Here is a 55,644-nt window from a genome sequence, read left to right as displayed (position 1 = left end):
CGACGACGATCGAGATCAACGCTTTTCTGGCCGGCATGGTCGCCCTTGGCCTCGTCTTCTCGGCCTATTCGAGCGAAGTGCTCGTGTCTGCCTTTCACGCAATCCCGAGCGGGCAGTATGAAGCGGGTGCAGCGCTCGGCCTTAGGCGAAGCACGACCATGCGGCGCATCATCATCCCGCAATTGGTGCGCATTGCCCTGCCCGGCCTCGGCAATTTGTGGATGATCCTGTTGAAGGAGACGGCACTCGTTTCCGTCATTGGCCTGGCCGATATCTTGCGCCAAACCGGCATTGCTGCACGCGTGACGCGCGAGGCCTTCATGTTCTTCGGGCTCGCCTGCCTGATCTACCTCGTCCTCGCCATGCTGTCCTCGATCGTCATCCACTACATCGAGCGGTGGGCCGGTCGTGACGAGGCCCGCACATGAGCGTCATCCAGCGCATGCTACCGCCTGAGCCACCTCCGCCTGCATTGGCAGCCGGTTGGTCGGCATCGCGCATCATCGGACACCTCTTCCTGGCGATCTGGATTGCCGGAAGCGTCGCGCTTTTCCTCTTTCTGGTGGGAAGCTACGACAGCCAGAAGATGATCCAGTACGGGCCCGGCTATCTGCGCGGCCTTTGGATCACGCTGCAACTGGTCATCATTTCCGTCGTGCTCGGCGCCATCCTTTCCGTTCCGGTCGCGCTTGGACGCATGTCGACGAACAAGGTGTTCGGCGCCCTTGCCTATGTCTACGTCTACTTCTTTCGCGGCACGCCGCTGATCGCTCAGCTCTTCCTGATCTATTATGGTCTTGGCCAGTTCCGCGGGGCTCTCGAGACGGTCGGGCTTTGGACGTTCTTCCGCGAGCCCTGGTATTGCGCCCTCTTCGCCTTCACGCTCAATACCGCAGCGTATCAGGCCGAAATTCTGCGCGGGGCGATCGCGAGCGTTCCTGTCGGCCAGCACGAGGGTGCTGCAGCGCTCGGCCTGCCCCGCAACGTCACCTTCCGCAAGATCATCCTGCCGCAGGCGATGATGGTGGCGCTTCGGCCCTACGGCAACGAGATCATCTTGATGATCAAGGGCTCGGCGATCGTTTCCATCATCACGGTCTTCGATCTAATGGGCGAAACGCGGCGCGCCTTCTCCCGCACCTTCGACTTCCAGACCTATCTCTGGGCCGCCGTTTTCTATCTTCTGATCGTGGAAGCGCTGCGCAATTTGTGGGCCGTCTTCGAACGGCGGCTCACGCGTCATCTCAAACGTTAACTGCCTGAAAATACGGTATAAAAGAATTTCCTCAAATTGCGTACAGCCGCGAAAATGCTTGAAATGCCATGTCTTCTGGGCGATGGATGATTACTGGGATGTTCATGTGATTTGAAAAATCGAGGGACGCGCTTTTACGGACACAACTTCCCGCTCCTCGGTCACTCTACCTGGCTGTCGAGATCGTTTCCGACTTTTGCCGATCGACTTGTCGTCGCCGGCACTTGATATCGAAAGAAAGCGCGCGTGGCTTCTGCGGAATTCGAGAGATTTGGGGAGCTGTTCAACGCAATCCCCAGCCCTTATATGGTACTCGACCCACAGCTGCGTTACGTCGCGGCAAATCCAGCCTACTGCAAAGCGACCGGCAAGAGCCTGGATGCCCTGCTCGGCAACTGCCTCTTCGATATCTTTCCAAACGATGGGCCGGCAGGGCGCGATCTTCGCGATTCGCTGAATCGCGTCTTACGTAGCGGCAAGTCCGACACGCTGGCGCACATCCATTACGCCATTCCCAATGCCAAGGGTGATGGGTTCGACGACCGCTATTGGACGGCCATCCACTTCCCCATCCATGATGAGGAAGGGACGGTGACACACGTTGTGCAGAACACGGTCGATGTGACGGAGTTGCATCGCCTGCGACGCTCGACCTTCGTGCCGTTCCGAACTGTTGGTCTCGAAACGGCCCTCATCCGTCGTGCGCAGGAGGCCGAAGAAGCACAGAAGGCGCTTCTTGAGGAGAACAACGATTTCCGCCGCCTGTTCAACCAGGCACCAGGCATGATCGCGGTTCTCTCTGGTCCCGAGCATGTGTTCACCTTCGTCAACGAGGCCTACACCCGCTTTGTCGGCCGCCGAAATCTGGTCGGGAAACCGGTGCGCAAGGCTTTGCCGGAGCTGTCAGGTCAAGGCTTCTACGAAATGCTCGACAGCGTGTATCAGACGCGCGAGCCGATCAGCCGTGAAGCCGCGCGCATCGTGCTGCAGCAGGAAAAAGGCGGACCGGAGAGCGAAGCCTTCCTCGATTTTACCTATCATCCCATCTTCGACAGCGCTGATCAGGTCACCGGTGTCTTCGTCCAGGGGCTGGACCGCACGGAGAGCGTAAAGTCGGCGCGTGGCCGCGAGTTGCTGCTCCGCGAACTCAACCACCGCGTCAAGAACCTCTTCTCTGTCGCGATCTCGATGGTCACCATGACGGCGCGCAACGCGTCGACGCCAAAAGAGATGGCCGGGATCCTCACCGGGCGCCTCAGCGCTTTGTCCCACGCGCACGGCATGGTCATGAACGATGCCGGGTCCGATGCCGACGGCGGGCGCATCGCCTTCCACGATCTGGTCGAGCGGATCATGGCGCCACATGTCGACGCCGAAGGTTCTCGGATGAAGATCGAGGGCCCGTCCATCGTCCTAGGCTCAAAGGCCGCGACCAGCATGGCGCTTGTCATCCACGAAATGGCGACCAATGCCGCGAAATACGGTGCTCTATCCACCTCAGAGGGACGCATCAGTGTCGAATGGGAAACCGACAACGATGTCTTCCGTTTGAATTGGAAGGAAACCGGTGGGCCCATAATCCGATCGACGCCCGAACCCAGCGGTTTCGGAAGCCGGCTCGCCAAAATCAGCGTCGAAGGACAGTTGGGCGGCAAGCTGGAATTCGCCTGGCCACCGGAAGGCGCACAGGTTGCAATCGCTTTTCCGCTAAAGAACGCCGCGCTTTAGGCCGGAAGCTGCGCTGGCTTAAGGTTCAGCGAGCAGCTGCGCGCAATTCCGCAGGCGTTACGGCGTCTGCATCATTGTTGTCGTTGATCACACCGAGCAGATGGCGCAGCGCGTCTTTGACGCCTGAGACCGTGTATGGCTTCGATATGATGCCGTATGCGCCGACCAGATCTTCTGGCAAGGCGGCCCGATTGGCCGTAACGAACACAACGAGTGCGTTTGTGTTCTCAACTGCGAAGCGGGCAACATCGACGCCGGTGGGCCCGTCCAGAAGATGTACATCGACCAGGCATAGATCCGGTCCTGAGCGCTGAATGACATCGATCGCTTCGTTCTTGCGACCAGCTTGGCCGGCAACGGTGAAGCCGACATCCTCGGCGATCATTTCCAGATCCAGCGCCAGCAGCACCTCGTCTTCGATGATGACGATCTTGCGCGGCTTGCGATGATCAATCGCCATGGGAACCCCCGTTCAGCGGCATCGCGAGTTTCACCCCGCAGTGCCCATCCATATCCGTAAATTCGATGCGGGCTTCGAGCTGCCGCTCGATAAGGCGCATCGTCCATCCCTCAATGCCGTCAAAGGCGCGACGGCATCTTGCTTCCGTCAAATCTGCTGACGAGACGTCAATGACGAGCTTCTCATTCTGCGTGCGCGCACTGATCTCCAACTTGGCGCCGTCGACGATGTCCTCGGTGTTGGACACGAGGCTGCGGACGAACTCGTTGAGCGCGAGTGCCAGCGGGGCCGCTTTACCGATCGGCAGCAGCACCTCTTCCATGTGGTAGATGGGCTCGGAATGCCACCGCGGATGGTTGGTCAGAACCTTGCTCACCAGAATGCGGACGAAGGTGTCGACCCGGAAATATCCGATCGCTTCCTTGTTGTGCTGGTCCTTGTGGGCAAGCCCCAGAGCATCGATGCGCTGATGGAGCCGATTGACCACTTCGCGGGCTTCCGGTCCGAGTTCGCGTCGAAGTTCAAATCCAAGCAGAGAATTGATCAGCTGAAGATTGTTTTTGACGCGATGATCGAGTTCGTTGATCAGCCGCGACCGCTGCGAAAGGAGCCGCATCAGTTCGCCGGTACGATCGTCGATCTGCTGCTCGAGCAACGTTTTCGTCTCGCGCAATTCATCGTTCACAGAATGAAGATCGAATTCCGTCTGCTTCTTGTCACTGACATCGAGCTGCGAGCCGAAGAAGAACTTCACCTCGCCTTCGCTGTTTCGGACGGGCGACAGGAACAACGAATTCCAGAACGGTGTACCGTCCTTGCGGTAGTTCACCAGTTCGACATGGACGTCTTCTTCACGCCTGATCGCTTGCGAAATGCGCTCGACCGCACGGCGGCTCGTATCGGGACCCTGGATGAAGCGGCAATTGTGCCCGATGATCTCGTCGTGGTCATATCCCGTCAATCGACAGAACGCCTTGTTGGCAAAGATGATCGGGTTGTCCTGATCTGCGGGTCCCGTGATGATCATGGCCATACGGGTACCATTGATCGCCGCCGCGAAGGGGTCACCGATGGCATGCTGACTATAGAGCAGCTGTTCGGCAACCTTAGCGTCGGAGATTTGGCGACCCGTTGGTGGTTTACGCCCGTCGATCAACCCACAGTGCCTCGATTATAGAAGCGCCCAGGCCTGGCCCACGGCGTCATCCCGCATGATTGCTGGATCAACTCCCGATCCGTCAAAAGAGTTCCATCGGTGCGTCGATATCGGCACACCTAGAGCAGCTTCCGTGAAAGTCTCTGAAAGCGTTAAGGAATTATTTGCCATGCGCCTTCGACGGATGGCTCATATTTCGTGGGATTCGTGTCTATCCTCAGCCCTTCCACATCGCTCCACGGCTCGGCCAGATCGCTATAGTGGCGAGAGAAGATGTTGCCGGATTGACCCGTCGTGATCATGAAGGTGGATGCGTCCAGATCGGCAAGATCGTAGATCGCACGGTAGCTAGACGCGTGGCGGTTCGCGAACGGGTCGTCCTCGTTCGAAAACACTGTTCTGCCGCGGTCGAGCGTGAATGGTCCACCACCGCTTTCCACTTCGACGTTGAAGATGCGGTTAAGCGGAGAGACCTGGCCAAAAGGCTGGTGCACGCTCACCGCACGGTGTGCTTCGCCCCAGCGCCAGGCACTCCGATCGTCACCATAGCGTCGCTCGATATCGCTCAGGGCACTATCGAGCGCCTGACGCACGATGGCGGCGCAGGTTTCCCTCGCTTCGGTGCCGACATCATTGCACCAGTCGCGACGCGTATTTCCACCGAGAACGTTGGCCATCACGAGGCCGTGCGCCTGGAACCAGCCATCGAAGGCCGAGCCGAGATCATCGGCAAAAATCGCACGCGTCGCCTCGCGAAGCCACGCCATCGCGATGAGCGGCTCGGGGCGCTCCCGCGCCATCTGAAAATCCCAATCGGCCAAAAGCGCGAGAACGAAAGGATCACCCTCGCCTTCACTTTGCGCCATCGACAGCATCATCGGCATCAGCTCGGCGAAAACCGGCGAATAGACGTCGGCTTGCGCTGCGCGCGACAGTTCGACCGTATGCTGGTCTTCGGCATCGACGATGAGTGCATCGACGCGCTGCTGGCGATAGGGCTCGTCCCAGTCGAGCGTCAGCATCTCGGGATAGTCGTCACCGACGATCCGGGTGTTGGCCGTTCCGATAGCGCCGACCTGCGGGTTGATCTCGCGCGGCAGCGCCTCGAAATCGACGAAGCCCTGCCAGTCATAGATCGCGTCCCACCCCGGAACGGGTGCACGGCCCATCACGAGATTGTCGGGGTGACGGACAGGCACCCGGCCGGGTGCGATCAAGCCGATGTCGCCTTGCCGATCTGCAACGACGATCGACTGCATCGGCGTGACGAACCCTTCCATGCCGGCCTGGAAGTCCGAGACGGTCGCGAAGTCCCAGAGCGCGAGGCCAACCGAGATGGTGGTGTCGTCGCGGGCAAGCGCCGTCCATTGCAGTGCCGCTACATGGTCTGCCGGCAGCAGTCGATCTAGGTTGCGGTAGCTTGGCGGCAGAACCGGGCCATGTCTGGTGCTGAGACGCGTGAAGTGATGTGGCTCGGCACCGGAGATTACGATCGTCTCTTCGCGGCTGCCAAACAGCGCCCATCCGTCCGGGGTACGGTAGCGATCCGGCTCACCCGGCCGCACCTGCTCGATGAAGAGGTCCTGTACGTCGGTACCCGTGTTGGTGAATCCCCACGCGACATTGTCGTTGCGGCCAAGCAGCACGAGCGGCGCGCCGGCGAGCGTCGCACCCACGAGGTTCTGCGCGGCCTCATCGTCGGCGCCGTCCACACGCAGATGCGCGAGGTACCAGACCGATGGCGCGCTCAAGCCAAGATGCGGATCATTGGCAAGGATCGGAAGGCCGGTATCGGTGCGCTGGCCGGATACGACCCAGTTGTTCGAAGCGCCCTCACCCGTCATGCCGCCATGCTCGATCAGGCCGAAGGGTTGCGGGCGAAGATCCGCTTCGCGCAGCGGTGCAGCGTCGCGTAGCTCCAGCAAATCGATGAGGTCCGGCAGTGCCGGTGCATCAAGCCCCGGGACGAGAGGCATGAGCTCGGCAATCTCTTCGGGGTTAAGGTCCTGGCGGGCAAAAGCGAGGCGGTTGATCTCGTCGCCGATATTGGCTGCGAGGCCAACGGACATCATCTTGACGACGGCGACGCTGTCGGCGGGCGTCCATGGCTCAGGTTGATGGCCGAGCGCCACGAATTCGACTGGAAGGCGCGAGGCAAAGAAGCGGTTGTCGCGCTGCAGCCAGGCATTCACACCATCCGCATAGCGCTGGAGTGCCACGCGATCGTCCTCAGCCAAGGCTTCGAGCGACGCGACCGATGCATCGTAGATAGCGACACTGCGCAGGAAGATATCCGTATTGAGCGTGGTCGAGCCGAACATTTCGGAGAGGCGACCCTGCGCCGCCATGCGCGCCACCTCCATCTGCCACAGCCGATCCTGTGCGTGGGCAACACCCAGCGCTGCGAAGACATCGTTGCGCGCAGTGCCGCTGATGTGCGGAACGCCATTCGCATCCCTCGCAATCGTGACCGGGCCGCTCATGCCCGCCATCTGGATCGTGCCTGCTGCAGGCGGCAGCGAGCGGGCGAGCCACACGACACCGAGACCAGCGGCGAGAAGCGCCAAGGGCAGCACCGCAAATGTCAGTGCAATGAGGACTTTGAGCGCACGCTTCATTGATCTATTTCCGGTTGGCACCTAAGCAGGTTGGCAACGCGTCTGCCGGCTTGGCTTGAATTTGAATGAGGAGAGAACGCAATGGCGAAAGTCGCTTTCATCGGTCTTGGCGTCATGGGTTATCCCATGGCCGGTCACCTGAAGAATCGTGGTGGCCACGACGTCACGGTATATAACCGCAGCGCCGCCAAGGCGGAAAGGTGGGCCGCCGAGTTCAACGGGGCATCGCGGCCGACGCCGGCCGAATGCGCTAAGGATGCCGATTTCGTCTTCAGCTGCGTCGGCAATGACGATGATCTGCGTGCTGTGACCACAGGTCCCGACGGTGCTTTCCATGGTGTCAAAGCCGGCGCGATCTTCATCGACAACACGACCGCTTCTGCAGAAGTCGCGCGGGAGCTTGCCGCGGTGGCCAGCGACAAGGGCTTCGGTTTTCTCGATGCCCCGGTGTCGGGTGGCCAGGCAGGCGCCGAAAATGGCGCGCTGACCGTGATGGTCGGTGGCGACCAAGCGACGTTCGACAAGGCAAAGCCGGTCATCGAATCCTATTCGAAGATGGTCGGTCGCATGGGAGATGTCGGCGCTGGCCAGCTGACCAAGATGGTCAACCAGATCTGTATCGCCGGCCTCGTTCAGGGCCTCTCGGAAGGCCTGCACTTCGGCATGAAGGCAGGGCTCGACATTGCGGCTGTCGTGGACGTCATCTCGAAGGGAGCCGCGGGCTCCTGGCAGATGGAAAACCGCTACAAGACCATGGTGCAGGGTCAGTACGAGCACGGTTTCGCGGTCGACTGGATGCGAAAAGACCTGTCCATCGTGCTCGATGAAGCACGGCGCAACGGCGCGTCTTTGCCGGTCGCAGCCCTTGTCGATCAGTTCTATGCGGAAGTCCAGAAGATGGGCGGCAACCGCTGGGATACATCCTCGCTGTTGGCTCGCCTGGAGAAATAGCGTTTCCACACAATATTGACACGATATCTGACAAATCGTGTTTACAGGCCGTTAGTAGGGGTATCATACACCAGAAGCAGCCGGGCGGAGAAGCCGCGGCGAACCTGACCACGGATGCTTCTGGTGCTTATCCGATACGATCTCGACACTCTGACCGGAGCCCGACCACAGTTCGAACAAATCGGACTGACTGCGGACGACGTCTGCGATCTGTCCTCCTATTTCCGACGCACCGGTTTTTGGCGCACGGATATCGAGCAGGGGCTCACCTATTGGACGCGAGGCGTCTTCGATATCTTCGGCATGGAGTTTCGCGAAGGCCCCGTGTCCCTTACGGAAGCCAATGCGGCCATACATCCGAACGACCTCGGCGCGATGCTCGAGATGGTCGAGCAAGCCACGATCATCCGGGCGCCATTTCACGCGATCATACGGTTGCGGTCGCGCGAGAGCGAGTATCGCTTCATCCGAACCGTCGGGAAATACCGTGAGACCGAAGACGGCAAACCGGAATTCGTGGGGATGATCTACGAATTCTTCGAGCCGATCCGGACGCTCGGCATGGCTGCGCCGGTCGACGAATGACCTCAGGAATCGCTGGAGCGCCCGCCATCCACCACAAGATAATCGAGCGGTAGCTCCGTCGTGTACTTGATCTGCTGCATCGCGAAGCTCGAGGACACGTCGCGGATTTCGATGCGCTGGATCAGGCGCTTGTAGAAATTGTCGTAGGCTGCGATGTCGGGCACCACCACGCGCAACAGATAGTCGACATCGCCGCTCATCCGGTAAAACTCAACCACTTCCGGAAAGTCCACCACCACTTCCGAAAAGCGCTTCAGCCATTCATGACTATGCGCACTCGTCCGGATCGACACGAAGACCGTGACCTGGGCATTGACCTTCGCCGGGTCGAGTAGAGCCACCCGCTTGCGGATGACGCCCTCTTCCTCGAGCTTCTGGATGCGCCGCCAGCAAGGGGTGGTCGACAAGCCCACCTTCTTGGCAAGGTCGGCCACAGCCAGCGTCGAATCTTCCTGCAGAAGACGGAGAATTTTGCGATCAAGGCGATCCATGGACGGACTTCTCTAGAATGGTTTTGCGCGGATGCCTGGACGCTGCCGACCTGATGGAATGCTGTTCCAAAGCTTCACTGTTCTTGGCTCTAGCACAGCGCTTCTGCCGCCTCAATGCTCCCGCTGATCCACAGCGTGCTTGAGACGTGCGGCGACCTCTTTTTGAAGATGAGGAACCAGCTTCTCGTCGAACCAGGCATTGCGCGAGAACCACGCATTGTTGCGCCAGGAGGGATGCGGCAGCGGGATGATGCATCGCCCTGCCCGCGCGGTTTCTTCGGCGATCTCCTCCCACGACTGGACGACGTCGTGAAGCGACCGGCTGCGCCACTGCGGCAGATGGTAGTCCTGGGCATACCGTCCGACCGCCAGGACGAGATCGATCTGAGGCATGGCGGCAAAGACGCTGTCATGCCAGTTGGCACGACACTCGCGTCTTGGCGGACGGTCGCCGCCCTTCGCATCGAGCCCAGGAAAGCAGAACCCCATCGGCACGATGGAAAACCGCGCCAGATCATAGAACTCATCCTCACCCACCCCCAGCCATGTGCGCAAGCGATCTCCCGACGGATCCGTGAAAGGACGACCGGACGCGTGGACGCGGGTGCCCGGCGCTTGCCCGCAGATGACGATCCGCGCCGTGGACGACAACACGCACACGGGGCGCGGCTCGTGGGGCAGCGGCCGCGCGCGTGGATCCGGACGATCGCGGCAGATGCGGCAAGCCGCGATGCGTTCGCCAAGTGCAATCAGGCTGTCATCGTCGGGTGTGGCCAAAGTGAAGCCGTCAGGCGCGCGCGCTCGGTCGCCCACTGACGCGCTCATGCCAGGCGCGCAGATGAGCAAGATGCTCCGGCATGTCGATCTTCGCCGGCTTCATGAAGCTGACGGAGACCATGGCCGAAATGTCGGCAATGGTGAACCGGTTGCCGGCGATGAAATCGCGGTGTGCAAGTTCACCATCCAGCAAAGACAGGAATTCGGTGACGCGCGGTCGATTGGCTTCGCCCCATTCCTTCACTTGGGGAACTTCCCAGTCCTTCATCGCGGGATGAAGGTGCCTGAAGACGGCCGCGACGGAATTGAGAAAGTGCAGTTCTACGCGCCGGTTCCACATTTCCACCTGCGCTTCTTCCAGACCGCGGTGGCCAAAAAGGTTGGGCTCAGGATGAAGTGTTTCGATGTAGCGGCATATGGCAACGGACTCGGTCAGCACCGTGCCATCATCAAGTTCCAAGACAGGCAAACGCTGCAACGGGTTGAGTTTGCTGAGAGCATCGCTTTTGTGGCCAAGCGCTCCCATGTCGACCGGCACACGCTCGATCTCGATGCCTTTCTCGGCCAAGAAGATCGACACACGCCTGGGGTTTGGCGCCTTGCCCCCATCATAAAGTTTCATGAACCGAACGTCCTCCCAATGCCGCAGGCGAGCTATTTCCCATGCTTCGAGCTAAGTTCTAGGGGCTCGCCGCGATGGCCGCAATCGGATGGCGTGTCTGCGCGGCATCTCCGTCGAAGGGTCTTCTTAATAAATTCTCGTTAACCTTCTCGCACAGAACCGCATGATCCAGACGGACGATGACGATCGCACTCGAGAGCACCGGCGACAAGAATATCGTCGACCGATCACGCCCGCAGCGCAATGCCGGCGTGTCTCAAGCCGTGCGCGCAACCCGTGAACGGCTTCAGTTTCGCCAACCGCTGAGCCACCATTTCGCGCGCGAGATGATGCTGCTGCACATCAATTCGCTGCTGCAGGGCGCCGCAGCGATGCCATTGCTGGTTCTGGCCGCAACAGGCATCAGCATCTATTTCGGCGAATCCTTCGAGCTGATCCCATGGTCGGCACTCACACTGGCCGCCTACGCCATTCTGGTGTTCCTGGCGCGGCGGGCATCAGCGAAAAGCTTCGATCCGGCCACGACGCGAAAGTGGACCATCCGCTTTCTCGTGGCGCATCTGACGATCGGATTGTGCTGGGCGATCTTTGCCTATCAGGATTGTGCGACCTGTTCCGGTCCATCCTTCTCGTTCTACAAGGGCGTCATCCTGCTCGTGGCCCTTGCCGCCTCCGCGATGGCGACATTTACGCTCAAGCGGGCGATCATCGCGTCTTTCGGTCCACCTGTGATTGCTTTTGGCCTCAGTGCCTATCTGCACGGGAGCCCCTACGATCTCGGCATGGCCGCCGTGCTCGGCGCCGCCTTCTGCTACTTCGTGTTCATTTCGAACCGTCTTTATGTTTCCAACCTGACGCTGCTCTCCTTCCAGTCGGAAAAGGTGGCGCTGATTGCAGAGTTGGAAGTGGCGAACGCCGTATCCGACGAAGCACGCCGCCGCGCTGAAGAGGCCAACCTGGCGAAGTCTCGATTCCTCGCCTCCATGAGCCATGAGCTCCGCACCCCGCTCAACGCCATCCTCGGGTTCTCGGAGGTGATGAGCCAGGAGGTCCTGGGGCCAATGCCGAATCCGACCTACAAGGATTATGCCGCCGACATCCACCGCTCCGGCGAACATCTGCTCAACCTCATCAACGAGATCCTGGACCTGTCGAGGATCGAGGCCGGCCGGTACGATCTGACCGAGGAGGCCCTGTCGCTTGTCGAGATTGCAGAGGACTGCATCGGCATGGTGCAGCTGAAAGCACGCAGCAAGCACATCGACATTCGCGCACAGGTCGAGCCGTCCCTGCCGCTCGTCTGGGTGGATGAACGCGCGATGCGCCAGGTGGTGCTCAACCTGTTGTCAAATGCGGTAAAGTTCACGCCGCAAAACGGCATCGTCACAGTCAAGGTCGGCTGGACGGCCGGTGGCGGCCAGTATCTGTCCGTGGTCGATGACGGCCCTGGCATCCCCGAAGAAGAAATACCGATCGTGCTGTCGGCATTCGGGCAAGGTTCCGTCGCCATCAAAAGCGCTGAACAGGGCACCGGGCTGGGCTTGCCGATCGTTCAAGCCATCCTCGCAAAGCATGGCGGTCAGTTCGTGCTGCGCTCGAAGCTGCGCGAAGGCACGGAAGCGATAGCGATCCTTCCGCCGCGGCGCGTCTTGCAAAGCATTCCGCCCATCGACGACGACAGCATCTACACGACGAAGCAGAAGAAGCCGGTTTTTGCTTGAAAGCTTGGCCGATCAACGGCTCGGGACACACTTGTTCTTTACACGACGGCGCACGCGCCCACATCATGAAGTTCTGACATCCAGCTGATTCGCTTGGACTTCCATGCATTCGACGCCCGCGACTTTCGACCAGATGCGCGAGGGGAGCCTCATCCAGTATGGGGCTCTGCCCTATCGGCTGCGCAGACCCGGCGTCGTCGATTACCTCGTGGTCACATCACGGGGAACCGGTCGCTGGATTCTCCCCAAGGGCGGCCTCGTCAAAGGCAAAACGGCGGCTCAGTCGGCTGCGCAGGAGGCGCTGGAGGAAGCGGGCGTGCGCGGCAGGCTGCATGGCGAGCCGATCGGCGTCTACCGCACGACGAAACAGCGTCCACGGCCCATCTCGGTGACCGTGCTGCTCTTTGCGCTGCAGGTGGAAGAAATGCTTGAGCGCTGGCCCGAGCAGGGTCAGCGCATCCGCAAATGGGCTAGTCTGGCCGAATTGAATGAGCTTCTGACCGACGACGGTGCGGCCCAACTCATCGCCAAGTTCGATCGCATCATGCGCATCGACATTTCCGGCCAGTCGACGCGCAACTGACCGGTGCGACCTCTAGCGGTCAGTGCCGCTCGTAAAACGCGTTTCCGCCCGCCTCGAGCCGATAATGCATGTTCTTGTAAGGGAAGGTCAGGCCAGCCATGTGGAAAAACTTGGCGGCTTCCAAGTCCGGATGACGATGGCCGTCGAGGACCTTGTCGGCGGCAGCGACGACATCCGGCACCTTTTCCCGCGGCAGTTCGCGAGAAAGCACGCCGGGGGCGAACTGGTTCTTCTGACCGACGACCTCGCAGATCGTGTCGGGGAACTCATCCGCCTCCACGCGGTTCATGACGACAGTGCCGACGGCAACGAGACCTTCTTCACTGGACCGGTTGGATTCGAAAAAGATCGCGCGCTCCAGGCACTCGCGCTCTTTCTCGCTGTAGGCCACTGGCGCCGATACCGGTGCAATGGAGCCCGTTGCCATTTCGTCGATCGCGTTGCCCGCCACGCAGCCGCTGAGTGACACGACGATTGTGATCCCTGTAATGGCGCGCACGCCCAAAGACCGGCCAATTGCCAGCTGATCGCCCATGAAAAACCCTCTTTACGCAAAACTGGGCTCCTGCTGCCGGCCTAATGAGGCGATAGAGTGACAAGAACGCAGAAACGCCCTTCGCAAATTTACTTGCGTTTGTTTTCAAGTCATGCATACGCTCAAGCTGTTCGGGATGTGCTGACCCGGAGACTGGACTGACGTTCTTTCCCCGTACGTGACTGCTCGACACCGCCGCGGATCGCGGCCTGGCCATCCGCGCGATAGGCGTGCGGCGGTCGGAAACAACCGGGAAAAGGACCCAGTACCATGGCTCAGACGGGCACCGTGAAGTTCTTCAACACTGACAAAGGCTACGGCTTTATCACTCCTGATGGCGGTGCAAAGGACGTTTTCGTCCACATCTCCGCTCTCCAGGCCTCCGGCATCGCGCATCTGAACGAAGGCGATAAGGTCTCCTTCGACACGGAAGCCGACCGTCGCGGCAAGGGTGACAAAGCAGTCAACCTGCAGCAGCTCTAAGCGCTGATACTTTCGGCCGGTCTTCGGACCGGTCCGGCACACATGAAAGGGCGACCCTCGGGTCGCCCTTTTTTGTTGAGCTATCAATGCCTTCGCGAAGCGTCAAACGACAAAGGGCGGCTCGAAAGCCGCCCTCGATTGGATTGGGTCAAAGATTTCCTGAGTCTCAGCAGGGACCCTGAGCAACGACGCGGAAGCCGGAATTGTCCGCTTCGCATGCATTGCCGAAGGTCTGGAACTGCGGACCGCGACGGCCGCAGACCGGCGCATATTCGCGGGTGCAGATGCCGGGGCCGCCAGGGCGACCAGGTCCGGGACCACCGCCCCAGCCGGGGCCAGGGCCACCAGGACCACCCCAGCCTGGACCAGGCCCCGGCCCACCAGGGAAGCCGGGACGCGGTGGCGGGCCAGGCCGGCGACATTCGCCATCGGCCACGATACGGAAGCCTTGGGCACGCGCCACGCACTGGTTGGGCAAAGTCTCGAGCCGGCCGTTGCGATCGCCGCACACGGGCGCGTAGATCTGGGGACAAACCTGCGGTCCGGGCGGCGGCCCGGGAGGACCGGGCGGGTACGGACGTGGGCCGTCCTCTACGACGACGCAGCCCGACAGGATCGACAGAAGAACAAGCGAAACACCTACCGATTTTGCGGAAAGAAACGACATACAGAGCCTCCTCGCTCGGCGAAGGCGAAGAGACATCTTCGCTCAGCGAGAAATGCTACCGCTGTCCGGTTGTAGGCGCAACAGACCTCACGCAGCCAGACGGCTATCGAGCCCTTCCATTGCCGCGAATGCTTCGCCGATGACCTCGGGACCTGCCCCACGCTGGCTGGAGCGCTCCGACAGGATCTGCCGAAAACGTCGGGCACCAGGAACACCCTGGAAGAGGCCGATCATGTGGCGCGTGACGTGCACCAGCCTGCCGCCTGCCGCCAGGTGGCGGGCGGCGTGCTCCATCATTGCATCCCGCACGTCCGCCCAATCCACCGGCGCCAATTCCTCGCCATAGATTAGCCTGTCAACGTCAGCCAGTTGAGCCGCATTGTGGTAAGCAGCCCTGCCCATCATGACACCATCGACATGGCGCAGATGCTCGGCGGCCTGATTCAAATCCTGAACGCCGCCATTGATCCCGATGAAAACATGCGGGAATTTTTGCTTGAGCCGATAGACGCGGTCGTAGTCGAGCGGCGGGATATCCCGGTTTTCCTTGGGGCTGAGCCCTTGCAGCCATGCCTTGCGGGCATGCACCCAGAGCGCATCTGCGCCGGCGTCCAGAACAGCCGACGCGAGCGCATCAAGCGCTTCTTCCGGGTCCTGGTCATCGACGCCGATCCGGCATTTCACGGTTACCGGGATTGACACGGCGCTTCGCATCGCCGCGATACCGTTGGCGACGAGTTCGGGCGTCTGCATGAGGCAAGCACCGAAAGTGCCTGACTGGACCCTGTCGGACGGACAGCCACAATTCAGGTTGATCTCGTCATAGCCGAAATCGGCGCCGATCCTGGCCGCTTCGGCGAGCTTGTCGGGGTCCGATCCCCCGATCTGAAGCGCGACGGGATGCTCGACTGGATCGAAGCCGAGAAGCCGGTACCGGTCTCCATGGATCACGGCATCGGCGACGACCATCTCGGTATAGAGCAGGCTCCGCTTCGTCAGCAGCCGATGGAGAAAGCGACAGTGCCTGTCAGTCCAGTCCATCATGGGTGCGACGGCGAATGTATGCTGGGGGTAGGTCATGGCCTGCCTGGCGGAATTTTGAAGGTTCTGCCGCTCGGTAGCGGCTACTTTGAGGCTGACATATCGGTGATAAGGGCCGCGACGGCAAGTCTGGTGTCAGACGGGAGCGGATGGCTTGATGGTGGCTTCGGCAGCCAGCAGTTCCCCATCCGCGCGCCCCTCGATGCCGGCGGCGTTGGCTTCATCCGTATCGATGTGCATTTCGGTGAAGGCGTTTGGTGAGACGCGGACCAGTGTTCCGGACAGCGTCAGGGCGCGATCGCCCTGCCCGACTCGAACATCGACTTCATCGCCATCCTTCAGTCCAAGCCGGGCGGCGTCCGTCGGATTGGTATGGATGTGCCGTGCGGCGATGATGAGCCCGTCGCTGTCGATGGCGCCAGCCGGGCCAATGAGGCGAACGACCGGTGTGCCATCGAGCTTGCCGCTGTCGCGCACCGGCGGGGCGATGCCGAGCGCGAAGCCGTCTGTTCGCGAAATCTCGATCTGGGTTCTGGCACGCAGCGGGCCGAGGATTGCGACATTCTCCAGCCGGCCGCGCGGTCCTTCAAGCGCCAGGCGTTCCCTGGCGACCCAATGGCCCTGCTGGCGCAGCTGACCGGCCGGGCTCAGGCTGTAGCCGGTCCCGAACAGAGCATCGACCGCATCCTGATCGAGATGCACGTGGCGCGCGGAAATCGCGACCGGAACCGTCAAGGCGCCGTTGGCTGGCGCTTTTAGTAACGCGCTGACTTCACGCGCGATCATCAGTTGCTCCGCCGTTTCGGTGACGAGAACGCGAACGCGCGAGCCGTATGCCTGGATCTGCGGCGCGGCATGATCGGTGAGATCGACATGTCCGTTCCGTTCGGTGTCCAGCATGAGCCCAAGAAAACCGAGGCCCTCGCAGATGCGTCGGCGCATTGCGGCGGAGTTCTCGCCGATGCCGCCGGTGAACACCAGCGCATCGAGCCCACCCATGGCGGCCGCGTAGGCGCCGACATATTTGCGGGCGCGGTAGGCATAGATTTCGATGGCAAGCTGCGCCGCCGCATTGCCCGTTGCGGCCATCTCCTCCACGTCCCGCATGTCGGCGGTCCCGGTGAGGCCCTTCAAGCCGCATTCTTCATAGAGCGCCTTTTCGACGGCTTCTGCGTCGAGCCCGAGATTACGCTGAAGATAGCCGAACATGCCGGGGTCGACATCTCCCGAACGCGTGCCCATGACGAGCCCCTCGAGTGGCGTCATGCCCATGGAGCTGTCGATGCTCTCACCGAGCTGGATGGCGCAGGCGCTCGCACCATTGCCGAGATGAAGGCTGATCACCCTCAGGTCGCGGAGGTTCTCGCCGAGCGCTTCGGCCGCGCGTAACGCGACGTATTTGTGCGATGTTCCATGGAAGCCGAAGCGCCGCAGCCCAGCCTCACGCCACGCGGCTGGCACGGCATAGGTCGTCGCCTTCGGCGGGTTCTTCAGATGGAAGGACGTGTCGAAGACCGCGATCTGCGGTTTGTCCGGCCATGTCGCCTTGGCCTGACGGACCCCAGCGAGGCCGCCGGGGTTGTGCAAAGGTGCAAGCGGCGTGAGCGCCTCGATGGCTGCGATGACCGGTTCGTCGATGATTGCCGGAGCGACAAACCTTTCGCCTCCATGGGCGATGCGGTGGCCAATGGCGTCGATCGCGCCGAGGTCGAAGCGCTGAAGGATAGCGGGCACAGCCGCGATGGCAGCCTCGAGCGCGGTCGCATCAATGTCTTCTCGGCTCTCCCGACCATCGACGACAAGCGTCAGTTCCGCCGAGGACCGGCCGAGCCGATCCATCGTCGCCTTGAGGCGATGGCGGATCGCAGCGCCATCCATGTCGAACACACCGAACTTGAGACTGGAGCTGCCCGCGTTGAAAACGAGGATACGCAAGATGGATCAACTCCCCAGGGGCAAGCGGTTGTGTCCGGTTATCGGATGGCCGCTTTCAGTGGGTCGAGCAGGTGGCGCAGAGGCCACGCAGTTCCACCGTCGTCTTGCGCGGCTTGAAGGCGCGTTCGCGCATCCATGTCCCAAGCCGCGTCTCGATCTCGGCGTCGGAAAACTCCTCCACCTGCCCGCAATTCTCGCAGATCGCGAAACCGATCATGCCGTGGCTCGCGCAGTGCGGGTGCGCGCAGGCAATGAAGGAATTGAGGCTTTCGAGCCGATGGACGAGGCCGAGTTCCTGCAGCTTGTCGAGTGCGCGATAGACCTGGAGCGGCGCCCGAAAGCCCTCGTCGCGAAGCTGGTCGAGGATCGTGTAGGCGCTCAAAGGTCCGTCCGCACTGCTCAGCGCATCGAAGACGAGCTTCTGGTTCTTGGTCAGATCGCTCAGTGGACGTTCGTGAACGTGGCTGGTCATCGGCGACCTCCCTCCTGCGGCTGTGGCCCGGATCTGCGAAGCACCGGCGCAATCTGGCTGACGAGGAACAGGGCAAGCGCGGCAACCACGATCGACGGTCCCGAAGGCGTATCGAACTGCAACGAACCGAACAAGCCCGAAACGACGGCGACAACACCGATCAGCGAAGCCATGACCGCCATCATTTCCGGCGTGCCGGAGAAACGACGCGCGGTCGCTGCAGGGATGATCAGCAGCGAGGTGATGAGCAGGATGCCGACGATCTTCATGGCGATCGCGATCAGGAGCGCCATCAGGAGCATGAAGGCGACGCGCGCGCGTTCCGGATGCATGCCTTCCGCTTCGGCAAGCTCGGCATTGACCGTCGAAGCCAGCAGTGGGCGCCAGAGCCAGGCGACGCCGGCGAGCACCAGCGCGCCGCCACCCCAGATGAAAGCGATGTCCGTACGCGAGACTGCGAGGATATCGCCGAAGAGGAAGCCCATCAGGTCGATGCGCACCCAAGTCATGAAGGCGACCATGACGAGGCCAAGCGCCAGCGTCGAATGCGACAGGATTCCGAGCAGAGCATCCGTCGAGAGCGACTGGCGCCGCTGCAGGAGCAGCAGCGCAGCCGAAACGAGCGCCGCGACGACGAAGACCCCGACCATCAGGTTGATGTCGAAGAGAAACGCGATGGCGACGCCGAGCAGCGCCGAATGCGCCATGGTGTCGCCGAAATAGGCCATGCGCCGCCATACGATGAAGCAGCCGAGCGGGCCGACCGTGATGGCCACGCCGATACCGGCAAGCAGCGCGCGGGTGAAAAAGTCATCGAGCATGGTGATGCCCCTTGTGCCCATTCTCATGATTGTGGGCCGCAACCGGCGCGCCATCGGCATGATGATGATGCTCGCCGGCATGGTCGTGGTGATGGCCGTCATCGGGATGGCAATGGTCCGTGACGGAACCATCCGCATGCCTGACCCGACCGTCGGGCAGATGGGTGTGGTCGTGGTTATGACTGTAGACCGCCAAGGTCGAAGAAGCGCGCGCGCCGAACAATTGCAGATATTCCGGGCTCTTCGCCACGATCTCCGGCGCACCGCGGCAGCACACATGGCCGTTGAGGCAGATGACCGTATCGGTTTCCGCCATCACCACATGCAGATCGTGGGAAATCAGCAGAATGCCGCAGCCGGTCCTATCACGGATCTTCTTGATCAGGTCGTAAAGCTCGATCTCGCCGGAAAAATCGACACCCTGCACCGGCTCGTCGAGAATGAGGAGATCCGGGCGGCGCACCATGGCCCGCGCCATCAGTGCGCGCTGAAACTCGCCGCCCGAGAGATGCTGGACTTCAGCATCGGCCAGGTGAGCAATGCCCACAGCCTCGAGCGCCTGATCGATTTCGGCGCGAGCCCGGTTGCCGGTCAGCGTCATCAGCCGTCGCACGGACAAGGGCAGCGTCCAGTCGATGGCGAGCTTCTGCGGCACGTAGCCGATGGTCAGATCGGCTTTGCGGGAAACAGTGCCCTCGTCCGCCTTCATCAACCCGATGGCAGTCTTGGCCGTGGTCGACTTGCCGGAGCCGTTCGGACCGATCAGCGTGACGATCTCACCGGGCAAAATGGTGAGATCGACGCCGCGCACCAACCAGCGCCCGCCGCGCCGGACCCCGACGCCGCTCATCTCCACAAGGTTTGTCCGCTGCACCATCAACCCTTTCGATGCGCCATTTCGGCGCTTGTCACCGCATATGGCACACGTTATAGCGTTACACAAGAAATGTTATATGATTACAAGCTGCCTGGAAACTGAGGGACAAGCATGAAATCTTCCGCACTCATCGCATCGTCGGCCGCCGCCTTCATGGCAGCGACTGCCCTGACAGCCTCCCCCGCCTTGGCGCTTGACGGTGTCGTCACGTCGATCAAGCCGATCCACTCGCTGGTCGCAGGCGTCATGGAAGGCGTGGGCGAACCGGAACTTCTCGTCAAGGGCGCCGCGTCCCCACACACTTATACGCTGCGCCCATCGGATGCAGCCATGCTTCAGGACGCGCCGCTCGTATTTTGGGTCGGTCCAGGGCTCGAGCCATTCCTCGATCAGCCGCTCGACACGTTGAGCGCCAATGCGCGCGTGGTGACGCTGGAACAGACTGAAGGCATGACGCGGCTTGAGTTCCGCGAAGGCGGCGCCTTCGAGGCTCATGATCACGGTGACCATGGGGATGGTCATGCCCATGAAGAGCACGCGCACGACGATCACGACCACAGCCATGACGATCATGATCACGGCGATGATGACCACGGCAACAACGAGGACCATCATCACGAGCAGAGCCACGATCACGCCGAGGAAGCAGGCGCTGCGCACGATCACGGCCACGAGGACCACGCGGCTCACGACCATTCCAGCGATGGCCATGCGGGACACGATCATTCCGGCACGGATCCGCATTATTGGCTGGATCCCGAAAATGCCAAGCTGATGGTCGGCGTGATCGAGGCCGCTCTGGCCGATGCCGATCCGGACAATGCCGACACCTATCGCAGCAATGCAGAAGCTTTGACGGCACGGATCGACGAGCTGTCGACCGAAATCGCCGCGACCGTCGAACCGGTTGCCGATCGGCCCTTCATCGTCTTCCACGATGCCTACCACTATTTCGAGAACCGGTTCGGTCTCCGGGCTGCCGGCGCGATCACGATCAGCCCGGAAGTGGCGCCGGGTGCGGAACGCATCTCCGAACTGCGCCAGCGCGTCAACGAGCTGGATGCCGCCTGCGTTTTCGCCGAGCCGCAATTCGAGCCCCGGATCGTCAATGTCGTGATCGAAGGCACGGATGCGAAGGCCGGCGTGCTGGATCCCGAAGGCGCGGAAATCGCCGATGGGCCGGATCTCTACTTCGAACTGCTCCGCAACATGGCGACGTCTTTTACGACATGTCTCGGCGAAGAAAGCTGATCGCTGCGCTTCAGTGACATCGCGACAAAAAAGGCCCCGGCAGCGCTGCCGGGGCCTTTTTTGATCGAGTTGATCCGTAGTCCGGAAGCTATCAGATGATGCCGGCGACGATCGCAACACCCGCAAGCGCCATCACGCCGCCACCGGCGCGCGCTGCCAGCACGCCCTGCGAGCGGGACAGCTTGCCGATGCCAAGGCCGGCTGCGATGCCTGCAGCATGGAGCAGAGCCGTTGCCGCCATGAAGCCGAGGCCATAGGCGAGCCCTGCGCTGTCCTGCGGCATTTCGGTGCCGTGCGCATGACCGTGGAAGATGGCGAAGAAGCCGACGAGAGCCATGGCTGCTGCGACCGGCATCTGGCGACCGAACGCGGCGGCTGCGCCAATGGCAACGATCGACAGGCCGATGCCGAGTTCAACAAGCGGCAGATCGAAGGCGAATGCGCCAAGAACACCGCCGATCGCCATGGCGCCGACAAAGGCTGCGGGGACGAGCCAGCGCGGGCGGTTGGAGCTGGTCCGCTCAGCAACCAGATACGCCAGGAAGCCGACGGCGATCATGGCAAGCAGGTGATCTAGGCCGCCCAGCGGGTGCATGAAACCATAGGCGAAGCTTGCATTGTCATGGCCGCCATGCCCGGGATGGGCGAAGGCCGCCCCGGTCGAAAGCGCGAAGGCTGCAAGTGTGGTCAGAATGCGCATATCAAATCCTTTCGGGGCCCTCCGCCCCATCTCTGGTCGTATCTGCGGCTTTGCCGCGTGGCTGACGGCCGGTCTCCTGGCTCGGGACCAATCCCCTCCGCCTTCCCGATGCAAGAAGCGCACCAGTGGCATGATGGAAGGGCATCGTCCCTGACAGTCGCGGGGGCGGCGCCGGTTTTTCACCGGCTTCCCGTTTCACCTTGAAGATCAAGGCACCGTCGCAACGATTGGTGACAGCGGCCGCGACAAAACACAACCGCTGGCGATGCTCATTTCTTGAGCAAAAGCCGACGCTTCACTTCTTTTTGCGGGCAGGCCCTTTGCGCTCTGCCGATGCGGCCCAGAGATTGATGTCGGCCTCACGGGCGTAGCTGTCGATTTCGGCCAGTTCGGCGTCGGTGAAATCGAGATTGGCGAGCGCTCCGACGCAATCTTCCACCTGCGACACACGGCTGGCGCCGATAAGCGCCGAGGTGACGCGGCCACCGCGCAGAACCCAGGCAATGGCCATTTGCGCCAGCGTCTGGCCGCGCTTCTCGGCGATCTCGTTCAGCGCGCGGATATTGGCGAGGTTCTTGTCGTTGAGGAATTCCGGCATCAGGGACTTGCCTTGGCTGGCACGGCTATCCTCCGGCACGCCCTTCAGATACTTGGTCGTGAGCATGCCCTGGGCAAGCGGCGAGAAGACGATCGATCCGATGCCGAGATCGTCGAGCGCATCGAGAAGGCCGTCATCTTCGACCCAGCGGTTGAGCATGGAATAGCTCGGCTGATGGATGAGACACGGCGTGCCGAGGTCCTTGAGGATCGCCGCAGCTTCCCGCGTTCGCTGGGCGTTATAGGAGGAGATGCCCGCGTAAAGGGCCTTGCCCGAACGCACGATCTGATCGAGCGCCATCATCGTTTCTTCAAGCGGCGTCTCCGGATCGAAGCGGTGCGAATAGAAGATGTCGACATAGTCGAGCCCCATCCGCTTCAGACTCTGGTCGCAGGAGGCAATGACGTATTTGCGGCTTCCCCACTCCCCATAGGGCCCCGGCCACATGTCGTAGCCGGCCTTGGAAGAGATGATGAGTTGATCGCGGTAGCCGGCAAAATCGGTTCGCAAGATTTCGCCAAAGGCCGTTTCGGCCGATCCGGGCGGCGGACCGTAATTGTTGGCGAGGTCGAAATGGGTGATGCCGAGATCGAAGGCGCGGCGGCAAATGTCGCGCTTGGTCTGATGGGGCGTATCGTCGCCGAAATTGTGCCAGAGACCGAGGGAGATCGCGGGAAGCTTCAATCCGCTGCGGCCGCAACGGTTGTAGCGCATCGTTTCGTAACGGTTTTCAGCCGGCTGCCATGCCATGGCGCAATCTCCCTTCATGCGTTGGAGCGCGAGGGATAGGCGCTCCGCCGCCAAAACGGAAGAGGCTTCAGGCCTTGTGCCGCGCAGCCTCACGGATCAGCGCCGAGAGCGTCTCGCCATCGCCTATGGCGTTCGCCATCAGGAGGATGAGCCGTGCATTGAAGCGCTGTGCTTCCTCGTTGGAGAGAGCGCGTTGCGCCGCCATGAGCTCGGCATAGAACCGATCGCCGGCGGGGCCCAGCCGGTCTTGCAGAATGTCGGTCATCGGCCGCCTCCAAGCGCCCGTTGGTGTGCAGTGGCAATGTCGTTGACGCTGGGGGCGACGAACGCTGCCGCGATGTGCTGGTCCGGCCGAACAAGATAGGTGAAACCCTGACCGAGCCGTTTGAAAGCATGGCCGTCCAGATCGATCAGGCAGTCGTCGCCGGCCGAAGCATCGGCCGCGATCTGGACCATCGGCAAGCCGTGCGACATTGGCCGGTCACGTTCCGTTGTCAGCAGGCAGAATTCGCCGCCGATCTCGTTGAGCAGCCAGGTCGAGCGGTTGCCCTTGAGCAGCGGCGCATCGGGCAGAACAGTGCCCGGCTTGACGGGTGCGTCGGCGTCGCACGGCGTCTGCAGCGACAGCCCTTCCAGCGAACAGGGCAGCGACAGCCGACCAGAATTGACGAGACGCCGGGCAAAGGGCGCGTCGGCCGCAAGCCGAAGAACCTCATCGCGGAAGATGCGCTCCATCTCCGTCTTCGGAGTCATGAAATTCGTCGCATTGGCCGAGTGCGCGATGTTCTCGTCGGCGCCGTGGACGCGCTCTTCGTTGTAGCTCTCGATCAACGTCTCCGGTGCCTTGCCCTGGACGACCGCCGCAAGCTTCCAGCCGAGATTATCGATATCGTGCATGCCGCCATTACCGCCGCGCGCGCCGAAGGGCGACACAACATGAGCGCTGTCGCCGACAAAAACGACACGGCCATGCACGAACCGATCGAGCCGGCGGCACTGGAACGTGTAGACCGAGACCCAGTCGAGTTCGAACGGCCTGTCGCCGACGATGGCGCGGATGCGCGGAAGCACCTTCTCCGGTTGCTTCTCTTCGACGGGATCGGCATCCCAGCCAAGTTGAAGGTCGATGCGGTAGATGTTGTCGGGCTGCTTGTGGAGAAGCGCCGATTGCCCCTCGTGAAACGGAGGCTCGAACCAGAAATGCCGCTCAGCCTCGCCGGAGGCAAAAAGCTCGTCCTCCAATCGGATGTCGGCGATGAGGAAGCGCTCTTCGAACAGCCGGCCGCTGAACGTGAGGCCCATAATGGTGCGCAGCGGCGACCTCGAGCCATCGCAAGCCATCAGCCAGTCTGCAGTCAGGTCGTAGGCGCCGAATGGCGTCTCCACCGAAAGACGCGCGCCATCGCCCTGCTGGCGCAGCGCCACAACCTTGTTGCGGAAGCGCAAATCGATCAGATCCGGGAAGTCCCGGCACCGGTCGACGAGATACTGCTCGACGTAATATTGCTGGAGGTTGATGAACGCCGGCATCTTGTGCCCGGCTTCAGGCAGCAGATCGAAATTGTAGACCTCGCGGTCGCGGTGAAACAACCGGCCGACCTTCCAGGTGACGCCCTTCGCCAGCATGCGATCGGCGACGCCGAGACGATCGAAGATTTCGAGCGACCGCTTCGCCCAGCAGATGGCCCGCGAACCGACCGATACAACGTCGTTGTCGTCAAGCACGACGGAAGCCACGCCCTTCAGCGCGAGATCGATCGCGAGAGCCAGACCGATCGGCCCTGCCCCGACGATGACGACCGGGTACCGCTCGGGCACCGCCCCGGCTGTAAGCTCCGGCGGACAAGTGACTTCGAACGGCGTGTGGGTGAAGCTCGGCATCAGGCTTCCTTGCGGAAATAGCGGGTATGGCCTAAATTATGGCCATAATTCTTGGAGCTCGCCATGAACGTCACCGTTGCGGAAATGAAGGCGAATTTGTCCGAAATCCTGCGCAAGGCAGCCGCCGGCGAAGACATCGTCGTGACGCGGCATGGCAAGCCGTATGTGAAGGTCAGCGCGGAGAAGCCGGTGGAACGTCTGCCGAGGATCGGTGCGTTCAAGGGCCAGTTCAAAATCGCAGAAGATTTCGATGTGCTTGGTCCCGAATGGGACGAGTATATCAAGTGACCGCCTATCTGGCGGATACTCATGTCCTGATCTGGGCGCTTGATGGATCGGATGAGCTTTCCGAACAGCATACGGCGATCCTGAATTCCGACGCGTTGATCTTCGTCAGCATCGCTTCGCTTTGGGAAATCGCGATCAAGACTGCGCTGGGAAAGCTTGAGGCGCCGCCAAGGCTGAACGAAAAGATCGAGAGCGCCGGCTTCTCCATTCTGCCGATCGAGCTGGCGCATATCGACGCTCTGAAAGACCTGCCGCAGCATCATCGCGATCCCTTCGATCGGCTTCTCATCGCCCAGGCAAAGACGGTTGGCTTGACCATTCTGACGGCTGACAGGCAGCTCAAGCGATATACGGTGGATATCGCTTGAAACCGGGCAACGGTCTTTGTTTCATCTCCGTCAGGCTTGCAGCGCGTTCCACATCGCCTTGTCGCGTTCGGCCGTCCAAATACGCGGCGTGTCGATGCCACGGGCCTCGTCAAAGGCGCGGGCGACGTTGAACGGGAGGCAGTGCTCGTAGATGGCGTAGCTGGCGAATTTCGGATCGCAATCGGCGCGCACCGCATCCCATGTCTCTTTCAGCGAGCCACCGCGTGCGGCGATGCGCTTTGCCGGGCGGAAGGTGCTGTCGACAAAATCGCGTGTGTTTTCGATCGCCTCGCCCACGAGCGCCTTTCCAACAAGCGCATCGCCGCGGCCCGGCGCGATCGCATCGACATCGAAGGCCTTGATGGCGTCGAGCGTGCCGCCCCAGTCGGCGAAATGGCCATCGCCGCAGTAGCAGGCCGAGTGATATTCGACGATGTCGCCGGTAAACATCACGTTCTCATCCGGAACGTAGGCGACGATGTCGCCGGCAGTGTGCGCACGGCCGAGATGCATGAGATCGACGCGCCGCTTGCCGAGATGGACCGTCATGCGGCCCGCGAATGTCTGCGTCGGCCAGGTGAGGCCCGGGATGCTCTCATGGCCCTGGAACAGCCGGGGAAAGCGCTCGAATTCTGAGTCCCAGTCCTCCTGACCACGCTCGACGACCATCGCGCGCGCCTTGTCGGACATGATGATCTCGGAAGCCGCATAGGCCGAGGCACCGAGCACCCGCACCGCGTGATAATGCGTCAGCACCACATGCTTGATCGGCTTGTCGGTGACGGAACGAACCTTTTCGACGACCATGTTGGCCAGCCGTGGGGTCGCCTGCGCATCGACGATCATGACGCTGTCGTCACCGATGATCACGCCCGTATTGGGGTCGCCTTCGGCGGTGAACGCCCAGAGATCCCGGCCCACCTCGGTGAACGAAATCTTCTTGTCGGCCATGTCGCCTTGCGACGCGAACGCTTTAGCCATCGTGATCTATTCCTTTTCGTATTTCTCGACCGTCTGCTCGATCGCTCCGAAGATCGAGTGACCGGTCTTGTCTTTCATTTCGATGCGGACCGTATCGCCGAATTTCATGAACGGCGTCAGCGGCTTGCCGCCGGCAATCGTTTCGATCATGCGGATTTCCGCGATGCAGGAATATCCGACCCCGCCCTCGCCGACCGGCTTGCCTGGCGCACCACCGAGCTTGTTGGAAATGGTACCGGAACCGATGATCGTGCCGGCCGACAAGGGCCGGGTCTTCGCAGCATGGGCGATCAGTTGAGGGAAATCGAAAGTCATGTCCTTGCCGGCATCGGCCCGGCCGAAGGGCTTGCCATTGAGATCGACCGAAAGCGGAAGATGCAGCTTGCCGCCGTCCCACGCGTCGCCTAGCTCGTCGGGCGTCACGGCGACGGGAGAAAAGGCGGATGACGGTTTGGACTGGAAGAAGCCGAAGCCTTTCGCCAGTTCGCCGGGGATAAGGCCGCGCAACGAGACGTCGTTGACGAGCATCACGAGCCTTATCGCCGCGCGGGCTTCATCGATAGATGCCCCCATCGGCACGTCGTCGACGATGACGGCGATCTCGCCTTCCATGTCGATGCCATAGGCTTCGTCCGCCATGCGGATCGGATCGCGCGGAGGCAGGAAGCTGTCGGATCCTCCCTGGTAAATCAGCGGGTCTTCCCAGAAGCTTGCCGGCATCTCGGCGCCCCGGGCCTTGCGCACCAGTTCGACGTGATTGACGTAGGCCGAACCATCCGCCCACTGGTAAGCGCGCGGCAGCGGCGACTGCGCATCATGCTCGTGGAAACGCATGGTGGGCTGCGACCCGGTCATCATGCCATCGTATACGCGCTTGAGACGGGGGGCGACATGCGCCCAATCGTCGAGCGCGGCCTGCAGCGTGCGCGCAATATGGCCGACCTCCGAACACAGCGTCAGATCCTTCGACACCACGACCAGCCGGCCGTCCCGTGTGCGGTCCTTCAGGGTTGCCAGTTTCATGCGCTCTCTCTCCCGGTTTCGGCCTTTGCGGCCGGCAATGCGATCTCCAGGCCGTCTTGGCCTATGGTGATGCGACCGTCCCACGTCTCGGCGACTGCCGCCAGCCAGTCGGCTTCGGAAAATTCCGGGTCGTCCGCCGGGATGAGATGATGCAGAACGAGGTGACCAACATCGGCCATAGTGGCGATGCGGCCAGCATCCTCCGCCATCGTGTGGCTTGCCATCAGATGCTGCTTCAGCCGATCACCATTGCCGGTACGCGCGACGAGCCGGTCGACGCCAGCCGCCAGCATGGCTTCATGGACAAGGATATCGGCGCCACGGGCGAAGGTGGCAAGCGGGGCAAAGTAGGCTGTGTCGGCCGAAAAGACGATCCGCGTATCGTCGGTCTCGAAGCGCAACGCGAAGCAATCGGTCACCGGCGGATGGTCGACTCTGAGCGCCCTCACGCTCAGCCCATCCTCTTCGAGCACGGCACCCTCGGAAAACTCGATGATGCGGATGAGGTCAGGAAGATCCGGTCGCCCCTCGTCCGCGATCCTGAGCTCGATGTCGAACCGCATGGACGCGAGGAAGCCGGCAAAATAATCGGCAGTACCCGCCGGACCATGGACCGTCACAGGCGTCTTCAGCCCCGCTGTCCAGGCCGTGTGGATGAGCGGGCCGAGTTCCAGAACATGATCGGAGTGCAGATGGGTGATGAAGATCAGATCGAGTTCGGCCAGCCGGACGCCGGCATCGACCAGACCACGCGTGACGCCGAGGCCGCAGTCGATGATGATCCGTCGCCCCCCAATCTCAAGCAGGGATGACGTCGGCCATGGCCCGCTGCCGCCGTGGGGCAACGGGCGGATGGCAGGACCGCCTTTCGTGCCCAGAAGAACGAGGCGCTCCTTCACGAAGAGCGGCCCTCCGGTGTTCCGTCGAAGCGCCGTTCCAGGCCGTTCCAGCAATCCATGTAGTCGTCCTGCAGCGTCTCCAGTTCCGCCGCGTAGCGGGTCAGCTGCTGCGTAAACCGCGTCTCGAACATGAACGCCATGGTGTTTTCGAGCTTCACCGGCTTCAATTCGGCGTTGGAGGCCTTGTCGAAGCCCGGCGCGTCGGGACCATGCGCCAGCATCATGTTGTGCAGGCTCACACCACCCGGCACGAAACCCTTTTCCTTGGCATCGTACTGGCCGGTGATCAGGCCCATGAATTCGCTCATGATGTTGCGATGATACCAAGGCGGACGGAACGTGTTTTCCGCCACCATCCAGCGCGGCGGGAAGATAACGAAATCGACATTCGCCGTACCCGCCTCCTCCGTCGGCGCCGTCAACACCGTGAAGATCGACGGGTCCGGATGATCGAAGAGGATCGCGCCGACGGGCGAGAATGTGCGCAAATCGTATTTGTAGGGCGTGTAGTTGCCGTGCCAGGCGACGACATCGAGCGGCGAATGCCCAATCTCGGTGACATGGAACTGACCGCACCATTTCACGGTCACGCGGCAGGGCGTTTCCTTGTCTTCGTAAGCGGCAACCGGCGTCTTGAAGTCGCGCGGATTGGCGAGGCAGTTGGCACCAATCGGCCCACGATCCGGCAGCGTGAACTTCGCGCCGTAATTCTCACAGATATAGCCGCGGGCAAAGCCGTCCCTGCCCGGCTCGACGATCGAGACTTTCGCCATCATGCCACGCGGCAGCAGCGCGATTTCCTGCGGCTCCACGTCGATGACGCCCATTTCGGTGAAGATGCGGATCGTGCCATCCTGAGGAACGATCAGCATTTCGCCGTCCGCATTGAAGAAATAGTCGTCGACCATGTCCTGGTTGAACACATAGGCATGGGCGGCCATACCCACCTGGCCGATCGCATCCCCGGCCGTGGTCATCGTGCGGATGCCGGCCAGGAAGTTCGTCGGTCCGTCTGGAGCCGGCACGGGATCCCATCGTAACTGGCCGAGCGCCAGCGAATGGTCATCGAGACAAGGCGCACTCTTCCAGAACGGCATGTCGATCCGCGAGAACCGGCCCGTGTGCTTCACGCTCGGGCGGATGCGGTAGAGCCAGGACCGCTCATTGGTGCCGCGTGGTGCCGTGAAGGGAGAGCCTGACAGCTGCTCGGCATAGAGCCCATAGGCTGGCCTCTGGGGTGAGTTGCGGCCCTGGGGCAAAGCGCCGGGCAGCGATTCCGTTTCGAAATCATTGCCGAAACCCGGCATGTAGCGCGGCGACATGGCGGTCTCCTCCCACCCACGTGAAATTCGTTGCGGATGTAACCGTTATATTTTGTAACTATCAAGCCACCGCCGAGCGAGAGAGACGATCGTGACATCGACCTTGAAACTGGAAGAATTCCTGCCCTACCGGCTGGCCCGCGCGGCCGAAATCGTCAGCCGCGATTTTGCCGCGCTCTACCGCGAGCGCCACCGTCTGACTCGGCCCGAATGGCGCGTCTTCGCCACCATCGGCCAGTTCGGCACGATCACGGCGACGGCGATCGGCGCGCACTCGTCCATGCACAAGACGAAGGTCAGCCGCGCCGTGTTTTCTCTGGAGAAACGTCGATGGATCAGCCGGACGACAGATGATGCAGATCGACGGGTGGAACGGCTGCAACTGACGCGTGAGGGCGGCCTGCGCTTTCAGGAGCTTTCGAGCATGGCCCGCACTTACGAGTCGAGGCTGCTGTCGGCGATCGGCCCCGAGGCCACGAACCATCTGGTCGGGGCCATGGCTGCACTGGAGCGTTATGCGGGCGACGGTAGCCCCAGCGAGCGTTAGGCCGTTCGAATGTGAGGCCTCGCTAACCTGCGGTGCGATCGGGAACAGGCGAGGATAGATCGCGTTGGGATGACACAGGGACAATGACTGACAGAGGATAAAGCAATGAAAAAGCTACTTCTCGCATCCACAATGAGCCTCGCGCTGATGACCGGCGCTGCCTTTGCCCAGGACGCAGGCGGCGGCTCTGAAGCCGGTGGCGGCGCGAGTGCTGGCGGCGGTGCCGAAGCTGGAGGTGCCGACGCTGGCGCAGGTGCGGATGCCGGTGCTGGAACTGACACCGACGCTGGTGCCGGCACGGACACCGGGGTCGACGCCGGCGCTGGCGCCGATGTCGATGCGGGCGTTGACGCGGGCACGGCGACTGGCACAGACGCCGAAATCGATGGAGAGCTCGATACAGATACGGAAGTCGACGTTGACACGGGCGTCGAGACCGAAGGCGTTTTCGGGAATCTGGGCTCCTCGGCTGATGATTTCTTCACCGACTCAACGCGCACCGAGGCCGTTGCACCCGATCAGATCATGGCGGCCTTTTCTTCACTGACACCTGAAGAGCAGCAACTGGTGCTCGCGCAATGTGCCGACGCCGTTACCGTAACCGGTGCCTTGGTCGAAATCTGCGAAGTGGTCGTGACGCAGTAAGTCACCCTCAAACTTTGGAGGCTGCCGCAACCAGCGGCAGCCTTTTTTGTCGGCCAAGACGGCCAGGTCCTCCCGGTACTTCAATCCCAATTTTTTTACGGAGACGACGATGAAGAAGCTTTTGTGCGCGACCTTCCTTGCGGCCACGATTTCCCCTTTGGCCATGGCCTCGGCCGCCATGGCCCAGGATGCGGCGGGCATGCCTGAAGAAACGGGCGATCTGGTCACAGCCACAGCCACGCTTGAGGGCGACGGCATCGAAGGCACTGTGACTTTGACGGAAACGCCGACGGGCATCGTCATCATCAAGATCGAAGCCAGCGGGCTCGAACCCGGACCGCACGGCGTGCATCTTCACGAGACCGGCACATGCGATGCCGAAGGTGGCCATGAGGCCGCCGGCGGTCACGTTTCGGGCGGTGGCGAGCATGGTGTGCTGAACCCCAATGGTCCGCATCCGGGCGATCTGCCGAACGTGCATGTCCAGGAAGACGGCATCGCGCACGCCGAGTTCTTCGTTTCGGATATCGCTCTGTCAGGAGATAGCGGCACGGTCATCTTGGACGATGACGGTGCGGCCTTCATCATCCATGCAGGGCCCGACGACTACCTGACCGATCCGGCCGGCAACAGCGGCGACCGCATTGCCTGCGGCGTTATCGAAGCCGCCAACTGATAAAGCTGCGTTAGCCTATACGGTCAGGTGCCGGCGGACGTCTTGGCGATCGAGATCCTCCGCCGGCCCCTGGTGAACCACTTCGCCGCGATCCATGATGTAGACCTCGTCTGCAAGCTCGCGGCAGAAATCCAGATACTGCTCGACGAGGACGATTGCGAGGCCCGCGCTGTCGCGCAGATAGCGGATCGCCCGGCCAATATCCTTGATGATGGACGGCTGGATGCCTTCTGTCGGCTCATCCAGAACCAAAAGCTTCGGTCGCGTGACGAGCGCCCGACCGATCGCCAGCTGTTGCTGCTGGCCACCCGACAAATCCCCGCCGCGGCGACCGAGCATGTCGTTCAGAACCGGAAACAGCTCAAACACATGGTCGGGGATGGTCTTCTGGTCGCGCTTCAGGGGCGCAAATCCCGTCTCGAGGTTCTCTCGAACTGTCAGCAGCGGAAAAATCTCCCTGCCCTGCGGCACGAACGCAATGCCCGAACGGGCGCGATCGTAGGCGGCGCGCCGGCCGAATTCGCGGCCCTCGAAGCGCACGATGCCTGAACTCAAGGGATGATGGCCGACGATCGCGCGCATGAGGCTGGTCTTGCCAACGCCGTTTCGGCCAAGCACACACGTGATCTTCGCGGGCTCCGCTTTCATGGACACGCCGCGCAGCGCTTGAGCCGCGCCGTAATGAAGGTTCGCGCCTTCGACCTCAAGCATCTTCGCTGCCCCTGTCGATGGCCGCAGACTTCGGCTGCGAAGCCCACACGATGTGCGGCGCGGGCACCAGCCCACTTAAGCGCAACTCCATATGCGCCGGCTTCGCCGTGGGCAGAGGCTGCATGAGCACCCGCAATCCGTGCCAAAATCCCATCACTTCCTCCTAACGCCCAAGATAGACTTCGATGACGCGTGGATCCTTGCTGACATGATCGAGCGATCCTTCAGACAACACCGATCCTTCGTGCAAGCAGCTGACCTTGACGCCGAGTTCGCGCACGAAGTGCATGTCGTGTTCGACGACGATGACGGAATGGTCCTGCGCGATCTCCTTCAAAAGCCGCGCCGTCTCTTCCGTCTCGGCATCGGTCATGCCCGCCACCGGCTCGTCGACCAGCAGAAGCTTGGGGTTCTGCGCGAGAAGCATGCCGATCTCGAGCCATTGCTTCTGGCCATGGCTGAGATTGGCGGCGAGGTCGTTGCGGCGGGGCGAAAGTCGCGTCGTCTCGAGGATTTCTGAGATCTTGGCAGCGTCGTCGCGGTTCAGCCGATAGAACAGCTGGCCGAGAACACCGCGACTGCCCTGCAGCGCCATGAGCAGATTGTCCTCGACCGTATGGCTTTCGAAGACCGTCGGCTTCTGGAATTTGCGGCCTATGCCGAACGTCGCGATTGCGGGCTCGTCATGCTGCGTCAGATCAATCGTGCCATCGAAGAAGACCTCGCCGCTGTCGGGGCGTGTCTTGCCGGTGATAATGTCCATCATCGTCGTCTTGCCGGCGCCGTTTGGGCCGATGATCGCCCGCATCTCCCCACGTTCCAGGTACAGCGAGAGATTGTTGATGGCGCGGAAACCATCGAAGGAGACCGAAACGCCGTTGAGATAAAGCAGCGGCCGGTCTTCCGCGCGATCCGGGGATGCCTGAACATTCATGGCTGTCACTCCGCCGGTGTCGGTTTAGCCGCGTCAGCGGTGGGCTCGGGAGGCAGGCGTCGCCGATCGAAGCGCGCCATCAGGCCCGTGGCGATACCGAGGATGCCCTTGGGCAGGAAGATGGTGACGAAGACGAAGAGCGCACCGAGGGCAAACAGCCAGAGGTCGGGATAGGCGATCGTGAAATAGGACTTTGTGACGTTGACCAGGATCGCTCCGATGATCGGCCCGATCAGCGTGCCGCGCCCGCCAAGTGCTGTCCAGACCACCACCTCGATGGAGTTTGCAGGCGCGAATTCACCGGGATTGATGATCCCCACCTGCGGCACGTAGAGCGCCCCTGCAATTCCGGCGATGACTGCAGAAACGACGAAGGCGAAGAGCCTCACATATTCGGGACGGTAGCCGAGAAAGCGTGTGCGGCTTTCCGCATCACGCACCGCGATCATCAGCTTGCCGAGCTTGGAATTGACAATCGCCGAGCACACGACGAAGGCGATGGCCAGCATGATTGCGGTGGCGGCAAAGAGCGACGCCCGCGTTTCCGGCGCCCGGATCGAGAAGCCGAGGATTTCGCGGAAGTCCGTCAGGCCGTTATTGCCGCCAAACCCCATGTCGTTGCGGAAGAAGGCGAGCAGAAGCGCGTAGGTCATCGCCTGGGTGATGATCGACAAATAGACGCCGGTGACACGGCTTCTGAACGCGAACCAGCCGAAGACGAAAGCGAGAAGACCGGGAACGACCATGACCATCAGCATGGCGAACCAGAACATGTCGAAGCCCCACCAGTACCAGGGCAGCTCCGTCCAGTTGAGGAACACCATGAAGTCGGGCAGCTCGGCATTGCCGTAAACGCCGCGGTTGCCGATCTGGCGCATGAGATACATGCCCATGGCATAGCCGCCGAGAGCGAAGAAGGCGCCATGGCCGAGCGACAGGATCCCGCAATAGCCCCAGACGAGGTCGAGCGCGAGCGCCAGCATCGCGTAGCAGAGATATTTGCCCATGAGTGCGACGAGATAGTTCGGCACGTAGAGCGGATGACCCGGCGAGAGCAGCAGGTTCGAGGCCGGGACGAAGATCGCGACGGCAACGAGGATCGAGACGACGAGCCAGGCCTTGCCATCGAGACCGCGAAGGAGTGCGTGCGTGATCATGCTTCCACCGCCCTGCCCTTGAGCGCGAACAGGCCGCGAGGACGTTTCTGGATGAAGAGAATGATGGCGACGAGCACCAGCACCTTGGCCAGAACCGCGCCGGTATAAGGCTCAAGGAACTTGTTGAAGACACCGAGCGTCATGGCGCCGACCAGCGTGCCCCAGAGATTGCCGACCCCGCCGAAGACCACGACCATGAAGCTGTCGATGATGTAGGTCTGGCCGAGATTGGGCGACACGTTGGAGATCTGCGACAGCGCGACGCCTGCAAGACCCGCGATGCCGGAGCCGAGACCAAAGGTCATTGCGTCGACGAAAGGCGTGCGGATGCCCATCGAGGACGCCATGCGGCGATTCTGGGTAACGGCGCGCATCTGCAGGCCGAGCGCAGTCTTCTTCATGACGAAAAGGAGCACGGCGAACACGACCAGCGAGAAAACGATGATCCATAGCCGGTTGTTGGTGATCGAAAGCCCGCCGAACTGGAACGCGCCCGACATCCAGGATGGATTGCCGACTTCGCGGTTCGACGCGCCGAAGATGGTGCGGATCGACTGCTGCAGGATGAGCGAAATACCCCAGGTGGCGAGGAGCGTTTCCAGCGGACGGCCGTAGAGAAAGCGGATGACGCCACGCTCGATGGCAATGCCGACGATGCCGGTCACGACGAAGGCCAGAGGCAGGGCGATGGCGAGCGACCAGTCGAACAGCTCCGGGTACGAGGTGCGGATCACCTGCTGAACGACGAATGTCGTATAGGCGCCGAGCATCACCATCTCGCCATGCGCCATGTTGATGACGCCCATGACGCCGAAGGTGATGGCAAGGCCGATAGCCGCAAGCAGCAGCACCGAGCCGAGCGAGAGCCCGTACCAGATGTTCTGGGCGACGTTCCAAAGGGCGAGATTTCGCTCGATCGCGGCAATCCCGGCCTGGATGGTCGGCTGCAGTTCCTCCGATGCCGTCGACAGCGCTCCCTGCAGGATGCCGATCGACTGGCTCCCTCCGCGCGCAACGATCGTGGAAACTGCGGCTTCGAATTCTTCCGGAGACGCGTCGCTGCGCAAGATGGCGACGGCGCGCACCTCTTCCATCACCGCGCGTACGGCATCGTCATCTTCTGCGGCCAGCGCGGCATCCAGCGTTTCAACGCTGTCGGCATTGGCGGACGCATACATGTCGCGCGCAGCGGCGATCCGGCGCGCCGGATTGGGGCTCATCAGGGTGAGCTGGCTGACGGCCGTTCGCACTTCGCGGCGGATGAGATTGTTGACGCGGATCTGCTCGACCGCCGAGGATGCGAGCGCTCCGATCTCTTCACCCGTCGCGACGTCGGTGGCGATGACGCCGTCGCCATCGGCTTGGGTCGTCACGATCTGGCCTGTTTCGGTAACGACGAACAGGCTTCCGGCCTCCAGTGCGCGCAGGATAGGCACCAGTGCCACTTCGCCGGTATCCGCGAGTGCACGGATAACCTCGCCGCGATCACGGAAGCTGCCCTCTGGCAGCTGGCGCAATAGATCGATGGCAGGGCTGCCGGGCGGAATAGTTTCCTCCTGCGCGAATGCCGCGATCAACGACATCAACAGGAAGGCAAATCCGGCGACGCAACGTGCGATGGCACGGTCGACTGTCATGGAGCAACTTTCAGCAGGAAACGGGAGGACGGCGGTTTCCGATCAGAAGGCACGGGAGGCGACTTGAAGCCGCCTCCCGTCCATTTGCGGACCTGACGGGAAGGATGTCAGGAACCGCTGCCGCATGTTTGAGTTTCGGTGTTGAAGTTGCCGCACATGACCGGCTCCGTCCAATCCGCTTCGAGAACAGCCGATTCCGGCAGGAAGTCGGACCAGGCGTCGCCCTCGACGAGACCATCGGTTTCCCAGACGACGTCGAACTGGCCGTCGGCCTGGATCTCACCGATGAGCACCGGCTTGGTGATGTGGTGGTTCGGCAGCATGACGGCTGTGCCGCCGGTAAGGTTTGGAACTTCCACGCCGACGATGTTCTCGATGACGGCATCCGGCTCGGTCGAACCGGCCTTCTCGACGGCCGCGACCCACATGTTGAAGCCGATATAGTGCGCTTCCATCGGATCGTTGGTCACGCGCTCTTCGTCGCCGATGAAGGCATGCCAGGCTTCGATGAACTCGGCATTTTCAGGCGTGTCGACCGACATGAAGTAGTTCCAGGCGGCAAGATGGCCGACCAGCGGAGCGGTGTCGAGGCCGGCGAGCTCTTCTTCGCCGACCGAGAACGCGACAACCGGGATGTCGACGGCGTCGATGCCCTGGTTACCCAGTTCACGGTAGAACGGCACGTTGGCATCGCCGTTGATGGTCGAGACGACCGCCGTCGGCTTGCCGGACGAGCCGAACGTCTTGATGTCGGACACGATCGTCTGCCAGTCGGAATGACCGAACGGAGTGTAGTTGATCATGATGTCTTCATCGGCAACGCCGGCATCCTTGAGGTACTGCTCGAGGATCTTGTTCGTGGTTTGCGGATAAACGTAGTCGGTACCGGCGAGCACCCAACGCTCGACGCCGACTTCGTTCATGAGGTAGTCGACCGCCGGAATGGCCTGCTGGTTCGGCGATGCGCCGGTGTAGAAGACGTTGCGCTGACTTTCCTCGCCCTCGTACTGGACCGGGTAGAACATCAGCGAGTTCAGCTCTTCGAAGACCGGCAGAACCGACTTGCGGCAGACCGACGTCCAGCAGCCGAAGACGGCATCGACTTCTTCGACTTCGATCAGTTCGCGCGCCTTTTCGGCAGCCAGAGGCCAGTCCGAAGCGATGTCGACGACGACCGGTTCGAGCTGACGACCGAGAAGCCCGCCCTTCTCGTTCTGCTGCTCGATGAGCATCAGCATGACGTCCTTGAGCGTCGTCTCCGAAATCGCCATCGTGCCGGAGAGCGAGTGGAGAATGCCGACCTTGATCGGGCCTTCCTCCTGCGCAAAGGCACCCGTCCAAGCCGTCGACGCAGCAAGCGCCGCAGCGGCAGTCATCATGACCCATTTCTTATTGGTAGCGGCCATCCGTTTTCCCTCCAACGGTTTCATATGCACCGCAACAAACCGAGCAAACGGCGTGCCAACTCAACCGGAGGCTTGCGGGCGCTCGGTAAGAGACTGTTCATCTTTGGATTTCGCGGCGTTCGATGGCCCGCTCTTCGGCCGATGCGGCAGGCCGGTTGCCCACGATATGGGCGCACGAAGCCAAAATTGATCAAAGTTTGTACGCCAAATAAAGCCTGCACATTTTTTCATCTTCACAAGATGTCCTGTCTCCACACACTGGAAGGAAGACGGGAGGCGCTTTATATGTTGCATTGCACAATCACGAAGGAGACCTGCCCATGGAAAAGCGCCACACCGCCATCATCACTGGCTCGACCAGCGGCATCGGTCTCGGGATCGCGAAGGCGCTCGCCCGCTCGGACATGAACATCGTGCTGAACGGCTTGGTGAAGGACGAGGATGCGGCCAAAGCCGTGGCCGAAGTGCAGAAACTTACGAAAGGCAAGGTCGTGTTCAACGGCGCCGATATGACCAAGCCGAAGGAGATCGCCGATCTCGTCCATTCAACGGAGAAGGAGTTTGGGACGGTCGACGTTCTGGTGAACAACGCCGGCATTCAGCATGTCTCAAAGATCGAGGAATTCCCGATCGAGAAGTGGGACGCGATTATCGCGATCAATCTCACGAGCGCGTTTCACACCATCCGCGCCGCGCTTCCCGGTATGAAGAAACGTGGCTTCGGTCGCATCATCAACATTGCTTCCGCCCACGGGCTCGTCGCTTCGCCATATAAATCGGCCTATGTGGCGGCCAAGCATGGCATTCTCGGCCTGACGAAGACCGTGGCGCTGGAAACCGCCGAAAACGGCATCACGATCAACGCGATCTGCCCGGGCTATGTCGAGACGCCGCTGGTCGAAGGACAGATCGCCGACACCGCTCGCGAGCGCGGCATGACCGAGGATGAGGTGAAGGAAAACGTCATCCTCAAAGCTCAACCGACCAAAGAATTCGTCAGCATCGAGGAAGTCGCCGACATCGCGCTGTTCCTGACGACGCCTTCGGCCAAATCCATTACAGGAACGTCGATCTCGGTCGATGGCGGCTGGACGGCGCAGTGATGCTGGAAGAGCAAGCGCCCGCCGCCGAGGACAAGCCGTCGGCACCTCGATCGAAGAGATCCGCCACCAAGACCGTCAACCTCGCCTTGCAGGGCGGCGGCGCGCACGGCGCCTTCACCTGGGGCGTGCTCGATGGGCTGCTCGATGACGGGCGGATCGAGATCGAGGGCATTTCCGGCACATCTGCCGGCGCGATGAACGCTGCCATCTACGCCTATGGCAACATGGAAGGCGGCCGCGACGGTGCACGCGAAGCGCTCGAGCGCTTCTGGCGCGACATGAGCCTCGCCGGCGAGGTCTTTTCGCCGGTGAAGCAACTGCCATGGGAGAAGCTTCTCGGTCCGTATTCGATGAACTCGTCCCTCACCTTCAACACCTTCGACAATCTGACGCGGATGTTCTCGCCCTATGAGTGGAACCCGCTGAACCTCAATCCGCTGCGCGATCTCGTCGCTCGCTCCGTCGACTTCGAGAAGCTGCACGCGTGCAAGTCGACGAAGCTCTTCATCTCCGCCACGAATGTCCGTACCGGCAAGGTGAAGGTCTTCACCAATGAGGATGTGACGCTCGATGCCGTGATGGCCTCGGCATGCCTGCCCTTCATCTACAAGGCCGTCGAGATCGATGGCGAGCACTACTGGGACGGAGGCTACACCGGCAATCCGGCGCTGTTCCCGTTCTTCTACAAATGCACGAGCCGTGACGTGGTGGTCGTCCACATCAATCCCATGGTGCGCGACGACGTGCCGATGTCTGCCCCCGACATCATGAACCGCATCAACGAGGTGTCCTTCAACGCCTCGCTCGTGCGCGAATTCCGCGCCATCGACTTCGTGGCACGGCTGATCGACGAGGAATGGCTGAAGGATGAGTACAAGGATCGACTGAAGAAGATTCTGGTCCACTCGATCCGATCCGATGATGCGCTCGAAGACCTCGACGTGGCATCGAAATTCGAGCTCGGCTGGGGCTTCCTGCAGGATCTGCGCGATCGCGGACGTCTCTATGCGATGGAGTGGCTCGATCGCCATTTCGACGATCTGGGCGAACGAGCAACGGTCGACCTGAAGAACGAATATCTAGCCGGATCCGGCGTCTAGGGCGAAAAGCGGAATCGCTTTCGCATCGTCGGCGGCTAGGCTAGTCTGAAGGCTTCGCAAAGATTCCTGGACCCATGACCCTGAGCACCCGCACCCATATCCGCTTCCGCCTGAATGACCGGACCGTGACGTTGAACACGCTTCGTCCGACCGAGACGCTGCTCGACTTCCTGCGGCTCGAACGGCGCCTGACCGGCACCAAGGAAGGTTGTGCGGAAGGCGATTGCGGGGCGTGCACGGTGCTTGTCGGACGTCTGAACCGCGATGGCGTCCTGGTCTACGAAACCGTGACCTCCTGCATCCGCTTCGTCGCTTCGCTCGACGGCTGCCATGTCGTGACCATCGAGCATTTGAAGGGAAAGGACGGCACGTTGCATCCCGTGCAGCAGGCGATGGTCGACCACCACGGATCGCAGTGCGGTTTCTGCACGCCCGGCATCGTGATGGCGCTTTATGCGCTGTGGATGCGGGATGCGCGGCCGAGCCGGCCCACGATCGAAAAGGCACTGCAAGGCAATCTCTGCCGCTGCACCGGCTACGAGCCGATCGTCCGCGCTGCCGAGGCGATGGCGGAAATTTCCCAGGCAACGTCCGATCCGCTTCAGGCCGAACGCGATGCCGTGCATTCCCAACTGGCCGAATGGCAGACCGACGAGACGGTCGACATGGGTGAAAGCGCCGATCGGCTGATCCTGCCCGCCAACATCGACGATCTGGCACAGAGTTTCTCGGCCAACCCGACGGCGACGATCGTCGCAGGCTCCACGGATGTCGGCCTCTGGGTCACCAAGCAGATGCGCCCCATCGGTCCGCTGATTTTCGTCAAGCAGGTCGATGGACTTGACGCGATCGAGGAAACGGTTGAGGGCATCCGGATCGGTGCGACGGTGAGTTACAGCGATGCGAGCGCCATTCTTTCCGAAACCTATCCGGCGATGCGCGCCTATTTCGACCGGATCGGCGGCGACCAGGTGCGCAATATGGGCACGATCGGCGGCAACGTCGCCAATGGCTCGCCGATCGGCGATACGCCGCCGCCGCTGATCGCGCTCGGAGCGACCGTTACGCTCAACCAGGCGGGAACGCGCAGGACCATGCCGCTGGAAGCGTTCTTCATCGACTACGGCAAGCAGGACCGCCAGCCCGGCGAGTTCGTCGAACGGATCGACGTTCCGAAACTTCGCAACAACGAGATTTTCGCCGTCTACAAAATCTCCAAACGCCGCGACGAGGACATCTCGGCACTCGCCGGCGCCTTCAAGCTGACGATCAAGGCCGATCGCATCACCGATGCGCGCATCGCCTTCGGCGGCGTGGCGGCGACACCGAAGCGCGCGCGGCACGTCGAGGCGGCCCTTATCGGCCGGGACTGGAGCATTGAGACGATCGACGCCGCCCTGCCCGCTTTTGAAAGCGATTATCAGCCCTTGAGCGACTGGCGCGCCTCCAGTGACTATCGCATGCTGACCGCCAAGAACCTGCTGCGCCGCTTCTTTCTCGAGCAGCAGGGTGAGACGGCCAGCCTGAAGCGCTTTGCGGCGGTGGAGGCGTGAACCGATGAACGAGATGAAGCCCATTCGCGGCGAAGCCTTTGAGGCGGACGCCACGATCCGCGGCGGCGCGCACGTGTCGCAGCGCCACGATTCCGCGCACAAGCATGTCACCGGCGAAGCGGTCTATATCGACGACATGGTCGAGCCGATCGGCACGCTCCACGGCTGTCTCGGGCTTTCCACCGTTGCCAATGGTGCGATCCTGTCCGTCGATCTCGAAGCGGTGCGGGCAGCACCGGGCGTCGTCGGCGTGCTGACGGCTGTCGATATCCCAGGCGAGAACGACATCAGCCCCACCGGCCGGCATGACGAACCAGTCTTTGCCGAAACGGAAGTGCTCTTCCACGGGCAGCCGATCTTCGCGGTGATCGCCGAAACGCGGGACGCGGCACGCCGTGCATGCCTGAAGGCAGAGATCACTTACGAAGAGCGGCCACCCGTTATCGACATTCTCGATACCGCCGACGATCCGCGCCTTGTCACGCCACCGCTGACGCTTGCGCGCGGCGACGCTGCTCAAGCGCTCGAAAGCGCGCCGCACCGGCTCGACGGCACGATGCGGATCGGCGGTCAGGATCACTTCTATCTGGAAGGCCAGATCGCCATGGCCCTTCCGGGCGAAGATGGCGATGTCCAGGTCTTCTCTTCCACCCAGCATCCGAGCGAAGTGCAGCACATGGTCGCCCATGTGCTCGGCGTCCCCTCGAACGCGGTGACGGTAGAAGTGCGCCGCATGGGCGGCGGCTTCGGCGGCAAGGAAACGCAGGGCAACATTTTCGCTGCCGTCGCTGCCGTCGCGGCCAAGCGCTTCGGCCGTGCCGTGAAGGTCAGGCCCGATCGCGACGACGACATGGTAGCCACCGGAAAGCGCCACGACTTCCTCGTCGATTACGATGTGGGCTTCGACGCAAATGGCCGCATCCAGGCGATCGACTACACCTATGCGGCGCGCTGCGGCTACTCCTCCGACCTTTCCGGGCCGGTGACGGACCGCGCACTGTTTCACTGCGACAACGCCTACTATTACCCGGCTGTCAAAGCCGTCTCGGCACCGCTCTTCACCAACACGGTCTCCAACACCGCCTTCCGCGGCTTTGGCGGCCCGCAGGGCGTGGTAGCGTGCGAGCGCGTGATCGAGGAAATCGCCTATGCGCTCGGCAAGGACCCGCTCGAGGTGCGCCGCGCAAATTTTTACGGCACGGACGATCGCAACGTAACGCCCTACCACCAGACGGTGGAGGACAATGTCATCCACCGCGTCGTGGACGAACTCGAGGCCTCGAGCGACTATCAGGCGCGTCGTGCTGAAATCTTGGCGTTTAATCGCGAAAGTCGCATCATCAAGCGCGGCATCGCACTGACGCCGGTGAAGTTCGGCATCTCGTTCACCGCCACACATTTCAACCAGGCCGGCGCGCTCGTCCATGTCTATACCGATGGCTCGGTGCACCTGAACCACGGCGGCACGGAGATGGGCCAGGGCCTCTTCACCAAGGTCGCGCAGATCGTGGCGGAAGAGTTCCAGATCGATCTCGATCGGGTGAAGATCACGGCGACCACGACCGGCAAGGTACCAAATACGTCGGCGACGGCCGCTTCCTCCGGCACGGATCTGAACGGCATGGCGGCGCAGGTGGCCGCGCGCACCATCAAGGACCGGCTGATCGCCTTTGCTGCCGATTTCTACGATGTGCCAGCCGAATCGGTCGTCTTCTCGGCCAACCGTGTCGATGTCGGCGGGCATGCCATGTCGTTCGCCGAACTGGTCAAGCAGGCCTATGTCGCCCGCGTGCAACTCTCCGCGGCAGGCTTCTACAAGACCCCGAAGATCCATTGGGACCGCGACAAGGGCACGGGTCGGCCGTTCTACTACTACGCCTATGGCGCAGCCTGTTCGGAAGTGTCGATCGATACGCTGACGGGCGAATACCAGGTGGAGCGCACCGACATCCTTCACGACGTCGGCAAGTCGCTCAATCCGGCGATCGATCTCGGCCAGGTCGAGGGTGGCTTCATCCAGGGCATGGGTTGGCTGACGACGGAAGAGCTCTGGTGGGATGGCAAGGGGCGCCTGCGCACCCACGCACCTTCCACCTACAAGATCCCGCTCGCTTCCGACCGCCCGCTGATCTTCAACACGCGCCTTGCCGAATGGTCGGAGAATGCCGAGCGCGCCGTCCGCCGCTCGAAGGCCGTGGGCGAACCGCCCTTCATGCTTGCCGTTTCGGTGCTCGAGGCGTTGTCGATGGCTGTGGCCAGCACGGCCGACTATCGCATCTGCCCGAGGCTCGACGCTCCGGCAACGCCGGAACGCGTGCTGACGGCGATCGAGCGCCTGAAAGCAGCCGGCGCGGCATGATCACGCCGGAAACGGCCCAAGGCTTCATCGAAGCCGAGGGGGCTGCCGTTCTCGTGACGATCGTCGAAGCGAGAGGTTCCGCGCCGCGCGAGGCCGGCGCCTGGATGCTGGTCGGGCAACGCGGCATTCTCAATACGATCGGCGGCGGGCAGCTCGAATTCGCAGCAATCGCGCATGCAAGGGCGATCATTGCCGGTGAGCAGGCGGAGATGCGGCTCGACGTACCGCTCGGTCCGGCAATTGGGCAGTGCTGCGGGGGTCATGTGTCGCTCGAATTCCGGGCGCTAACCGATTCCGCAGACTCAGAAGTTCACGAACGCGTCGCAGCCGACCTCACCGCGAGGCCACACGTTTATCTTTTCGGCGCCGGTCATGTCGGTCGGGCGCTGGCGCATGCGCTGAGTCTGCTGCCGTTCCGCACGGTCATCGTCGAGACACGGGGCGAGACGCTCATCGATCTCCCCGAAGCCATTGAAACCAGACTGACGCCTCTGCCGGAAGAGGTCGTCGCCTCCGCGCCCGCCGGTGCAGCTTTCGTCGTCTTCACCCATGAGCACGCGCTCGACTTCCTCGTCACGAAGTCAGCGCTGGAACGCGGCGATGCCGCCTATGTCGGCATGATCGGCTCGGATACGAAGCGCGCAACATTCCAGAGCGCATTCCGCCGCGACGGCGGCAATCCACAGCGTTTGGAAGCGCTCACCTGCCCGATCGGTGCCAAGCTATCGGACAAGCGACCCGAGATCATTGCCGCACTCGTCGCCGCAGAACTCGTTGCCGTGCTCGCTTCAGAATAAGTCCGGATCGCCGCGCCGCCGACGACCTTGCATCAGTCCCAAATCCCGAAGACGATCCTCGGGCAGCGATTTCGGATCAATCCGACTGATCCGTGGCCGGCGCTGAAGATGCGCAGACAGCTCCCGGCTGATGCGTATAAAAAGGCGCGCGAAAAGCGGCGCGCGGACGATGTCCACCCGTTCCATGACCAAATCTCCGGCCTCGTCTTTGTCTTGCTGGTTGTCGATGATGTGCCGTAACGATAGGCTGGAAGCGAGCCGGCGATCCAATGGGAAGATCGCAAGCGCCCATTAAGAGGCCTTATGCATGGACCCGCTGCCGCCGCTGAACGCACTGCGTGTCTTCGAGGCGGTCAGCCGACACATGAGCTTCACCCGCGCCGCCGACGAGCTCGGCATGACGCAATCGGCGGTCAGCTACCAGATCAAGCTTCTGGAGGATCGTGTCGGCACGCCGCTCTTTCTGCGCAAACCACGCCAGATCGTGCTCAGCGATGCGGGCGGGCGGCTCGCGCCGAAGGTTCGGGAAGCCTTTGCCACGATGCGAGAGGCTGTCGCTGGCTTGAACGATGACACCTCCCGCACGCTCGTCATCAACACCCTGCAGACGTTCGCGGCGCGCTGGCTGGTTACGCGGCTCGGTTCCTTTCAGCTTGCCCATCCGGAGATCGCCGTCAGGCTGGTCACCACCCAGAATTATGTCGATTTCGACCGTGAGGAGGTCGACGTCGCAATCCGGGTCGGCACCGGTCCCTGGCCGGGCCTGGCGCGCCACAGATTGATGGACATCCGCTTTACGCCGATGCTGAGCCCAGCGCTCGCCGAAACGATCGGCGGCGTGAGGGAGCCGGCCGATATCCTCAAGTTGCCGATTCTGGCGCCACGCGACCATTGGTGGCCGCTCTGGCTGCATGCCGCAGGTCTCGACCCGGATGCGCTGAAAGGCCGACCAGACCACCGGATGAGCGCACAGGCGCTGGAAGCAGGCATGGCGATCGCCGGCATCGGTGTTGGCATTCTGACACCGGAATTTTATCCGAGCGAATTGGCGCTTGGCCAGCTGATCCAGCCCTTCGACATCATTTGCACGGACAACACAGCCACCCACTGGCTCGTCTACGCGGAAAGCCGCCGCAACGCCCCGCAGATCCGTGCCTTTCGCAATTGGATTCTGTCACAGGCAGGCGTCGAAGGTGGTTGATGCAGTGCACAAGGGCCTTTCCGCAGCCAAGCGTCTCACGCTAAGGATCGGGGTCGCATCAATGGGATCGCACCATGTATGAATATGCCATCGCCTGGGAATGGCTGTCTTTTGCCGTGCGCTGGCTGCACGTGATCACGGCCATCGCCTGGATCGGCTCGTCCTTCTATTTCATCGCGCTCGATCTCGGGCTCACGAAGCGCCCGGGCATGCCGGTGGGCGCGAGCGGCGAAGAGTGGCAGGTGCATGGCGGCGGTTTCTACCATATCCAGAAATACATGGTCGCGCCGGCGGCCATGCCCGAGCACTTGACCTGGTTCAAATGGGAAAGCTACGCGACCTGGCTTTCGGGCTTCGCGATGCTCGCCGTCGTCTATTATGCCGGTGCCGATCTCTATCTGATCGACCGCAATGTCCTGGACGTCTCGGCGCCCGTCGCGATCCTGATCTCGCTCGCCTCGCTCGGCCTCGGCTGGGTGCTCTACGACCAGCTCTGCAAGTCGCCGATCGGCAAGCACACGACCGGCCTGATGATCGTGCTCTACGGCGTGCTCGTCGTCATGGCCTGGGGTTATACGCAGCTCTTCACGGGGCGCGCGGCGTTCCTGCATCTCGGCGCGTTCACCGCGACGATCATGTCGGCCAACGTGTTCCTGATCATCATTCCGAACCAGAAGATCGTGGTGGCCGACCTCAAGGCCGGCCGTGCTCCCGATCCTCGCTTGGGGCTTCAGGCCAAGCAGCGCTCGCTGCACAACAATTACCTGACGCTGCCCGTCATTTTTCTCATGCTGTCGAACCACTATCCGCTGGCTTTCGGCACGGCCTACAACTGGGTGATCGCCTCGCTCGTCTTCCTGATGGGCGTGACGATCCGGCACTGGTTCAACACCAAGCATGCCCGCAAGGGCTCGCCGACCTGGACGTGGATCGTGACGCTGGTAATCTTCATCGTCATCATGTGGCTATCCACCGTCCCTCGCCAGACCACCGAGGACGGTGCCGAGGCTGCCGGCGCGGTCGCCCCGGCCTTCGCGGCATTCGCGGAAGACGTGCATTTCAGTGAGGCGCGCGACACCGTCCAGGGTCGCTGCTCCATGTGCCATGCAGCAGAGCCCGTCTGGGAAGGCATTCACCGCGCTCCCAAGGGCGTGCTGCTCGAAACGGACGCGGAGATTGCAGCCCACGCCCGCGAGATCTACCTGCAGTCCGGCCGCAGCCACGCCATGCCGCCCGGCAATTTGACGGCGATGACGGAAACCGAACGCGCGCTGATCAACGCCTGGTACGAAAGCGCTGCCTATGGAGCGGACCGTTGACCGCGCGGCTGTTGCGCGGGCGGCTGCTGTCCTTCACCCGCAAGCCTGAAGCCGCCGACGACCATACAAGCTACCGCTACGAGGACGATGGCGGCCTGCTGATGCAGGATGGCCGCATCAAGGCTTTCGGATCATTTCAGTCGGTCAAGGCGAAGGCGCCGGATGACGTGGTCATCGTCGATCATCGGCCGCACCTCATCATGCCGGGCTTCATCGATCCGCACATCCATTACCCGCAGATGCAGGTCGTCGGCTCCTATGCCGGCTCGCTGCTGGAATGGCTGAACACTTACACCTTCATCGAGGAACAGCGTTTTGACGACGAAATCCACTCGGCGCGGATCGCCGGGCGGTTCTTCGACGAACTCGTGCGTCATGGCACGACGACGGCGGTCGCCTATTGCTCGGTACACCGCTCGAGTGCCGACAATTTCTTTGCCGAAGCGAGCCGCAGAAACCTGCGCATGATCGCCGGCAAGGTGATGATGGACCGCAACGCGCCGGATGCGCTGACCGATACGCCGCGGTCTTCCTATGAAGACACGCAGCATGTGATCGACCGCTGGCACGGCAGGGGCCGCAACCTCGTCGCCATCACGCCGCGCTTCGCGATCACCTCCTCACCGGAGCAGATGGAGATGGCGGGCGCGCTGGCGAGGCGGAATCCGGATCTTCACATCCAGACGCACCTCTCTGAAAACAAGGCGGAAATCGAATTCGCCTGCGAGCTCTATCCGAGCGCGAAGGACTACACCGACATCTATGCCCGATACGGCCTGCTTGGGCCCCGCACGCTGCTCGGCCACGCCATCCACCTGAGCGATCGCGAGTTGGGTGCGCTGGCGGCAGCTGAAGCAGTACCGGTTTCATGCCCGACCTCGAACCTCTTCCTCGGCAGCGGCCTCTTCGATCTTCGCCGCGTGGAGAAAGCCGGCCTGCGTGCGGCCTTTGCGACCGACATTGGTGGTGGAACGAGCTATTCGATGCTGCGCACGATGGATGAGGCCTACAAGGTGCAGCAACTCGCCGGCAACCGCATGCCGCCTCTCGAGAGCGCCTGGCGCATGACGCGCGGCAATGCCGACGCGCTCGGCCTCACCGACCGCATTGGAACCCTGGATGAGGGCTCGGAAGCGGATGTCGTGGTGCTCGACGCCCAGGCGACACCGGCGATGGCGCTGAAGATGGAACGCGTCACCACGCTTTCGGAAGAGCTGTTCCTTATGCAGACCATGGGCGACGACCGCACGATCCGCGAGGTTTACGTCGCGGGTGAGCCGGGCAAGTCGGTGCTGGTGCATTGAAGCGGCGTGGTCGCCCCGCGATGGGGACGACCCTTACGATCGCCGGATCAACTCCCCCGGTACGTCGAATACCCGTAGGGCGAGATCAGCAATGGCACGTGGTAGTGCGCGCCGGCGTCGGCAATGCCGAAGCGGATCGGCACGATGTCGAGGAAAGCGGGCTCAGGCAGGGGTTGCGCTTGCGCCCGCAAATAATCGCCGGCGTGAAAGACCAGCTCGTATGTTCCTACGACGAGGCTATCGCCGGCAAGCAGCGGTGCATCGCAACGCCCGTCGGAATTGGTCGTGACGCTTTTGAGATGGACGCGATCGGTGCCTTCGAGCCGGAAGAGCTCGATCGCAAGACCCGACGCGGGACGTCCCGATGCGGTGTCCAGGACATGGGTGGTCAGTCGGCCGCCTTCGCTCATGGCTTATCTCTTTTCGTCAGGTCAGCCGCCTCGATGACGAAGGGCTCGGAATAGAAATATTCTTCGAGATTGAGTCCCGGCCCTTCCCGATCGACAACGAGGAAGTCGCTGACGTCATCAAGAGCCAGAAGCGGGTGATGCCAGACATTGCGCCCATAGCTGACGCCTTGCACGCCGGTTGCGCGAAAGACACGCGGTCGCGCGGGCCGTCCACTGTCATCCTCGGCAACAGCCAGCAGCCAGTCCCGCTTGTCGAGTGGATAAAAGGCCTGGCTGCCTTCGGGGTGGCGCTCCATCGTTGCAATGGAAAACGGAAAAGCCCGTGGCTGCCCGCGAAAAAGGCTGACGATCGTCCGACCCTCGGCATCCGTGTCGCTGACAGCCAGCCGATGGTAACGTTCGGTCGTTCCACCATTGATCATCCGAAGTTCGGCTCCGTCGATATCCATGACGGAGCCGAACGGGGCAAAGGCTTCCCGCGTCAACCTTTCAACGGTGAGCGTCAGCGCCACCAAGCGCTCAGGCCTTGGTGCCGAAGAGCCGCAGACGGCTGACGCCGCCATCGGGATGGATCGCGAAACGGACATGAGTCACCGGCCCGATCCCCTCCACTGCGTCACCGGCGAACTCGTGCACATGGTCCATCTGCAGCTTGGTGCGCGGCAGAATGGGCTTCCAGGTCTCGCTGTCACGGATCTGCTCATCACTGAAATCGCCGACGTGATCCGGCAGATAGGCCCCCAGCAGCTCGCAGGTATCGGGATAATTGCCCTTGAAATGGGCAGTATCGACGATGACTCGGGCAATCGTTCCCGGGTGGCCGAGCTTCAGGATTGTCCAGTCGTGACCGGGCCCGCGGCGGCGCGCCGTTTCCCAACCATCACCCATGTTGATGCCGCGACCGGGTCCAAGCATCCGTTCCGGCGAGCCGTAATGCGCATCCGACCAGGCGAGCGCGCGGGCACCGTGGAAGATATAAGCGAGATCGACCTCCTGCTCGGCGCCGACACGGCTCCAGTCATAGTGCGCGGCACCGAAGACACGCAGGCGCGCCACGCCACCATCGGGATAGATGTGCAGACGCAGATGCGTCCAGACATTGGCGCGGTGGGCCTGATCGTCGATCTCGACATAATGATGCCGCGACGGCCCGAGCGCTGTCTTCGACAGGATCTCCACCCATTCGGTCGCCTCGTCCGGATCGCCATTTTCGACATGGGCGACTTCGATGCTGGCGTGCGGGGGGTAGTTGCCCGTGAAGAAGCTTGTATCGATATCGAAGCCGAAGATGCGGCCGGGCATCGCGAGGCGGATGATGGCCCAATCGTGACCCGGCACCCGCTTGCGGCGCGATTCCCAGCCATCCATCCACTTGCCGTTGTCGTCGTATTCGCCGGGCAGGAAGACGGCCGGCTCATCGTTCAACATGCGCGACAACGGTGCGAAGAATTCGTCCGAGGTCGCCAACCCGACAGCTCCGAGCCGCTCGGAGGCCAGGTTAATGGTCCCACGCACGAAATCAGGAATGTCCTCGCTCAGTTCGAGAACGGCATGCTCATTGGTCATTCAACTCTCCGGATGCATGGATTTGAGCCTGAGCAGCGCGATCTTCTCCACCTCATTGCAGGCAGTCGCGAACTCGTCAGGCTTGGTGTTCTTGATACGCTTCTCGAAGGCCCGCAGGATGTCGTCCTTGCCGAGCCCCTTGACCGCGATGATGAAGGGGAAGCCGAATTCGCGCTGATAGCGATCGTTGAGTTCGGTGAAGCGCGCATGTTCTTCAGGCGAAAGCCGATCGAGCCCGGCGCCAGCCTGCTCGGATTTCGAAGCCTCGGTGAGACCGCCCGAGATCGCGAGCTTGCCTGCGAGATCGGGATGGGCGCGGAGCACGCCGAGCCGCTCATCACGGTCTGCCGCGCGAAATGCCTGACACAGAGCGAGATGAACGGTCGAGACCGTCAGCGCCTGGTCGGACGCAAGGCGCTGGTAGCCACGTTCGGCGACGAAGGGCGAATGCTCGAAGATCCCGCCGTAGCGCTCGACAAATACATCTTTTTCGATCATCGCGGTTGCCTCTTGTGATGCGCATGCCAATGGCGCGCAATGTCGATCCGGCGCGCGACCCAGACCTTATCGTGGCCCGCGACATAGTCGAGGAACCGCGCAAGGGCCGCCGCCCGCCCCGGACGGCCGACGAGACGGCAGTGGAGACCGATGGACATCATCTTGGCCGCACCCTGCACGCCTTCCTCATAAAGAACATCGAAGCTGTCCTTGAGATAGGTGAAGAACTGCTCGCCCGTATTGAACCCTTGCGGCGTCGCGAAGCGCATGTCGTTGGCGTCGAGCGTATAGGGCACGATCAAATGGTCGCCATTCATCCCGTCGACCCAATAGGGCAGATCGTCCGCGTAGGAATCGGAGGAATAGACGAAGCCGCCCTCCTCCATCGCCAGCTGCGTCGAATGGATCGACGATCGGCCCGTATACCAGCCGAGCGGCCGTTCGCCGGTGACTTCGGTATGGAGGCGGATCGCCTCGTCCCGGTGGCGGCGCTCCTCGTCGAGCGTGAAGTCCTTGTAGTCGATCCATTTGAGGCCGTGGGATGCAATCTCCCAACCGGCTTCCTTCATGCCCGCGACCGCCTCGGGATTGCGCGCAAGCGCTGTCGCGACACCATACACGGTGACCGGCATGCGGCGCTCGTTGAACATACGCCACAGCCGCCAGAAACCAGCGCGGGAGCCGTATTCGTAGATCGATTCCATGTTCATGTGGCGCTGGCCGGGCCAGGCCTGCGCGCCGACGATTTCCGAAAGGAACGCTTCGGATGCGGCATCGCCATGGATGATCGCGTTTTCCCCGCCTTCCTCGTAATTGACGACGAACTGCACGGCGATGCGCGCACCGTCCGGCCAGCGCGGATCGGGCGTCGTGCGGCCGTAGCCGATCATGTCTCTGGGGTAAGGCTCGGTGGTCATGGTGAGATTCTTCATTCTTCGGCGCGGACGTTATCACCCGCAGCGTCGATTGCCAGCGTGCTGGACGCGCCGTTCAGCGCTTTATCCGCGCGGCCTTAGCGAGATGATAATCGATCGAGAAGCTTTCCGGCAATTCGACCGGCCGTCCCAGCAGCCGGTTGAGCGCCGCCTCGGCCATGGCATGGGCAATACCGAGCGTGATCTTGAAGCCGCCCGTCGCGATCACCGTGTTCGCGTCACCTGGCACGAAATCGACCAGCGGATCACGGCCGATCGCCCGGGGGCGAAGCCCGGCCCAGCGTTCGATCACCGGCGCATTAGCAAGCGTGGGACACAGAGCAAACGCACGCGCGAGCAAGACGTCCAGCTGAGCATCGGTCGAAAACGGCGCGTCGAAGCTGTTCTCGCTGGTGCTGCCGATCGCAACCGTGCCGTCCGCATGGGGAATGATATAGACGCCATCATCGAAAATGAGCGGCTGAGCGGGATCGCAGCGCGCATCGAGCAACGCCGCCTGCCCTTTGACAGGCATGCCGAGCTCGGTCGGAAGCGGAAACAGCGACGCAAGCAAAGGAAAGCTCTGGTGCCCGGCCGTTACCGCCATTCGGTCAGCCAGTATGACGGCTCCGCTGGCAAGCTCCGCCCTGCCGGCCTGCCAATGCTGCAGTCCGTCATGCTCGATCAGGAGCACATTCGGCCGCGTTTCCAGGCCTGTGCGCAGCGCTGCGCAGAGGCGCCGCGGATCGAGCCTTGCACTCAGATCGTCGAAGACGACGCCGGCCGGTGCGGCAGCTGCGGCCAGCCAGCTGCTCCCGGTTGCGGGCGGATGCACCGTCCAACGAAACGACCGATCGCGCCCCTGCCAGTTGCGGCCCGCATCGTCCTGACGTTCGCGCGCGCGATCCAGCTGACGCTGGTCAAGCAGCGGCATGAGGCGGCCGATGCGGCCGTAGCCGGTGGACAGCCCCGTCTCCGCCTCGAGCGCGGCGATTGCTGGCTCCAGCGACAGGAGCGCTTCAAACTGAAATTGCTTTTTGCCGTTCCAGCGCTCCGGCGCATGCGGCATCAGTGCGCCGAGAATGCCGCCGCTGGCACCGGCTCCAATCGCGCCGGCATCCACGAGGGCGACCGACATCCCGGCGTCGCTCGCAAGCCGTGCCATCCACAAACCGACGACACCGCCACCCGCGATCAGGAGATCGCACGACCGAGCGCTGCTGGAAGCTGACTGAGCCCGTTGCATCGGCACTTCAATCGGCGCTACGCACGTCGCGAAGAGACCGCGGCATGGAAGTAGATCGATGGGTGAAGAAGGCGAAAACGCGATCGTGTGGCATGAGGGCGATATGCCTTTTTCCACGCGCTTTGGCGATCATTTTTACTCTCGCGAAAATGGTCTCGCAGAGACGCGGCACGTGTTCATTGCCGGCAATCGGCTGCTGGAGCGGTGGCAGGAACAAAACCACTTCGCCATCGCGGAACTCGGCTTCGGCACGGGGCTGAACATGCTGACGACGTGGCAGGCCTGGAAAGCGCAGCGCCGCTCGGGCCAAGATCTCACCTTTACGTCCTTCGAGAAATTCCCGCTTGATGGCGAGACCTTGGACCGCGCTCTCGCGAACTGGCCGGAGCTTGCCGATGAAGTCGCAGCCCTCGTCGCTGTCTGGCCACAACCGAAACCGCTGGAAGATCTCGTGGTCGATCTCGACGATGGCGTCCGGCTGCAGCTCCTGATCGGCGATGCGGCGGAGCGGTTGAACGCTTGGGATGGCCCAGCCGACGCCTGGTATCTCGACGGCTTTGCGCCCTCTCGCAATCCCGACATGTGGTCAGCGGATCTTCTCGGCGCCGTGTTCGAAAAGACCAAGCCCGGTGGGACATTTGCGACCTATGCCGCGGCAGGCTTCGTGCGGCGCAATCTTCAGGCGGCCGGCTTCACCGTCGATCGGCTTCCCGGCCACGGCATGAAGCGCGAAATGCTTGCCGGCACACGGACGTCGTAAAGCGCAATATCAGCCGGCCGCCTTCGCGTCATTCTTGAGCCACTCGCCGATCTTGCGTTCCAGCATGTCGGGGCTAATCGGCTTGGAGATGTAATCGTCCATCCCCGCCTGCAGGCAGGCCTCCCGATCGCCCTTGAGCGCGTGGGCAGTGACACCGATGATCGGCACATGGCCGCGGCGCTGCCGCTCGCGCGCACGAATGGCCTGCGTTGCCTGATGGCCGTTCATCACCGGCATCGATACGTCCATCAGGATCAGCCGCGGAACGGCACGATCGAATTCGGCGACCGCCAGCGCGCCATTGCCGACGATGCGGTAGACGACGCCGAGATCGTCGAGGATCTGGCTGAAGACGATCTGGTTGACCTCGTTGTCTTCCGCAACGAGCACGTCCAGCCGAGCCGCCTGCTCTTCAAGGCGCCTGCCCGACGATTGCGGCTTGGCCGCGATTTGGCGGTCGACATGGCCATCGTTCGCTTCGTCGTCGAAAGCAAGCGCGGCCCCGATACCCGCCACCGATTCGGCCAAGCCTTCGTTGTCGATCCAGAGATCGAGCGACAGCGCTCCAGGTTTCGACGTGAAGGCAGGCGCAATCGTCTCGGGCTTTATCTGGTCGAGGTCGCTTGACAGTTCCTGCACGACGTCCGTCGGCAATCGCAATTCGGGCGCCGGAGCGCTTGGTCTCGAACGTGCCAGGGCTTCACCGAGTGTGGCCGCCAGATGCGCTTCACGCGCCGGCTTCGTCAGCACCGAAACGAGGCCAAGCCGCTGGATGTCGGAACGCCGCGGATCGACATCGACCGAGGTGAGCAGGATGATCGGCGTATCTTTCAGTGCCGGATCGAGCCGCACTGCCGTCGCCATTTCCAGCCCAGTCATGCCCGGCATGTGATGGTCGAGGATCACACAGTCGACCGCGACATTCATGGCGGCTGCGGCTTTGAGCACCTGAAGGCCCTCGGCACCGCTGACGGCCGCGCAGCCGTCGCACTGCCAGTCCTGCAATTGCGCGCTCAGAATATCGCGGTTCACCTGGTTGTCGTCGATCACCAGAACGCGCGCGCCGACAAGCGACGCCGGCGGTGGCGCAGGCGTTTGCAACGTCTCGCCAATCGGCAGCGCGAGGAAGACGCGGAACGTCGAGCCTCGGCCCTCTTCGCTTTCGAGCGAAATCGTCCCACCCATCAATTCGATGATCCGGGTTGTTATGGCGAGACCGAGGCCGGTACCCTCGTGCCGGCGGGTCGACGATCCATCGACCTGGCTGAACTTCTCGAAGATCTTGTCGCGCTTGTCGGCGGGGATGCCGAGCCCCGTATCCTCGATGGTCAGTACAAGTTCCGCGCTATCGTCGACAGCGCGGCCGGCGAGCGAGATCAGGACGTGGCCTTTCTCGGTGAACTTGATGGCGTTGGAAAGCAGGTTCATCACGATCTGGCGGAAGCGGCCCTGATCGCCGACGAGCATGCCCGGCACGCCCGCATCGACGCGCACCACCAGTTCGAGATCCTTCTCTGCCGCGGCCTTCGCCAGCAGACCGGCAACGTCTTCGACCGCATCGCGCGCATTGAACGGCGCATATTCGAGCGAGATCGCGCCCGCTTCGATCTTGGAGAAATCGAGGATGTCGTTGATGATCGTCAGGAGCGCGTTGCCGGACTTCATGACGATGTCGCAATAGGTACGCTGGCGGGTATCGAGGTCGGTCTTCGACAGGAGTTCTGCCATGCCCAGCACGCCGTTCATGGGCGTGCGGATTTCGTGGCTCATATTGGCGAGGAATTCGGACTTCGCCCGATCGGAGGCTTCGGCCTTGATGACCAGCTGCTGCAGTTCCGCTTCCCGTTCCTTAAGCTCCGAAATGTCGGAATAGGTAACAACGGTCAAACCGCCGGTCGTGGGCTTGCCGTCGATGCGCAGCCAACGGCCGTCACGACCTTTGCGCTCCAGCTGGTGGAACTG

At 62.1% G+C, this 55,644-nt stretch carries 56 protein-coding genes, 1 pseudogene and 1 riboswitch (2 of these 58 running past the window's edge); of the genes and pseudogenes, 23 read left to right on the top strand and 34 right to left on the bottom strand.

Annotated features, from left to right (window positions below; all coding sequences use genetic code 11):
* The 3 genes from PU133_RS09990 to PU133_RS09980 form a co-directional block, all read left to right on the top strand.
* On the top strand, positions 1-428 hold the 3' portion of the coding sequence (locus PU133_RS09990; RefSeq protein WP_404861608.1) for an ABC transporter permease. The gene continues 346 nt to the left of window position 1, outside the view; the window shows 428 of its 774 coding nt (coding positions 347-774); the start codon falls outside the window, past its left edge; it ends in the stop codon at positions 426-428.
* A complete protein-coding gene (locus PU133_RS09985; protein ID WP_126009993.1) occupies positions 425-1,255 on the top strand; it encodes an ABC transporter permease in 831 nt (276 codons plus the stop codon). Before PU133_RS09990 ends, PU133_RS09985 begins: the two co-directional genes overlap by 4 nt.
* A gap of 246 nt (positions 1,256-1,501) precedes the next feature.
* On the top strand, positions 1,502-2,983 hold the full coding sequence (locus tag PU133_RS09980; protein ID WP_404861607.1) for a sensor histidine kinase: 1,482 nt from the start codon (positions 1,502-1,504) through the stop codon (positions 2,981-2,983).
* Positions 2,984-3,008: 25 nt separating this feature from the next.
* Here PU133_RS09980 and PU133_RS09975 read toward each other — a convergent pair whose 3' ends face one another.
* The 3 genes from PU133_RS09975 to PU133_RS09965 all read right to left on the bottom strand — a co-directional run bounded on the left by PU133_RS09975 (position 3,009) and on the right by PU133_RS09965 (position 7,217).
* Positions 3,009-3,443, bottom strand: a complete 435-nt coding sequence (locus PU133_RS09975; protein ID WP_404861606.1) for a response regulator — start codon at positions 3,441-3,443, stop codon at positions 3,009-3,011.
* Positions 3,433-4,476, bottom strand: a complete 1,044-nt coding sequence (locus tag PU133_RS09970; RefSeq protein WP_404861605.1) for a PAS domain-containing protein — start codon at positions 4,474-4,476, stop codon at positions 3,433-3,435. The genes PU133_RS09975 and PU133_RS09970 overlap by 11 nt, the downstream gene beginning before the upstream one ends.
* 275 nt (positions 4,477-4,751) lie before the next feature.
* Complete coding sequence (locus PU133_RS09965) at positions 4,752-7,217, bottom strand: penicillin acylase family protein (RefSeq protein ID WP_404861604.1); 2,466 nt, start codon at positions 7,215-7,217, stop codon at positions 4,752-4,754.
* Positions 7,218-7,298: 81 nt separating this feature from the next.
* Here PU133_RS09965 and PU133_RS09960 point away from each other — a divergent pair, with 81 nt between their 5' ends.
* Positions 7,299-8,168, top strand: a complete 870-nt coding sequence (locus PU133_RS09960; RefSeq protein WP_404861603.1) for an NAD(P)-dependent oxidoreductase — start codon at positions 7,299-7,301, stop codon at positions 8,166-8,168.
* Positions 8,169-8,291: 123 nt separating this feature from the next.
* On the top strand, positions 8,292-8,753 hold the full coding sequence (locus PU133_RS09955) for a PAS domain-containing protein (protein WP_404861602.1): 462 nt from the start codon (positions 8,292-8,294) through the stop codon (positions 8,751-8,753).
* 2 nt (positions 8,754-8,755) lie between these two features.
* Here the strand turns inward: PU133_RS09955 and PU133_RS09950 are convergent, their stop codons facing one another.
* The 3 genes from PU133_RS09950 to PU133_RS09940 all read right to left on the bottom strand — a co-directional run bounded on the left by PU133_RS09950 (position 8,756) and on the right by PU133_RS09940 (position 10,643).
* The gene (locus tag PU133_RS09950; protein WP_126009986.1) at positions 8,756-9,244 is read right to left on the bottom strand and encodes an Lrp/AsnC family transcriptional regulator; all 489 of its coding nucleotides are present in this window, start codon (positions 9,242-9,244) and stop codon (positions 8,756-8,758) included.
* 111 nt (positions 9,245-9,355) lie between these two features.
* Positions 9,356-10,069 (bottom strand): uracil-DNA glycosylase family protein, encoded by a 714-nt coding sequence (locus PU133_RS09945; protein WP_404861601.1) that lies wholly within the window; start codon positions 10,067-10,069, stop codon positions 9,356-9,358.
* Positions 10,032-10,643, bottom strand: a complete 612-nt coding sequence (locus tag PU133_RS09940) for a glutathione S-transferase family protein (protein WP_404861600.1) — start codon at positions 10,641-10,643, stop codon at positions 10,032-10,034. The genes PU133_RS09945 and PU133_RS09940 overlap by 38 nt, the downstream gene beginning before the upstream one ends.
* Before the next feature lie 179 nt (positions 10,644-10,822).
* Here PU133_RS09940 and PU133_RS09935 point away from each other — a divergent pair, with 179 nt between their 5' ends.
* The gene (locus PU133_RS09935; RefSeq protein ID WP_404861599.1) at positions 10,823-12,364 is read left to right on the top strand and encodes a sensor histidine kinase; all 1,542 of its coding nucleotides are present in this window, start codon (positions 10,823-10,825) and stop codon (positions 12,362-12,364) included.
* Between the two features lie 103 nt (positions 12,365-12,467).
* Positions 12,468-12,947: an NUDIX hydrolase gene (locus tag PU133_RS09930; protein ID WP_404861598.1), complete on the top strand. Its 480-nt coding sequence runs from the start codon at positions 12,468-12,470 to the stop codon at positions 12,945-12,947.
* 25 nt (positions 12,948-12,972) lie between these two features.
* Here the strand turns inward: PU133_RS09930 and PU133_RS09925 are convergent.
* Positions 12,973-13,374: pseudogene (locus PU133_RS09925) on the bottom strand (cell wall hydrolase); the annotation flags it as partial.
* Positions 13,375-13,752: 378 nt separating this feature from the next.
* Here PU133_RS09925 and PU133_RS09920 point away from each other — a divergent pair.
* Entirely contained in the window at positions 13,753-13,965 is a 213-nt protein-coding gene (locus tag PU133_RS09920) for a cold-shock protein (RefSeq protein ID WP_126009980.1), read from the top strand.
* Positions 13,966-14,131: 166 nt separating this feature from the next.
* Here PU133_RS09920 and PU133_RS09915 read toward each other — a convergent pair whose 3' ends face one another.
* The 6 genes from PU133_RS09915 to PU133_RS09890 all read right to left on the bottom strand — a co-directional run bounded on the left by PU133_RS09915 (position 14,132) and on the right by PU133_RS09890 (position 19,778).
* Positions 14,132-14,632 (bottom strand): Kazal-type serine protease inhibitor domain-containing protein, encoded by a 501-nt coding sequence (locus PU133_RS09915; RefSeq protein ID WP_404861597.1) that lies wholly within the window; start codon positions 14,630-14,632, stop codon positions 14,132-14,134.
* A gap of 87 nt (positions 14,633-14,719) precedes the next feature.
* Entirely contained in the window at positions 14,720-15,712 is a 993-nt protein-coding gene (gene dusA, locus PU133_RS09910) for a tRNA dihydrouridine(20/20a) synthase DusA (protein WP_404861596.1), read from the bottom strand.
* A 96-nt stretch (positions 15,713-15,808) separates the two neighbouring features.
* Positions 15,809-17,608 carry an acetate/propionate family kinase gene (locus PU133_RS09905; protein ID WP_404861595.1) on the bottom strand — a complete coding sequence of 600 codons (1,800 nt, stop codon included), beginning with the start codon at positions 17,606-17,608 and terminating at the stop codon, positions 15,809-15,811.
* Between the two features lie 55 nt (positions 17,609-17,663).
* Positions 17,664-18,080, bottom strand: coding sequence for a Fur family transcriptional regulator (locus PU133_RS09900; RefSeq protein ID WP_404861594.1), 417 nt, complete (start codon positions 18,078-18,080; stop codon positions 17,664-17,666).
* Positions 18,077-18,901, bottom strand: coding sequence for a metal ABC transporter permease (locus PU133_RS09895; RefSeq protein WP_404861593.1), 825 nt, complete (start codon positions 18,899-18,901; stop codon positions 18,077-18,079). Before PU133_RS09895 ends, PU133_RS09900 begins: the two co-directional genes overlap by 4 nt.
* The gene (locus PU133_RS09890; protein ID WP_404861592.1) at positions 18,891-19,778 is read right to left on the bottom strand and encodes an ATP-binding cassette domain-containing protein; all 888 of its coding nucleotides are present in this window, start codon (positions 19,776-19,778) and stop codon (positions 18,891-18,893) included. Before PU133_RS09890 ends, PU133_RS09895 begins: the two co-directional genes overlap by 11 nt.
* Before the next feature lie 111 nt (positions 19,779-19,889).
* Between PU133_RS09890 and PU133_RS09885 the strand changes: the two genes are divergently transcribed.
* Complete coding sequence (locus PU133_RS09885; protein ID WP_404861591.1) at positions 19,890-21,029, top strand: zinc ABC transporter substrate-binding protein; 1,140 nt, start codon at positions 19,890-19,892, stop codon at positions 21,027-21,029.
* A gap of 91 nt (positions 21,030-21,120) precedes the next feature.
* Here PU133_RS09885 and PU133_RS09880 read toward each other — a convergent pair whose 3' ends face one another.
* The 4 genes from PU133_RS09880 to PU133_RS09865 all read right to left on the bottom strand — a co-directional run bounded on the left by PU133_RS09880 (position 21,121) and on the right by PU133_RS09865 (position 24,958).
* Positions 21,121-21,729 carry a HupE/UreJ family protein gene (locus PU133_RS09880; RefSeq protein WP_404861590.1) on the bottom strand — a complete coding sequence of 203 codons (609 nt, stop codon included), beginning with the start codon at positions 21,727-21,729 and terminating at the stop codon, positions 21,121-21,123.
* A 48-nt stretch (positions 21,730-21,777) separates the two neighbouring features.
* Positions 21,778-21,964, bottom strand: a riboswitch (cobalamin riboswitch).
* A gap of 60 nt (positions 21,965-22,024) precedes the next feature.
* Positions 22,025-23,077 carry an L-glyceraldehyde 3-phosphate reductase gene (gene mgrA, locus PU133_RS09875; RefSeq protein ID WP_404861589.1) on the bottom strand — a complete coding sequence of 351 codons (1,053 nt, stop codon included), beginning with the start codon at positions 23,075-23,077 and terminating at the stop codon, positions 22,025-22,027.
* A gap of 67 nt (positions 23,078-23,144) precedes the next feature.
* The gene (locus tag PU133_RS09870) at positions 23,145-23,342 is read right to left on the bottom strand and encodes a DUF2783 domain-containing protein (protein ID WP_404861588.1); all 198 of its coding nucleotides are present in this window, start codon (positions 23,340-23,342) and stop codon (positions 23,145-23,147) included.
* Positions 23,339-24,958 carry an FAD-dependent oxidoreductase gene (locus PU133_RS09865; protein WP_404861587.1) on the bottom strand — a complete coding sequence of 540 codons (1,620 nt, stop codon included), beginning with the start codon at positions 24,956-24,958 and terminating at the stop codon, positions 23,339-23,341. Before PU133_RS09865 ends, PU133_RS09870 begins: the two co-directional genes overlap by 4 nt.
* A gap of 63 nt (positions 24,959-25,021) precedes the next feature.
* Between PU133_RS09865 and PU133_RS09860 the strand changes: the two genes are divergently transcribed.
* Positions 25,022-25,246 carry a type II toxin-antitoxin system Phd/YefM family antitoxin gene (locus PU133_RS09860; RefSeq protein WP_126009968.1) on the top strand — a complete coding sequence of 75 codons (225 nt, stop codon included), beginning with the start codon at positions 25,022-25,024 and terminating at the stop codon, positions 25,244-25,246.
* Positions 25,243-25,614 (top strand): type II toxin-antitoxin system VapC family toxin, encoded by a 372-nt coding sequence (locus PU133_RS09855; RefSeq protein ID WP_404861586.1) that lies wholly within the window; start codon positions 25,243-25,245, stop codon positions 25,612-25,614. The genes PU133_RS09860 and PU133_RS09855 overlap by 4 nt, the downstream gene beginning before the upstream one ends.
* Positions 25,615-25,644: 30 nt before the next feature.
* Here PU133_RS09855 and PU133_RS09850 read toward each other — a convergent pair whose 3' ends face one another.
* From PU133_RS09850 to hmgA, 4 genes are read right to left on the bottom strand one after another with little or no spacing between them, the layout of a single operon-like run.
* Entirely contained in the window at positions 25,645-26,595 is a 951-nt protein-coding gene (locus PU133_RS09850; protein ID WP_404861585.1) for an MBL fold metallo-hydrolase, read from the bottom strand.
* Positions 26,596-26,601: 6 nt separating this feature from the next.
* The gene (locus PU133_RS09845) at positions 26,602-27,618 is read right to left on the bottom strand and encodes a fumarylacetoacetate hydrolase family protein (RefSeq protein ID WP_404861584.1); all 1,017 of its coding nucleotides are present in this window, start codon (positions 27,616-27,618) and stop codon (positions 26,602-26,604) included.
* Positions 27,615-28,517 (bottom strand): MBL fold metallo-hydrolase, encoded by a 903-nt coding sequence (locus PU133_RS09840; RefSeq protein WP_404861583.1) that lies wholly within the window; start codon positions 28,515-28,517, stop codon positions 27,615-27,617. Before PU133_RS09840 ends, PU133_RS09845 begins: the two co-directional genes overlap by 4 nt.
* A complete protein-coding gene (hmgA, locus tag PU133_RS09835; RefSeq protein ID WP_404861582.1) occupies positions 28,514-29,839 on the bottom strand; it encodes a homogentisate 1,2-dioxygenase in 1,326 nt (441 codons plus the stop codon). The genes PU133_RS09840 and hmgA overlap by 4 nt, the downstream gene beginning before the upstream one ends.
* Positions 29,840-29,930: 91 nt before the next feature.
* Between hmgA and PU133_RS09830 the strand changes: the two genes are divergently transcribed.
* From PU133_RS09830 to PU133_RS09820, 3 genes are all read left to right on the top strand, one after another.
* Entirely contained in the window at positions 29,931-30,386 is a 456-nt protein-coding gene (locus PU133_RS09830) for a MarR family winged helix-turn-helix transcriptional regulator (protein WP_404861581.1), read from the top strand.
* Positions 30,387-30,491: 105 nt separating this feature from the next.
* Positions 30,492-31,031 (top strand): hypothetical protein, encoded by a 540-nt coding sequence (locus tag PU133_RS09825; protein WP_404861580.1) that lies wholly within the window; start codon positions 30,492-30,494, stop codon positions 31,029-31,031.
* Between the two features lie 109 nt (positions 31,032-31,140).
* Positions 31,141-31,707 carry a superoxide dismutase family protein gene (locus PU133_RS09820; RefSeq protein WP_404861579.1) on the top strand — a complete coding sequence of 189 codons (567 nt, stop codon included), beginning with the start codon at positions 31,141-31,143 and terminating at the stop codon, positions 31,705-31,707.
* Between the two features lie 15 nt (positions 31,708-31,722).
* Here PU133_RS09820 and urtE read toward each other — a convergent pair whose 3' ends face one another.
* The 5 genes from urtE to urtA all read right to left on the bottom strand — a co-directional run bounded on the left by urtE (position 31,723) and on the right by urtA (position 37,522).
* Complete coding sequence (gene urtE, locus PU133_RS09815) at positions 31,723-32,418, bottom strand: urea ABC transporter ATP-binding subunit UrtE (protein ID WP_404861578.1); 696 nt, start codon at positions 32,416-32,418, stop codon at positions 31,723-31,725.
* A gap of 163 nt (positions 32,419-32,581) precedes the next feature.
* Entirely contained in the window at positions 32,582-33,352 is a 771-nt protein-coding gene (gene urtD / locus PU133_RS09810; protein WP_404861577.1) for an urea ABC transporter ATP-binding protein UrtD, read from the bottom strand.
* Between the two features lie 5 nt (positions 33,353-33,357).
* Positions 33,358-34,509, bottom strand: a complete 1,152-nt coding sequence (gene urtC, locus PU133_RS09805) for an urea ABC transporter permease subunit UrtC (RefSeq protein ID WP_404861576.1) — start codon at positions 34,507-34,509, stop codon at positions 33,358-33,360.
* On the bottom strand, positions 34,506-36,146 hold the full coding sequence (urtB, locus tag PU133_RS09800; RefSeq protein ID WP_404861575.1) for an urea ABC transporter permease subunit UrtB: 1,641 nt from the start codon (positions 36,144-36,146) through the stop codon (positions 34,506-34,508). Before urtB ends, urtC begins: the two co-directional genes overlap by 4 nt.
* Before the next feature lie 107 nt (positions 36,147-36,253).
* Entirely contained in the window at positions 36,254-37,522 is a 1,269-nt protein-coding gene (urtA, locus tag PU133_RS09795) for an urea ABC transporter substrate-binding protein (RefSeq protein ID WP_404864498.1), read from the bottom strand.
* A 350-nt stretch (positions 37,523-37,872) separates the two neighbouring features.
* Between urtA and PU133_RS09790 the strand changes: the two genes are divergently transcribed.
* From PU133_RS09790 to xdhC, 5 genes are all read left to right on the top strand, one after another.
* Positions 37,873-38,655 carry a 3-hydroxybutyrate dehydrogenase gene (locus PU133_RS09790; RefSeq protein WP_404861574.1) on the top strand — a complete coding sequence of 261 codons (783 nt, stop codon included), beginning with the start codon at positions 37,873-37,875 and terminating at the stop codon, positions 38,653-38,655.
* A complete protein-coding gene (locus PU133_RS09785) occupies positions 38,655-39,755 on the top strand; it encodes a patatin-like phospholipase family protein (protein WP_404861573.1) in 1,101 nt (366 codons plus the stop codon). The genes PU133_RS09790 and PU133_RS09785 overlap by 1 nt, the downstream gene beginning before the upstream one ends.
* A 74-nt stretch (positions 39,756-39,829) precedes the next feature.
* Positions 39,830-41,308 carry a xanthine dehydrogenase small subunit gene (gene xdhA / locus PU133_RS09780; RefSeq protein WP_404861572.1) on the top strand — a complete coding sequence of 493 codons (1,479 nt, stop codon included), beginning with the start codon at positions 39,830-39,832 and terminating at the stop codon, positions 41,306-41,308.
* A gap of 13 nt (positions 41,309-41,321) precedes the next feature.
* Positions 41,322-43,667 carry a xanthine dehydrogenase molybdopterin binding subunit gene (xdhB, locus tag PU133_RS09775; RefSeq protein WP_404864497.1) on the top strand — a complete coding sequence of 782 codons (2,346 nt, stop codon included), beginning with the start codon at positions 41,322-41,324 and terminating at the stop codon, positions 43,665-43,667.
* Complete coding sequence (gene xdhC, locus PU133_RS09770) at positions 43,664-44,464, top strand: xanthine dehydrogenase accessory protein XdhC (RefSeq protein WP_404861571.1); 801 nt, start codon at positions 43,664-43,666, stop codon at positions 44,462-44,464. The genes xdhB and xdhC overlap by 4 nt, the downstream gene beginning before the upstream one ends.
* Here xdhC and PU133_RS09765 read toward each other — a convergent pair.
* Complete coding sequence (locus PU133_RS09765; protein WP_404861570.1) at positions 44,456-44,650, bottom strand: hypothetical protein; 195 nt, start codon at positions 44,648-44,650, stop codon at positions 44,456-44,458. The genes xdhC and PU133_RS09765 overlap by 9 nt on opposite strands.
* Before the next feature lie 121 nt (positions 44,651-44,771).
* On the opposite strand from PU133_RS09765, the gene PU133_RS09760 reads away from it, so the two are divergent.
* The 3 genes from PU133_RS09760 to guaD all read left to right on the top strand — a co-directional run bounded on the left by PU133_RS09760 (position 44,772) and on the right by guaD (position 48,288).
* On the top strand, positions 44,772-45,665 hold the full coding sequence (locus tag PU133_RS09760; RefSeq protein WP_404861569.1) for a LysR substrate-binding domain-containing protein: 894 nt from the start codon (positions 44,772-44,774) through the stop codon (positions 45,663-45,665).
* 74 nt (positions 45,666-45,739) lie between these two features.
* On the top strand, positions 45,740-46,984 hold the full coding sequence (locus tag PU133_RS09755) for a urate hydroxylase PuuD (protein WP_404861568.1): 1,245 nt from the start codon (positions 45,740-45,742) through the stop codon (positions 46,982-46,984).
* Positions 46,981-48,288: a guanine deaminase gene (gene guaD, locus PU133_RS09750; protein WP_404861567.1), complete on the top strand. Its 1,308-nt coding sequence runs from the start codon at positions 46,981-46,983 to the stop codon at positions 48,286-48,288. Before PU133_RS09755 ends, guaD begins: the two co-directional genes overlap by 4 nt.
* A gap of 47 nt (positions 48,289-48,335) precedes the next feature.
* Here guaD and uraH read toward each other — a convergent pair whose 3' ends face one another.
* The 6 genes from uraH to PU133_RS09720 form a co-directional block, all read right to left on the bottom strand.
* A complete protein-coding gene (gene uraH / locus PU133_RS09745; RefSeq protein ID WP_404861566.1) occupies positions 48,336-48,698 on the bottom strand; it encodes a hydroxyisourate hydrolase in 363 nt (120 codons plus the stop codon).
* Positions 48,695-49,210, bottom strand: a complete 516-nt coding sequence (locus PU133_RS09740) for an ureidoglycolate lyase (RefSeq protein ID WP_404861565.1) — start codon at positions 49,208-49,210, stop codon at positions 48,695-48,697. Before PU133_RS09740 ends, uraH begins: the two co-directional genes overlap by 4 nt.
* Before the next feature lie 7 nt (positions 49,211-49,217).
* Complete coding sequence (gene alc / locus PU133_RS09735; protein ID WP_404861564.1) at positions 49,218-50,264, bottom strand: allantoicase; 1,047 nt, start codon at positions 50,262-50,264, stop codon at positions 49,218-49,220.
* The gene (uraD, locus tag PU133_RS09730; RefSeq protein ID WP_404861563.1) at positions 50,265-50,762 is read right to left on the bottom strand and encodes a 2-oxo-4-hydroxy-4-carboxy-5-ureidoimidazoline decarboxylase; all 498 of its coding nucleotides are present in this window, start codon (positions 50,760-50,762) and stop codon (positions 50,265-50,267) included.
* Entirely contained in the window at positions 50,759-51,679 is a 921-nt protein-coding gene (gene puuE / locus PU133_RS09725) for an allantoinase PuuE (RefSeq protein ID WP_404861562.1), read from the bottom strand. The genes uraD and puuE overlap by 4 nt, the downstream gene beginning before the upstream one ends.
* 73 nt (positions 51,680-51,752) lie before the next feature.
* Entirely contained in the window at positions 51,753-52,922 is a 1,170-nt protein-coding gene (locus PU133_RS09720) for an NAD(P)/FAD-dependent oxidoreductase (protein WP_404861561.1), read from the bottom strand.
* 58 nt (positions 52,923-52,980) lie between these two features.
* Here PU133_RS09720 and mnmD point away from each other — a divergent pair, with 58 nt between their 5' ends.
* The gene (mnmD, locus tag PU133_RS09715; protein ID WP_404861560.1) at positions 52,981-53,682 is read left to right on the top strand and encodes a tRNA (5-methylaminomethyl-2-thiouridine)(34)-methyltransferase MnmD; all 702 of its coding nucleotides are present in this window, start codon (positions 52,981-52,983) and stop codon (positions 53,680-53,682) included.
* Positions 53,683-53,691: 9 nt separating this feature from the next.
* Here mnmD and PU133_RS09710 read toward each other — a convergent pair whose 3' ends face one another.
* Positions 53,692-55,644, bottom strand: partial view of a response regulator gene (locus PU133_RS09710; protein ID WP_404861559.1) — the 3' portion only. Its footprint extends 1,062 nt past the window's final position; the window shows 1,953 of its 3,015 coding nt (coding positions 1,063-3,015); its start codon lies beyond the right edge, outside the window; it ends in the stop codon at positions 53,692-53,694.

The organism is Georhizobium sp. MAB10 (assembly GCF_045012825.1).
Lineage (GTDB): Bacteria > Pseudomonadota > Alphaproteobacteria > Rhizobiales > Rhizobiaceae > Georhizobium > Georhizobium profundi.
The sequence above is the reverse complement of the archived record's forward strand: the minus strand, read 5'-3'. Positions and strand labels throughout refer to the sequence as shown.

Excerpts from the sequence above, each read along its gene's own strand:
- urtB (WP_404861575.1), bottom strand. The coding sequence starts at position 36,146 with ATGACAGTCGACCGTGCCATCGCACGTTGCGTCGCCGGATTTGCCTTC.
- PU133_RS09765 (WP_404861570.1), bottom strand. The coding sequence starts at position 44,650 with ATGGAACGGGTGGACATCGTCCGCGCGCCGCTTTTCGCGCGCCTTTTT.
- PU133_RS09935 (WP_404861599.1), top strand. The coding sequence starts at position 10,823 with ATGACGATCGCACTCGAGAGCACCGGCGACAAGAATATCGTCGACCGA.
- PU133_RS09975 (WP_404861606.1), bottom strand. The coding sequence starts at position 3,443 with ATGGCGATTGATCATCGCAAGCCGCGCAAGATCGTCATCATCGAAGAC.
- PU133_RS09895 (WP_404861593.1), bottom strand. The coding sequence starts at position 18,901 with ATGCTCGATGACTTTTTCACCCGCGCGCTGCTTGCCGGTATCGGCGTG.
- puuE (WP_404861562.1), bottom strand. The coding sequence starts at position 51,679 with ATGACCACCGAGCCTTACCCCAGAGACATGATCGGCTACGGCCGCACG.
- PU133_RS09950 (WP_126009986.1), bottom strand. The coding sequence starts at position 9,244 with ATGGATCGCCTTGATCGCAAAATTCTCCGTCTTCTGCAGGAAGATTCG.
- PU133_RS09930 (WP_404861598.1), top strand. The coding sequence starts at position 12,468 with ATGCATTCGACGCCCGCGACTTTCGACCAGATGCGCGAGGGGAGCCTC.
- hmgA (WP_404861582.1), bottom strand. The coding sequence starts at position 29,839 with ATGTCGCCGCGCTACATGCCGGGTTTCGGCAATGATTTCGAAACGGAA.
- PU133_RS09845 (WP_404861584.1), bottom strand. The coding sequence starts at position 27,618 with ATGAAACTGGCAACCCTGAAGGACCGCACACGGGACGGCCGGCTGGTC.
- PU133_RS09985 (WP_126009993.1), top strand. The coding sequence starts at position 425 with ATGAGCGTCATCCAGCGCATGCTACCGCCTGAGCCACCTCCGCCTGCA.
- mgrA (WP_404861589.1), bottom strand. The coding sequence starts at position 23,077 with ATGGCATGGCAGCCGGCTGAAAACCGTTACGAAACGATGCGCTACAAC.
- PU133_RS09790 (WP_404861574.1), top strand. The coding sequence starts at position 37,873 with ATGGAAAAGCGCCACACCGCCATCATCACTGGCTCGACCAGCGGCATC.
- mnmD (WP_404861560.1), top strand. The coding sequence starts at position 52,981 with ATGGGTGAAGAAGGCGAAAACGCGATCGTGTGGCATGAGGGCGATATG.
- PU133_RS09945 (WP_404861601.1), bottom strand. The coding sequence starts at position 10,069 with ATGAGCGCGTCAGTGGGCGACCGAGCGCGCGCGCCTGACGGCTTCACT.
- PU133_RS09965 (WP_404861604.1), bottom strand. The coding sequence starts at position 7,217 with ATGAAGCGTGCGCTCAAAGTCCTCATTGCACTGACATTTGCGGTGCTG.
- urtA (WP_404864498.1), bottom strand. The coding sequence starts at position 37,522 with ATGACTGCCGCTGCGGCGCTTGCTGCGTCGACGGCTTGGACGGGTGCC.
- urtC (WP_404861576.1), bottom strand. The coding sequence starts at position 34,509 with ATGATCACGCACGCACTCCTTCGCGGTCTCGATGGCAAGGCCTGGCTC.
- PU133_RS09720 (WP_404861561.1), bottom strand. The coding sequence starts at position 52,922 with ATGCAACGGGCTCAGTCAGCTTCCAGCAGCGCTCGGTCGTGCGATCTC.
- uraD (WP_404861563.1), bottom strand. The coding sequence starts at position 50,762 with ATGATCGAAAAAGATGTATTTGTCGAGCGCTACGGCGGGATCTTCGAG.
- PU133_RS09970 (WP_404861605.1), bottom strand. The coding sequence starts at position 4,476 with ATGGCCATGATCATCACGGGACCCGCAGATCAGGACAACCCGATCATC.
- xdhA (WP_404861572.1), top strand. The coding sequence starts at position 39,830 with ATGACCCTGAGCACCCGCACCCATATCCGCTTCCGCCTGAATGACCGG.
- xdhB (WP_404864497.1), top strand. The coding sequence starts at position 41,322 with ATGAAGCCCATTCGCGGCGAAGCCTTTGAGGCGGACGCCACGATCCGC.
- PU133_RS09890 (WP_404861592.1), bottom strand. The coding sequence starts at position 19,778 with ATGGTGCAGCGGACAAACCTTGTGGAGATGAGCGGCGTCGGGGTCCGG.
- PU133_RS09870 (WP_404861588.1), bottom strand. The coding sequence starts at position 23,342 with ATGACCGACATTCTGCAAGACCGGCTGGGCCCCGCCGGCGATCGGTTC.
- PU133_RS09915 (WP_404861597.1), bottom strand. The coding sequence starts at position 14,632 with ATGTCGTTTCTTTCCGCAAAATCGGTAGGTGTTTCGCTTGTTCTTCTG.
- PU133_RS09900 (WP_404861594.1), bottom strand. The coding sequence starts at position 18,080 with ATGACCAGCCACGTTCACGAACGTCCACTGAGCGATCTGACCAAGAAC.
- PU133_RS09850 (WP_404861585.1), bottom strand. The coding sequence starts at position 26,595 with ATGGCTAAAGCGTTCGCGTCGCAAGGCGACATGGCCGACAAGAAGATT.
- alc (WP_404861564.1), bottom strand. The coding sequence starts at position 50,264 with ATGACCAATGAGCATGCCGTTCTCGAACTGAGCGAGGACATTCCTGAT.
- PU133_RS09880 (WP_404861590.1), bottom strand. The coding sequence starts at position 21,729 with ATGCGCATTCTGACCACACTTGCAGCCTTCGCGCTTTCGACCGGGGCG.
- PU133_RS09920 (WP_126009980.1), top strand. The coding sequence starts at position 13,753 with ATGGCTCAGACGGGCACCGTGAAGTTCTTCAACACTGACAAAGGCTAC.
- uraH (WP_404861566.1), bottom strand. The coding sequence starts at position 48,698 with ATGAGCGAAGGCGGCCGACTGACCACCCATGTCCTGGACACCGCATCG.
- PU133_RS09825 (WP_404861580.1), top strand. The coding sequence starts at position 30,492 with ATGAAAAAGCTACTTCTCGCATCCACAATGAGCCTCGCGCTGATGACC.
- dusA (WP_404861596.1), bottom strand. The coding sequence starts at position 15,712 with ATGACCTACCCCCAGCATACATTCGCCGTCGCACCCATGATGGACTGG.
- PU133_RS09785 (WP_404861573.1), top strand. The coding sequence starts at position 38,655 with ATGCTGGAAGAGCAAGCGCCCGCCGCCGAGGACAAGCCGTCGGCACCT.
- PU133_RS09820 (WP_404861579.1), top strand. The coding sequence starts at position 31,141 with ATGAAGAAGCTTTTGTGCGCGACCTTCCTTGCGGCCACGATTTCCCCT.
- PU133_RS09960 (WP_404861603.1), top strand. The coding sequence starts at position 7,299 with ATGGCGAAAGTCGCTTTCATCGGTCTTGGCGTCATGGGTTATCCCATG.
- PU133_RS09940 (WP_404861600.1), bottom strand. The coding sequence starts at position 10,643 with ATGAAACTTTATGATGGGGGCAAGGCGCCAAACCCCAGGCGTGTGTCG.
- xdhC (WP_404861571.1), top strand. The coding sequence starts at position 43,664 with ATGATCACGCCGGAAACGGCCCAAGGCTTCATCGAAGCCGAGGGGGCT.
- PU133_RS09860 (WP_126009968.1), top strand. The coding sequence starts at position 25,022 with ATGAACGTCACCGTTGCGGAAATGAAGGCGAATTTGTCCGAAATCCTG.
- urtE (WP_404861578.1), bottom strand. The coding sequence starts at position 32,418 with ATGCTTGAGGTCGAAGGCGCGAACCTTCATTACGGCGCGGCTCAAGCG.
- PU133_RS09755 (WP_404861568.1), top strand. The coding sequence starts at position 45,740 with ATGTATGAATATGCCATCGCCTGGGAATGGCTGTCTTTTGCCGTGCGC.
- PU133_RS09865 (WP_404861587.1), bottom strand. The coding sequence starts at position 24,958 with ATGCCGAGCTTCACCCACACGCCGTTCGAAGTCACTTGTCCGCCGGAG.
- urtD (WP_404861577.1), bottom strand. The coding sequence starts at position 33,352 with ATGAATGTTCAGGCATCCCCGGATCGCGCGGAAGACCGGCCGCTGCTT.
- PU133_RS09885 (WP_404861591.1), top strand. The coding sequence starts at position 19,890 with ATGAAATCTTCCGCACTCATCGCATCGTCGGCCGCCGCCTTCATGGCA.
- PU133_RS09760 (WP_404861569.1), top strand. The coding sequence starts at position 44,772 with ATGGACCCGCTGCCGCCGCTGAACGCACTGCGTGTCTTCGAGGCGGTC.